This is a genomic window from Streptomyces sp. NPDC017890, from assembly GCF_044328675.1.
GTDB lineage: Bacteria > Actinomycetota > Actinomycetes > Streptomycetales > Streptomycetaceae > Streptomyces.
Map to the genome: position 1 here is coordinate 167391 of NZ_JBIRHU010000008.1, position 56703 is coordinate 224093.

The following is a 56703-nucleotide window of genomic DNA, read 5'->3' on the forward strand; positions in this document are numbered from 1 at the left end:
CGGTCCAGCCCGAGGCGGGTGAGACTGTCCTCCAGCGAGCGGCGCACACCGTCGGCGCTGAAGTCCCACTGCCGCCGGTGGGTGGCCGGTACGGCGAAGCCGTGGGCCAGGTCGTCACCGCCGCCGTCATGCCGGACGAGGATCCGCCCCACCTTGGTGGACAGGGTGAATTCGTCCCGGGGTTTGTCCCCGAGGGCCTCGCCCAGTCTGTGTTCCGACAGGCCGAGGCCGTAGTGCGGGGCGGTGTCGAAGTAGCGGACGCCCGCCTCCCAGGCGGCCTCCACGGCGGCCGCCGCCTCCTCCTCGCCCACGGCCTCGTAGAGACCGGAGACGGCCGCGGCGCCGAAGCCCAGGGCGGTGACGGGGACACCGCTGCGGCCGAGGGTACGGCTCGGCAGGGGTGGGAGGGCACCGTTTCCGTCCGGCCGTGTCACCGCTCCTCCGGGCGCAGCCGCAGGCCCTGCATCCCGCCGTCCACCGCGAGCGCGGTGCCCGTGACCGAGGCGGCGGCCGGGCTCGCCAGGTACACGATGGCCGCGGCGACCTCCTCGGCGGTGACCAGCCGGCCCATGGGCTGCCGGGCGTTGAGCGCGGCCCGCTCGGCGACCGGGTCCGCCGCCCGGTCGAGGAGGCGGCCGACCCAGGGGGTGTCCGCCGTACCGGGATTGACACAGTTGACGCGGATGCCCTCCCGGACGTGGTCCGCCGCCATGGCCAGGGTCAGGGACAGGACCGCGCCCTTGCTGGTGCTGTACAGGGCGCGCTGGGGGAGTCCGGCGGTGGCCGCGATCGAGCAGGTGTTGACGACGGCGGCGTGCGAGGACGCCCGCAGGTGCGGGAGGGCCGCGCGCGTGGTGCGGACCATACCGAGGACGTTGACGTCGAGGACCCGGTGCCACTCGGCGTCGTCGTTGTCCTCGACCGTTCCCGCCGCACCTGTTCCGGCGTTGTTGACCAGGATGTCGATGCCCCCGAGATCCTCGGCGGCGGCGGCGACGGCGGACCGTACGGAGGCGTCGTCGGACACGTCCGCGAGGTACCCGCGCAGCGGCTTGCCGACGGTCGACGGGTCGAGGTCCAGTACGGCGACGCCGGCTCCGCGGGCGGCCAGCAGACCGGCGGTGGCCCTGCCGATCCCGGACGCGCCGCCGGTCACCAGGGCTTTGAGCCCGGACAGTTCGCTCATCGGTTCGTCCTCTCCTGCCGTTCGGCGAGGTCGGTGGCGTCGGTGACCCAGAAGGCGCCGTGCGGGTAGCGGTAGGCGGCGATCGACGCGGCGTGCATCTCCGAGGAGAAGCCGGGGGCGGTGGGAGCCGTGTAGTGCCCGTTCGCGACGGTCACGGGGTCCTTGAAATGCTGGTGCAGATGGTCCACGTACTCGATCACGCGGTCCTCGGTCGTACCGGTCAGCGCCACGAAGTCGAACATCGACAGATGACGCACCAGCTCGCACAGGCCGACGCCGCCGGCGTGCGGGCAGACCGGGACGCCGTACTTGGCGGCGAGCAGCAGGATCGCCAGGTTCTCGTTGACTCCGCCCACCCGTGCCGCGTCGATCTGCAGCACGTCGATCGCCTCCGCCTGCAGCAGCTGTTTGAAGACGACGCGGTTGTGGACGTGCTCACCGGTGGCGACCTTGATGGGGGCGACCGCCTTGCGCACGGTCGCGTGGCCGAGGATGTCGTCGGGGCTGGTGGGCTCCTCGATCCAGTACGGGGCGTACTCGGCCAGTGCGTTGGTCCACTCCACGGCCTCGGCGACGTTCCAGCGCTGATTGGCGTCGACGGCGATCCGGACATCGGGGCCGACGGCCGCGCGCGCCGCGCGCATCCTGCGGACGTCGTCGGCGAGATCGGCCCCGACCTTCAGCTTGATCTGGGTGAAGCCGTCCGCGACCGCCTGTTCGGCGAGGCGGACCAGCTTCTCGTCGGAGTAGCCGAGCCAGCCGGGAGAGGTGGTGTACGCCGGGTAGCCGGCCGCCAGGAGCCGGGCCTCGCGCCCGGTGGCGCCGTCCTTGCCTTTTCGGAGCAGGGCCACGGCCTCCTCGCGGGTGAGGGCGTCCTCGATGTAGCGGAAGTCCACCTGATCCGCGAGCCATTCCGGCTCGGCGTCACAGAGGAGCTTCCACACCGGTTTGCCCGCGCGTTTGGCCGCCAGGTCCCACACCGCGTTGACGACGGCGCCGATCGCCATGTGCATCACGCCCTTCTCCGGGCCGAGCCAGCGCAGCTGGCTGTCGCCGACCAGGGCCCGGCTGACCGACCCCGGATCGGCGCACACGGCGTCGGCGGACAGACCCACGACGTGATCGCGCAGCACGGCGATCGCCGCGGCCTGCACGTCGTTGCCGCGCCCGATGGTGAAGGCGAACGCGTGACCCTCCAGCCCGTCGCCTGCGTCGGTCCGCAGGATCACGTACGCGGCCGAGTAGTCGGGGTCGGGGTTCATCGCGTCGGAGCCGTCGAGCTCGCGCGAGGTGGGGAAACGGATGTCGATCACGTCGACTTCGGTGATGCGCGCCGCGGCCATGGTCGCTTCCCCACTGGAATCAAATAGGATCTTGTCGCCTTGATGGTGTGGCAGAGGGGATCACCCCGTCAAGAGGGCGAGGGATCCCATAGGATTCTTCGGGCGTCGGAGGCCTTCGTCCGCGCTCGGCTCAGTCGAGGAGCCCGGCGACCAGTGCGGCGAACTCGTCCGGGGTGGCGAGGCGGATGCCGAGTTGTTCGGCCTTGGCCTGCTTGGAACCGGCTCCCTCGCCCGCGACGACGAGCGTCGTCCTCTTCGAGACGCTGGAGGAGGAGCGCCCGCCGGCCCGCTCGATGAGCTCGTTCATCTCGTTGCGGGAGAGCTTCTCCAGACTTCCGGTCATCGCGCCGGTGACCACCACCCTCATTCCCGCCAGCGGACCGCCCTGCGCCGACGCCACCGCCGTGGCTTCGCCTTCGCCGACGGCACCGGCGGCAGGGGGCGCAGTGGCACCGGGCTCGGTCATGTTGACGCCGGCGGCGGCGAGCTTGTCGATGAGCGGGGCGAGTTCGGCGATCTCCGCGACGATGGAGGGGGCCTTCTCCGACCCGATGCCCTCGACTTGCTGCATCGCGTCGGCATCGGCCGCGCGGATGTGGTCCATGGTGGCGAAGTACCGGGCGATGCGCCGGGACATGGACCGGCCGGTGCCCCGGACGCCGAGCGAGCACAGCACCCGGGAAAGCGGCTGCTCCTTGGCCTTGGCGATCGCGGCGAGCAGGTTGTCGGTGCTGGTCTCACCCATCCGCTCGAGGCCGAGCAACTCCTCGCGCCGAAGGGCGAACAGGTCGGCGAGGTCGGCCGTGAGCCCGGCCTCGACGAGCTGGACGACACGGGTGGTGCCCAGGCCCTCGATGTCCAGCTGGTCGCGGCCCGCGGCGTAGGCGAGAGAGGCCACCAGGTGGCAGTTGCGGCCCTGTGCGCAGCGCCAGCGTTCCTCACTCGTGTCGATGTCCGACCCGCAGCGGGGACACAGTCCGGGGAACGCGATCGGCTGCTCCTGCCCGGTGCGCAGGTGGGCGACCGGGGCCTCTATGCGGGGGATGACGTCGCCCGCGCGGTGGACCATGACGTGGTCACCCAGGCGCAGACCTCGACGGGTGATGTCGGCCGGATTGTGCAGGGTGGCGTAGGTGATCGTGGAGCCGTCGATGACCACCGGTTCCAGGACGCCGCGGGGGGCGATGATGCCGGTGCGGCCGACGTTCCACTCCACCTCCAGCAGCCGGGTGATCTTCTCCACGGCCGGCAGTTTGTAGGCGATCGCCCACCGGGGCGCCCGGGATCCCGATCCGGCGGCCCGCCGGTCGGCGGCGAGGTCGGCCTTCACGACGATCCCGTCGATGCCGAAGGGCAGTTCGGCGCGGAGTGCGGCGATCTCCTGAACCCTGGCGACGACCTGGTCCGGCGTCTCCACGACGACGTCCGGGACCGCCGTCCCGGCGCTGGTGTGCACGCCGAGCCCGGCCGCCGTCGACATCAGCTCGCTGTGGGTCAGCTCGTCCAGCCGTCCGGCGAGTGCGGCATCGGTCTCGGGCAGGGGCAGCATGCCGTACCCGAAGAACGTCATCGGGACCGTGTAGGCGCGCTCCTTCGCCCGCAGTGTGCCCGCGGCCGCGTTGCGCGGGTTGGCGAACGGCTGCCCGCCGTGACCCATGCGTACCTCGTTGGCGTGCTCGAACTGGGCCGTCGTCATGAGGATCTCGCCGCGCACCTCCACGGTGACCGGCTCGGCCAGCGTCTCGGGCAGCCCCTCGACGGTCCCGATGGCATGCGACACGTCCTCCCCGGCCGTGCCGTCCCCGCGCGTGATCAACCGGGTGAGGCGGCCGTCGCTGTAGCGGGCGGCGACCGCGAGCCCGTCCAGCTTGGGTCCCACACAGAACCGGGTGACCTCACGGCCGATGCGACGGGCCAGGGACGCCGTCCAGGCGGTGAACTCCTCCGGCGAGAACACGTTGTCGAGGCTGAGCATCGGCACCGTATGCGGAACGTCGCCCTCGGCCGCACCGCCGGCGACCTTGCCGGTGGGGGAGCCGGTCAGCACCTCGTCGGGGTGCCCGGCCTCCCACGCCTCGATCCCTCTCGCCAGTCGGTCGTAGGCGTCGTCGTCCAGAGGCGAGGAGCCGCCCGCGTAATAGGCGGCCGCCGCACGCGTGGCGTCCTCGACCGCCTGTGCGTAGGCGGCGGCGTCCACGATCACTGCTGCAGAAGTCGTCATGAGTGCATCTTGCCGCCCACCACTGACAATCGGCCCGGCCACCGGCCTGCCGCATCGTGAGACGGCCCGCCGTGGGGGAATGGCGGGAAGCAGCACTCCGTTGACACCTGTCATGCCCGCATCTTCCGCACGGCCCGCAGCGTCCCGCATGCCGCTCGCCGTCTACATCCTCGGCCTCTCCGTCTTCGCGCTCGGCACGAGCGAGTTCATGCTCTCCGGACTGCTGCCGCCCATCGCCGACGACATGGACGTGTCGATCCCGCAAGCCGGGTTGCTGATATCCGCGTTCGCGATCGGCATGGTGGTCGGCGCGCCCCTGCTCGCGGTCGCGACCCTGCGGCTGCCGCGGAAGATCACGCTGGTCGCGCTGATCTCGGTGTTCGGCCTCGGCCAGATCGCGGGGGCGCTGGCGACGACGTACGAGATCCTGTTCGTCTCGCGGGTCGTGAGCGCCCTGGCGTGTGCCGGCTTCTGGGCGGTGGGCGCCGCCGTCGCCATCGCCATGGTGCCGAAGACCTCACGCGCCCGCGCGATGGCCGTGATGATCGGCGGTCTGTCGATCGCCAACGTCCTCGGCGTTCCGGTGGGCGCGTTCCTCGGCGAGCACCTCGGATGGCGGTCCGCGTTCTGGGCGGTCGGCGCGGCGTCCGCCGTCGCGCTCGTGGGAGTCGTGACCCTGATCCCGCGTATCCCGCTGCCCGAGCGGCGGCCCAGGCTGAGGGGTGAGCTGGCGATCTACCGTGACCGTCAGGTGTGGCTGTCCATCGTGGTGACCGCGCTCGCGGCCGGCGGCGTGTTCTGCGCCTTCTCCTACCTCGCGCCACTGCTCACCGATGTGGCCGGGCTGGCGGACGGCTGGGTGCCGACCGTCCTGGCGCTCTTCGGCATCGGTGCGCTGATCGGCACGACGATCGGCGGCCGGGTCGCCGACGCGCACCTGTTCGGCGTACTGCTCTCCGGCATCACCGCCTCGACCGTGCTGCTGGCCGCGCTGGCGCTGTTCGCGTCGAGCCCCGCCGCCGTGATCGCCCTTTCGCTGCTGCTCGGCGTCTCCGCCTTCTACACCGCGCCGGCGCTCAACGCGCGCATGTTCAACGTGGCCGGAGCCGCGCCCACCCTCGCGGGCGCGACGACGACCGCCGCGTTCAACCTGGGCAACACCGGCGGCCCCTGGCTCGGCGGCACGGTGATCGACGCGGGCTTCGGCTACGCCGCCACCGCCTGGGCGGGCGGAGCGATGACCCTGGTCGCGATCGCGTTCGTCGCCGCCTCGCTGCGACTGCACAGCCGGTCGCGCATCGTGATGGGCGGCATGGCCGCCGAGCCGGCGGGCGCGGAGAGCCAGCGGGTGTGACACCTGCCGGAGCGGGGCAGCGTCACATATGATCATCTTCAAGGCGGGGTCGTAGCACAGAGGTAGTGCGCCGCGACAGCATCTCGGAGGACGCCGGTTCGAATCCGGCCGCCCCGCCCCTTCTCGACCGCACGGTCACTCGGCCGCACGCGCTCGGCCGCCGCACAGAGCGGACCACCGCTCGCCGCGCGACGCCCGGATCGCCACCCGCGCCGGCTGCGACTGGGCACCGGGTGAACTCCGAGTGACGTCAGTGGCGGGCGCTGCGGGCTCCGTGCAGGATGCGCAGGAGCCCGATCTCCGCGACGTTCTTGGTCAGTTCGACGTTGACCCAGCCCGCCACGTCCGCCAGGGACATGCCCGCGCCCCAGGGCAGGGTGGCGGTCCTCCCGGTGGAGTCGAGGTCGGCGTCGGTGAGGCCGGCCAGTCGCGCCCGCCACTGCTGGTGCAGTCCGCGCAGCCACTCCACCGCGCCTTCGGCGGTGCCGGGCCAGAAGACCTCCTCCTGCTCCGACGGCGCCCCCTCCTGGGAGCAGTGACGGAGTGTGGCGGTCCACCAGTAGCCGATGTGCCAGGTGACCCATCCGATGGTGAGCGCCGGCACCGGGTCGGGCTCCGGCACCTGCAGGTCGGCGACCCACCGCCCCTGCTCGTCCGGCCGGACCGTCCAGTGGTACGGGTCGGGCGCCCACAGGCACAGGGCGTCGTCCAGACCGTCGGCGTGGTGCTCGAACAGCGCCCAGGCGATGTCCAGCTGACGGAGCAACAGGTCGGTCCGGGGCGTACTCATCCTCGGTGTGCCCTTCCTCTCCCCGCGGCTCCGGGGCACGGAGCACGCGTTGCGCACCCGGATCATCGTACCGATCGGTCGTCACCCGTCCGTCATGCGCCGAAGAGCACACAGCTGACGTCGCCGGCACCCGCCCCGTCGGCTGCCCGCGGCAACGAAATGCGGCGTACATCCATCTCCGCCCTCTACACCCGGGGGACAGGAGGACGGCGGCGCGCTACACCCAATGCAGTACGCCAGTCCAGACCCAGGGTCGGATCAAATGCCCCTGCCCCCGGGCGAGCATGGAAAAGTACCCCGGTCAGCGCCTCAGCCTTCCCCCCATGTGCCGGGTCTTCATCCTGCCCGTAATCCGAAGGATTGGTCCCAGGTGGCTACGTTCCTCTACCGACTCGGCCGACGCGCGTTCCGGCGCCGCGGCCTCGTCGCCCTGCTCTGGGTGGCCATACTCGTGGGCGCCGGCGTCGCCGCGTCCACGGCGCCCGCCCCGCCCGAAGACTCCTTCTCCATGCCCGGCACCGAGTCCCAGAAGGCATTCGACCTCCTCGACGAGCGCTTCCCGGCCGCCAGTGCCGAGGGCGCCACCGCGCGCGTCGTGATCCGCGCCCCCGACGGAGGGAAGATCTCCGACCCGGCCGGCAAGGCCACGGTCGAGGAGCTGGTGACGGCTCTCGGTGACGGCCCGCAGGTCGCCTCGGTGGCCGACCCGTTCAAGGCGGACGCCGTCAGCGACGACGGCACGACCGCGTACGCCTCCGTGACGTACAAGGTCAACGCCATGGAGCTGACCGACCAGGCCCGTGACTCGCTCACCGCGGCGACCGACGACGCCCGGAGCGACGGCTTCACCGTCGAGACCGGTGGCGACGCGGTCATGGCCGAGCAGGAGTTGGGCGGCACCGCCGAGCTGATCGGCATGGGCGTCGCCGCGATCGTGCTCCTGCTGACCTTCGGCTCACTCGTCGCGGCCGGCATGCCCCTGCTCTCGGCGATCATCGGTGTCGGCATCGGCATCTCCGCCATCGGGGCGCTCGGCAGCACGCTCGAACTCTCCGCCACGACCTCCACCCTCGCCATGATGATCGGCCTCGCGGTCGCCATCGACTACGCCTTGTTCATCGTCTCCCGTTACCGCGCGGAGATCGCCGAGGGCCGCACCCCCGACGACGCCGCGGGACGCGCGGTCGGCACCGCCGGCTCCGCGGTCGTCTTCGCGGGACTCACCGTCATCGTGGCCCTGGCGGGCCTCGCGGTGGTCAACATCCCGATTCTCACCAAGATGGGCCTGGCCGCCGCGGCCACGGTCGGCATCGCCGTACTGATCGCGCTCACCCTCACCCCGGCACTGCTCGGTTTCGCCGGCAAGAAGGCCCTCAGCCGCAAGGACCGCAAGGCGGCCGCCGGACAGCGGGCCGTGTCCGGCCAGCCGAAGCTCGGCACCCGCTGGGCCCGTTTCGTGCTGCGGCGCCCGGTGACCGTACTGCTCACCGCGGTGCTCGGCCTCGGTGCCGTCGCCGTGCCGGCCGCGAGCATGGAGCTGGGCCTGCCCGACGAGGGCAGCTCCGCACCCGACACCACGCAGCGCAAGGCCTACGACATGCTGTCGGAGTCCTTCGGCGCCGGGTTCAACGGCCCGTTGATGGTCACCATCGACACCCGGGGCGCGGCCGACGCCAAGGCCGCCGCCGACACCGTCGGCAAGGAGATCACCGGCCTGGGCGAAGCCGCGGCCGTCACCCCGGCGAACTTCAACGAGGCGGGCGACACCGCCCTCCTCACGGTCGTGCCCAAGACCGGGCCGAGCGAGGCGGCCACCGAGTCGCTGGTGAAGAACATCCGCTCCCTGTCCGGCGACATCGAGGCCGAGACCGGCGCGACCATGCTGGTCACCGGCGCGACCGCGATGACCATCGACTTCTCGCAGACCCTGGACGACGCGCTCATCCCGTACCTGGCCCTGGTGGTCGGCCTCGCCTTCCTGCTCCTGATGCTGGTCTTCCGCTCGATCCTGGTCCCGCTGAAGGCGGCCCTGGGCTTCCTGCTCTCGGTGGCCGCGGCGCTCGGCGCGGTGGTCGCGGTCTTCCAGTGGGGCTGGCTCGCCGACCTCTTCGGTGTGGCCCAGCCGGGCCCGATCATGTCGATGATGCCCATCTTCATGATCGGCGTGGTCTTCGGCCTGGCCATGGACTACGAGGTCTTCCTCGTGACGCGGATGCGTGAGGCGTACGTCCACGGATCGTCCGCCGCCGACTCCGTCACCACGGGCTTCACCCACGGCGGCAGGGTCGTCGCCGCGGCCGCGATCATCATGATCAGCGTCTTCTCCGGCTTCATCATGGAGAACGACGACATGATCAAGATGATGGGCTTCGGCCTCGCGATCGCGGTCCTCTTCGACGCCTTCGTGGTCCGCATGGCGATTGTGCCCGCCGTGCTCGCCCTGCTCGGCACCAAGGCGTGGTGGCTGCCCAAGTGGCTGGACCGCCTGCTGCCGAACGTGGACGTCGAGGGCGAGAAGCTCCACAAGCAGCTCGGCGACACCGCGCCCGCGGAACCCACCCGCGAGCCGGAGACGGCCGGAGTCTGACACCCACGTGCAACACGCGCGTGTACGGCCCCGGTGACCCGGACCTCCAGGTCACCGGGGCCTACGCGTGTCAAGGTGTACGGCGGCAGGTACGACGGCCGGGACTCGCGGACAGAACATGACCGCGATGCCTCCTACGGTCGTTCCATGACTCAGACGCAGAAGATCCTTGTCACCGGCGCCACCGGAACCGTCGGCCGCCAGGTCGTCGCCGAGCTGCTCGCCCGCGGCCACGCGGTCCGCGCCCTCACCCGGGACGCGGGACGCGCCGCCCTGCCGGACGGCGTCGAGGTCGTCCAGGGGGATCTGACCGAGCCCGACACCCTCGCTCCGGCCCTGGAGGGCGTCACCGGCCTCCACCTCATCACCTTCGACGGACCCTCCTTCGCTCCGCTGGAGACCGGCCCGAGGATCCTGGAGCCGGCCCGCGCGGCCGGCGTACGCCGGATCACCGTCCTGCACGGCGGGGGGCCGTCACCGCTGGAGGACGCCGTACGTACCGACCACGGGGTGGACTGGACCGTTCTCATGCCGGTCGAGTTCATGGGCAACGCCCTGGAGTGGGCGGACCGGATCGCGGCCTCGGGCGAAGTCCGCGAGCCGTTCGTCTCCCGGCTGAGCGCCATGGTCCACGAGGGAGACATCGGCGCGGTCGCGGCGGTCGCGCTCACCGAGGAGGGCCACGGGGGCCAGGAGTACGTGATCACCGGCCCGGAACTGCTGACCGTCGGCGACAAGGTGGCGGCGATCGCTGCCGCCCGAGGTGAGGAGATCGCCCTGGTCGAGCTCACCGAGGAGCAGGCCGTCGCGCAGTGGAGGGCGGCGGGACACCCGCAGGACGTCATCGGCTTCCTGCTCGAGGCGTACGGGAACACCCCGGAGGTGGGCCGCACGGTCGTCGACACCGTCGAGAAGGTCACCGGCCGCCCGGCCCGCACCTTCGCCCAGTGGGCCGCGGACCACGCGGACGCGTTCAGGGCGCCAGCTCCGGCGGCGGCGCCGTAGGGCGTCCGCCGGGGAGCCGGGCACCTCGGTCCGGGGACGGAACCGCCGCGACCTCCCGGCCGGATTCTGTTCGGCCCGGTCGCCGCAGGCCGCCCCGGCGGCCTGTTCTCCGCGACGTCCCGGTCCCGTGCGCCCAGCCGCGGTACGACGGCACGGCAGCCGCCTCCTCTTCGTCAACAGAGACCGGGACCCGGCCGTCGCCAAGCACTTCCGCCCCGGATCCGGCACCCGCGACTCCCGGGTCCACCGGGCGCCCGGCGCCGACCACCACGTCGGCATCGCGGATCTCTGCCCACCGCCCGTGCCGAAGCCATGGCCACTCTCCGCCGGTGGGCGGAGACGACCCGGTCCACGGGGCGGACCGACAGGGGACCGAAGCCCTGGAGGTCCCGGGCGGCGTCGGTCAGCGCCTCGTCGAGGATGGCGGCGTCACGGGCGGTCTCGTCGTCGCTCGCGGTCAGCGGGGGCGTGATAGGGAAGATGCCCCCCATTCCGGGTAACTGGACGATGTTCATGTGCAACCCGAGTTCGTAGCGGCGCCGGGTGACGCCCGCGCCGCGGGGAAGGCAGGGCACCGGGCGTGCCCATCGCCCGTCGGCCAGCAGGCGCGTGCGCCCGCTCACGGTCACCGACGCCGGTAGGCGGTGGCCAGCAGGGAGACAGTGACCTGATCGGGCAGGACGCCGCCGTCGTTGAGGTCCGCACGACTCACGTGGCGTGCACTCGGCGTCATCGCCACCAGGTCCAGCGCATCAAGCCCGGACAGGGTCGCGGAGTACTCCAGCTGCTCGGTGACGACGGCCTCGAAGTGGGGGTTGAGCGCTCGGTGCAGGCGCTGTTCCTTGGCCGGGTCGATCGTGACCATCGCAGGCACCTGGCCACGCAGCTCGGCCAGGTGCCGCCCGGTGGGTCGGACCACGATCAGCCGGCCGGCCGGGCGCAGAACGCGGTGGAACTCGGCCGGGTTGCGTGGGGCGAACACGTTCAGCACGACATCGGCCGTCCCGTCGGCCAGTGGGAAGGGACGGAAAACGTCCCAGGCCACCGCGGCAGCCCGGTCGTGGACACGGGCTGCCGAGCGCAGTGCGCGCACCGATGTGTCCAGCCCCAGACCACGGGCGCCAGGCAACTGGTCGAGTACGCCGGCCAGGTAGTAGCCCGTGCCGCACCCCACATCCACCACCGTGCCCTGTCCAGACACGGCGTCGACCGACAGGCGGGCCCCGACTTCGCGGACGGGCGCGTAAGCGCCGGTGGACAGGAATCGGTCCCGGGCCTGGACCATGGCCGCGTCGTCGCCGCTGGTGGCGCGGGTGCCCGTCAGCAAGCCGGCATAGCCGTGACGGGCGATGTCGAAGTTATGACCCATTGGGCAACGCAGTGCACCGTCGTCGGGGTGCAGGCGGCACGTACGGCACGTCGGGCAACGCAGCACGTCGAGGCACCGATCGAGGGCAGGGGGAAGCGACACGGGCACGAGGCACTCCTGGCAAAGGGTGAAGGGAAGGGACCGTGCCTACGCGCTCGGAGCGTCACTGCCTCGGTAAGGAACGGGCAGTATCGGGACGTGGTTCGCGCAGCAGGCACACCAAGGAGGGCGACGCCGTCCGGCATCGCCCTCAGCGCCTTCCCATCACAGGAAGCAGCAGTGCGGGGTGCTCATGAATGCCACGTCATAAGTCTACGAGCACGGCGGAGACCTTCATGCCCGCGTGCCCAGGAAGAGTGGGGAGACACGGCCCAGCGGGTCCTACCCGAACGCCTCCTTCCTGATGACGTCGAGGAAGCCGGGAACGCCGTCCGTGGTGCGCACGTCGACGAACGTGCGCAGGTGACGGTCGGACAGATCACCCACCGCATGGCGCAGCAGCGCGTTCGCGAGATCGGCGCGCGCCGTGTACCGGCCGGGCAGGCGAGCCTCGGCCACCCGGTAGTCGCTCATGGCCGAGGCGTCGAAGAGTCCGGCGGGGCGGATCACGGTCCAGTCGCGGTCGGTGCCGGCGAGCAGTGCCTCCATGCGCCGCATGTCGTCGTAGACCGTGCGGCCCAGGAAGCGGGTGATGAAGGGTTCCAGCACGGTACGGAAGAGCAGTGTCTCGCCCGGGGCGGGCACGCCGAAGAGCACGGTGGACGTCACACAGACCAGGCGCCGGACTCCGTGTCGCGTCATGGCCTTCACGATGTGGGCGGCGCCGTCCGAATACACCGTCACGGGCGCGCGGCCGTAGGGCACCCCGAGCGTGGAGATCACCGCCTCCTGCCCCGCTACGGCGTGTTCGACCGCTTCCGGGTCGCGTACGTCCGCGCGCACCAGGTACAGCAGTGGACCGCTCAGCGGGAACGCGTCGGGCCGGCGCGTCACGACGGTGACGCTGTGGCCCTCCGCGAGGGCCTGCTCGGTGGCCAGTCGTCCCGTGGGTCCGTTCGCCCCGAAGATCACGAGTTTCATGCGGCTCTCCGTCCGGATCGGTGATCGGTTGGGCCGGCGTTCCGGCTCCACCGTTCGTTCGCCGTTCAAGAGGCCGTGGGGAGGCCGCATGTGACACCGGCGGTCCGGGGAGGGACAGGGAACTGTTCCCGGCCGGATGTCACATTCTTCGAGGCGTTCGCATCCAAGGGAGGGAGTGTCCGAACCAGGAGGAGGTGCCATGCGGGAGGAGCCCGAGGACTCGGTGGCGGACGGCACGGCGGACGCGGCGACACAGGACTTCGTCGACCATCGCGAGCTGCTGTTCTCCGTCGTCTACAACATGCTCGGGAGTGTCGCGGACACCGAGGACGTACTCCAGGAGTCCTGGCTGTCGTGGGCGGCCAGGACGCGCCGCTCCCCGCGGGCGGACATCGGCAATCCGCGGGCGTACCTCGTGCGCGTGGCGGTCAACCACGCGCTGGCCCGGCGGGCCGGCATCCGGCGGCGCCGCGAGACCTACGTGGGGCCGTGGCTGCCCGAACCGCTCGTCACCGAGGAGAGCGCCGACGCGGCCGATCAGGCGCTGTGCACCGAATCGGTGTCGATGGCGCTCCTGGTGGTGCTGGAAACCCTCAGTCCCCTGGAGCGGGCGGTGTTCGTCCTCCACGAGGTGTTCGGATACGCCCACACGGAGATCGCCGACATCCTCGACCGCACCCCGGCCGCCGTGCGCCAGCTCTCCCACCGGGCACGCGCGCACGTCCGCGCCCGACGCCCCCGCTTCCGTACCCGCCCGCGCCTCCAACAGGAGGTGACCGAGCGTTTCGTGGCGGCGGCACTCGGGGGTGACGTGGCCGCGCTCATGGAGATCCTGGCCCCCGACGTGACGCTGTGGACGGACGGCGGTGGCAAGGCGCGTGCGGCCCTGCGGCCCGTTCACGGACGCGACAAGGTGGCACGTACGCTGACCGGTTTCGCCTCCCGGCCGCCGGAAGGCCTCGACGTGCGGTTCCGCAGCGTGAACGGGGATCCCGCCGCGGTGGTCTTCACCGGCGACTCCCCCTACGCCGTCATGGTCGTGGATCTGGATCCGGCGGGCGGCCAGGTCTGCGACGTCTACCTCGTCACCAATCCGGACAAGCTCTCGGGGCTGCGCGGCGAAGTCAGGGAGTGACGGAGGCCGAGCTCTCGGCGCCGGTTTCTCCCGCCGGTCTGAACTCCACGGCGACGACGCCGTCGACGCGTCGGCAGTGTTCCTCCAGCGCGGGGACGGACACGTGGCCGGGGAGCCGGCCGCTGAGGACGACATGTCCGTGTGTCACATCCACCTGCACCGACGAGGGAGCCAGACCAAGGGCCTTCACCAGGGCCTCTTCGATGATCTCGGTCCGGATCGCCCGGTCCGTGCGCAGGAAGACCCGCAGCAGGTCGCTCCTGCTGACGACCCCGATCAACCGCCCTGCCTCGTCGACGACCAGGAGCCGCTTGATGCCGTGCCGGGCCATCACACGGGCGGCGTCGACGACGCTCCAGCTCTCGCGGGCGCAGACCGCGGGTGACGTCATGAGCCCCGCCGCGTCGGTGGCGGAAGCCTTGCCGCCGTCCGGCCGGGAACGCTCCTCGTACGCGGGGGAACGGTCGGGGTCCGTGCCCCACATCTTCTGCAGGAGGTCCGCCTCGGACACCACCCCCACGGGGCGGTTCTCCTCGTCCACGACGGGCACCGCCGTGATGTCGTACTCCTGCAGCAGGTGTGCGATCTCCTTGAACGGTGTGCCGCGCTGGACGCGGACCACGGCGTCGCTCATCAGATCGCACACCTTCTGGTGCTTCATTAAGGGTCTTCTCCTCCGCTGCCGGCCTGCGTCGACCGGCGTCCGTCCTTCTTGTCCGTGAAACGATCCACCGGGCGTGGGAGTGCCCCTGGCGTCACCCACGTGGGCTGATGAGCAGCAGGGCGATGTCGTCGCCGGGGGCGGGCGCGTGCCGTATGAGGGTGTCGGCCATGGCGTCGAGGTCGGTGGAATCGGCGTGTTCGAGGAGCCCCGCGAGGGCCGCGATCGCGTCGTCGAGGTCGACTCCGGGCGCTTCGACGAGTCCGTCGGTGTAGAGGGCGAGCACGCTGCCGGGCGGCAGGCTGAACTCCAGCGCCGAGTAGAGGGTGTCGGGCTCGATACCGAGCAGGAGTCCGGGTGCTACTCGGAGGAGTTCGACGCGTCCGTCGGCATGACGCACGAGAGGGGGCGGGTGGCCGGCGGTGGCCAGGCAGGCGCGGTGCGTGGCGAGGTCGAGATGGACGTAGACGCAGCTGGTGAACAGGCCGGGGTCCAGGTCGGTGAGCAGGCGGTTGGTGCGGGCCAGCACGTCGTCGGGGGTCGCCCCCACGGTCGCGTGGGCGTGGACGGCGGTGCGCACCTGCCCCATGAGCGCCGCGGCGTCCACGTTGTGGCCCTGCACGTCGCCGATGGTGGCGCTGGCCGTGTGCTCGTCGAGGCGGATCAGGTCGTAGAAGTCGCCGCCGATGCCCAGGCCCCGGGCAGCGGGCAGGTAGCGGGCGGCGACCTCGAGGCCGGGCACGTGGGGGAGGGTGTGCGGCAGCAGGGCGGACTGCAGGCGGTGGGCTAGGTGGTGCTTGGCGTCGTAGAGACGGGCGCGGTCCAGTGCCTGCCCGACCAGTCCGGCCAGTGAGGTGAGAGCGGCTCGGTCGCCGGGCGGGAAGGAGTGGGGCCGCTCATAGGCGAGGAGGAGGGAGCCGATGGGGCGGCCCGACGCGATCAACGGCAGAACGGCCCATGCGGCCATCCCGTCCTCGTGCACGGTGGCCGGATAGGCGCGCTGCAGTTCGGCGAAGGACGCGAAGAAGCCCGGGACACCGGTGGCGAGAACGTCGGCGCCGGGGATGTCCGAGCTCAGGGGGACGGCGTCGAACTTGTCCATGATCTCGGTGCGGTAGCCGCGGTGGCCGAGGATCTTCAGGCGGCCGTCCTGCGCGGTCATCAGGACCATGGCCTGCGCCCCCAGCGCGGGCAGCAACTGGTCGGCGGTCTGCTCGACCACGTCCTGGACACCGACGGCCTCGGTGAGGGTGGAGGCCAGATGCATCAGGTGGTACAGAACGGCCGCGCGGCTGGGGCCGGCGGTCGGTACGGAACCCGCCGGGGGAGCTTCCTCGGCCGGGCCGCCGAGAGCGATGCGGACGCTGAGGCCGGTGGCGTCCGGGTACAGCTCGAAGGCCAGCCATGTCTCCGGTGGGCGTAGGACGGTGAAGGCCTGGGGCCGGCGGCTGACCAGCGCGGCCCGGTAGCGGTCCTCGACGTGGGGGACGTCCATCCACGGCAGCGCCTCCCACGGCAGGGCGCCCACCAGGTCGTCCCGGCCGGCACCGAGCAGGTCGGCCGCGGCCGAGGTGAGGAAGGTGATGCGTCCGTCGATGTCCAGCGAGCAGTACCCGCCCGGCAGGCGGTCGACGAAGGCCGACAGCGTGGTCGCCTCGCTGGGGGAGGGAGTGTGCCGGGCCGGCGGCGGCAGGGTCCGGGGCCGGTCCGTCGGCAGCAGCGGATCACCGCTCTGCGCCGCCTGCTGCAGGAGTCCGCCCAGGCGGCGGCAGCCCCTCTGGACGACATCGCGTTCCTCGGGGCTCAGCTGCGCCGAATGGGTTCCGGGCCACAGCAGCACCAGCCCGCCCCGGAGGGCGCCACCCGAGACGAGCGGAGTGGCCGCCAGCGCGAAGTCGTACGGCAGTACCAGCGCCGGCCGCGGATACCGGCGCGCCATCTCCTCCCGGCCACCGACCCACACCAGGCGCCGTTCGCGGACGGCGTCCGCCACCGGCATCGGATCGGTCAGCGCGACGCGCATCCACGGAGTGGCGAACTCCTGGGGGACCCCCGCCACCAGGACCTGCCACAGGGCGTCGTCGCCCGGCGGCAGCACGTACAACAGCCCTCCGAACGCCCCGCTCTCCCGCACCACGGCAGCCATTGCGGCGTCCATCAGATGTCCGTCCGAATCCGCGCCGGCTCCGGCAGGGCTGCTCGACGCCAGCCACACCGAACATCACGCATATGAGGACACTACGCCCGTCTCGTCGCGATGGCATGCGGGGTGCGCCGACGTGCGGTCGGCGCCGGTGGCGCGCGTGCGGGGCCGCCGCGGCGCTCATAGTCTGGTGGTGCTCGGGGCCGCCTGTGGAAAGGTCTGTCCATGCCCCGGTCGATCTGGAGCGGTGCCATCTCGTTCGGTCTGGTCACGGTGCCGATCCATGTGGTCGGCGCGACCGAGGACCACAGCATCCGGTTCCACCGGTACCACCTGGCGGACCAGGGAAGGATCCGCACCCGTAAGGTCTGTGAGCTGGAGGGCCGGGAGGTCGGTTCCGAGGAGATCGGCAGGGGCTACGAGCTGACCAGTACGCAGATCGTCGCGGTCACCGACGAGGACCTGCGCGAACTGCCGCTGCCGGCCGCGAAGGCCATCGAGATCGTGGCGTTCGTTCCGCTGGCGTCCGTGGACCCGATCCGGATCGGCGACGGCTACTACCTGCAGCCGGACGGCCAGGTGGCCGCGAAGCCCTACAAGCTGCTGCGGCAGGCGCTGGCGCGGTCGTCGAAGGTGGCGGTGGCGAGGTACGCCTGGTCGGGCAGGGAACGGCTGGGCCTGCTGCGGGTACGGGACGAGGCGATCGTGCTGCACGCGATGCGCTGGCCCGACGAGGTCCGCGACCCCTCCTCCCTCACACCGCCCCCGGTCGAGGTGTCCGAGGAGGAGATCGAAGGCGCGCTCGCGCTGATGGACACGATGACCCGCGACGACCTGGAGGGCGACGAGTTCCAGGACACCTACACGGACGCGGTCGCGGGGCTGATCGAGGCGAAGCGTGAGCACAAGGCACCACCGGCGGCGCCGGAGCGGGAGGAGCAGCCGGGGCAGGTGCTGGATCTGATGGCCGCCCTGCAGGAGTCCGTCTCCAAGGCGAAGGAGTCCCGGGGCGAGGACGGACACGCCGAGGTGCACGAGCTGCCCGGGCCGAAGAAGAAGGTCGCGGCCGGGAAGAAGCCGGTCAGGAAGACGCCCGGCAGGGACGCGCCCGACGAGAAGACGGCGGCGAGGGGGCCGGCCGCGAAGCAGACGGCCGCGGAGAAGGCCCCCGCCCGCAAACGCCCGGCCCGCAGGCCGAGAAGCGCCTAGGCGTATTGATCACGCGCGTGTCCCGGGAGGGAGGCCTGCAAAGCCCCGACCAGGACCGGTCGTCCCGGGATCCGGCGGATCGTGTGACGGCCGACGGGAGTACTGGCCGATACGGGGTGCGGATCCGGGACCGACCGGCGCGGGAGGGGACCGAGAGGCGGCCGGTCACCGGGCGGTGGCCGGCCCGGGACGACGGGCGGACATGGCCCCGGCCCCGTCGGCGCTCCGGGCTCGGCCGGGGAGGCTCACAGGCCACGGGTGAATGTCACATGCGTGACTCCGCCGGGGGAGGAGGTGGCCTCGATCTCGTAGTCCTTCTCGAGGTTCTCGAGTCCGTCCCAGAGGCGGACGCCTCGGCCGAGCAGGACCGGGACCACCACGATGTGCATGTGGTCGATGAGCCCGGCGGTGAGGAAGTCGCGGACCATGGTGGGGCCCCCGCCGACGCGGACGTCCTGCCCGCCCGCTGCGTCGCGAGCCGCTTCGAGGGCCTTGTCGGGCGGGGTGTCGAGGAAGTGGAACGTCGTGCCGCCCTCCATCCCGATCGCGGGGCGCGGATGATGGGTGAGGACGAAGACCGGTGTGTGGAACGGCGGGTTGGGCCCCCACCATCCCTTCCACTCCGGGTCCTCGTGCCATCCTGGAGGGCCGAATTTCCCGGCTCCCATGATCTCGGCGCCGATACCGGGTGCGAACTGCCGTGCGAAGGCGTCGTCGATGCCGCCCCTCCCGCCGGGCCGGCCCGTCATCTCGTGCCACCACCGCGTGGCGAACATCCACTCGTGCAGCCTTTCGCCCGCGTGGCCGAACGGCGCGTCGTGACTCAGACCCTCACCGGTGCCGAAGCCGTCGAGGGAGACGGAGAAGTTGTGGACGCGGCAGAGTGACATGACTGGCGACTCCTTCCTTCCGCCGGCCGGGCTTCATCGGCTCGGCGCGGCCGGCGGTTCGTCCGACCGGGCGACCGGGGCGCGGTGTCGCGCCCCTTGCGGAGGGGCCGCTACACGCGCAGCAGCCGCTGCGTGACCTCCCGGTACTGCCGCAACGCGAGCCGGAGTTCTTCGGCCTCCGTCGTGGCGTCCCGGTCCTGCCAGTGGTCATGCATGGCACGGCGTCGTTCCGCGAGGGCGTTCGCGAGCTGGGCGGCGGCGTCGTCGAAGGCGCCCTCCGCCTCTTCCAGCGCTTGACGCGGATTCTCGGCGAAGGCGTTGATGGCATGGCGCAGGCGTTGCAGGACCGCGTCCCGCTCGTCCGGCGACAGGAGCGGGTCCGGTGCCGCGACGTGGTGCTCGGGGCGGTGCGTGGGCTGGTCCGACGGCTGCTGTGCGCGTGCCTGGTCGTACATCATCGTAAGCCGCTTTCCTGGGTTGCTTGGGATCACCGGGTTCCCCGGGGCGGCATGGCTCTGCGCCGTAGTCGTAGTCAACGCCCGATGGCGATGTGTGTCAACGCGGTGACTCCTGGTGGCCCCGGTCAGCGCCGGCTGAGGGACTGGGGATAGTCGGTGATGATGCCGTCGACGCCGAGGGCGGACATCTTGCGCATGGCGCCGGGTTCGTCGACGGTCCAGACATTGATGTCCATGCCGAGTTCGTGGACGCGGTCGACGAGGTTCTGGTCGGTGACCGTGTGCTGGGGGTTGACCTGGTCGGCCCAGTGGCTGAGCTCGACGAGTTCGCTGTCGGTGGGGCGTTCGGCGTCCAGGAGGCCGATGGGGACCTCGGGCATCAGGGTGTGGAATTCCTGGGCGTCGTCGGTCTGGAAGGACTGGACGGCGAGCTGTTCACGCGCGAGGGCGCGGCGGACGTAGCGGGGCTTGTCCCGCAGGTTCTCGGCGAAGTCGGTGGCGATGCCCGTGTAGTGGCCGCAGGGGCTGATCTCGGCCAGCAGTCCGGTGCCGGTGTTCCTGATGCGCGAGATGACGTCGTCCACGGTGATCAGCCGCTCACCGGAGAAGTCGTCGTGGAACCAGGAACCGGCGTCCAGTCCGCGCAGTTCGGCCCAGGTGAAATCGGAGACGCGGTAACGGGGACGATCGGGATAGACGTCCTCGATGTCGGTGGTGCGTTCCATGGTGCAGTCGTGGAAGTTGACCAGTTTGCCGTCCTTCGTGCGCTGGACGTCGATTTCCACGAAGTCGGCGCGCTGGTCGACGGCGAGGTCGACGGCGGCCGCGGTGTTCTCCGGTGCCATGCCCGACGATCCGCGGTGCGCGATGACGTCCGGCCCCGTGTCGGCGTGCGCGGTTGTCGAGGTCATCGCCAGAGCCAGACCGCTCAGCACGGCCACGACGACACCGGCGTGTCTCTTGCTCACATGCTTCACTACAGCCTCCCGCGTTCGAATGACTCCCTGGAGGCTGCCGGACGGTGGTTACGGGAAACCTGCCGCGGCCCGACGCCGCCGGGGACAGCCGGTGGAGCGCGACGGCGAACCGGTCATCCGAGACGGAGGGGACGAGCACGGAGCGGTGGACATCCCGTACGCCGACCACCACGTGCCGCACGCATCGCCGGGGACACCGGGCGGCCGGCCGCGCCCTGAGGCTTAGCGGCGTGTGTACCTGGAAACGACTACTCCCGAACGGTCGTCGCAACGACGGTCGGCCGACACGGGGAGGGGTCTTTCGTGGATGTGCCCTTATACCTGAGGCCGCGGGTGGACCAACCGCTCGCCTCACTGCTGGGGGCAGAACCGTTCCTGCACTCGCTCGTGGACGCGCTCGGGTCTCCGCTCAACGTGCTGCTCCCCGAGGCAGTCGCCGCGAACGCCGGACGCTTCCGGGCGGTCTACCGCCGCCACCGTCTCGCCGGGCGGGTGTACTTCGCGCACAAGGCGAACCGCTCCAGCGCCCTGGTACGGAGACTGGCGGCCGAGGAACCGGCCGCCGTCGGTGTCGACGTCGCCTCCCTGGAGGAACTGCGGCACGCCCTGAGCTGCGGTTTCACCGGCGACCGCGTCATGGCCACCGGCCCGAAGGATGCGGAGTTCCTGTGGCTGGCCGCCCGCGTGGGAGCGACGGTGAACCTGGACTCGCCCCGCGAACTGGAACAACTCGCCGGCCTGGTACGCGCGTACGGCCTCGGCCGGGTGGCCGTCCTGGTGCGCCTGTCCGGCTTCGAGTCCGCCGCCGGCCACGGGGGCACGGGCACCCGGATGCTGTCGCGCCGCAGCCGCTTCGGCACCCCGGTGCGGGACGTGGAGGCGCTCCTGTCGGCCGTGGAGCGGCACGCGGACGCCGTCGAACTGACGGGCCTCGCCTACCACCTGGACACCACCGGGCTGGAAGAGAAGGGCCGGGCCCTGGAACAGTGCGTACTGCTCATGGACGCATGCCGGGAACGGGGACTGGCACCGCGTGCCATCGACATCGGCGGCGGATTCGGCGTCGGCTACGTCGCCTACGCCGAGGAGTGGGAACGCTGGACGACCGCGCTCAGCGAGGCGGTCCTCGGCGGCCGCCCGCCCCTGACCTGGCGCGGTCACGGCTACGGGCTGCGCAACGAGGGCGGCACGGTGCGCGGGTCCGTGGCGCTGTACCCCGGTCACCGCCCCAACGCCGGCCCCGGCTACCTCGACGAGCTCCTCTCGCTCCCCGCGCCGGTGCTGGGCCGGGCGCCGGGCACCCTTCTCCTGGAGCACCTCCACGACCTCCACATCGAACCCGGCCGTTCCCTGGTCGACCAGTGCGGGCTGTCGCTCGCCCGGGTGCTGGACGTGCGGCGCACGGGCGAGGACTCCGCCCCGTACCTGGTGCGCCTCGGAATGAACGCGGGGGACGTGAGCCTGGAGGAGCACGGGGTCCTCGTGGACCCCGTACTGCTGCCGCGCGGTGAACCGGAGGAGGGCGACGAGCAGCCGGTCGGCGTCCACCTCGTCGGCAATCTCTGCCTGGAGGCCGATCTGATCACCCGCCGCCTGGTCTTCCTCCCCAGGCTGCCGCGCGCCGGTGACCTGCTGGCCTTCGCCAACACCGCCGGGTATGCGATGGACTTCCACGCCCACCACGCGCAACGGCAGCCCCTCGCACGGACGGTGGCGGTGGAACAGGAAGGCCACTCCTGGCGCTGGTGCCTGGACGAGGACTACTGGCCGATCACACACTCGGGGGGAACGCCCGCATGAGGTACGACAGCATCACGGAGGCCATCGGCAACACACCGCTGGTGCGCATCGACCCCGCCGTGCACGGGCTGCGCAACATCGATCTCTACGCGAAGCTGGAGATGCTCAACCCGTTCGGCTCCGTCAAGGACCGGCCCGCCTGGCACATGGCCCGCCCCCACCTGGAGAGCGCCACAGAGGGGGAGGGGACGGTCGTGGAACTCTCCAGCGGCAACACCGCCAAGGCCCTCGCCCTGCTCGCCGGCATGCACGGACTGAGGTTCAAGAGCGTCACCAACCGGATGCGCGTACCGGAGATCAAGGAGCTGCTCCTGCTCCTCGGCGCCGAGATCGAGGAGCTGCCGGGCCGCAGCGAGTGCCTCGACCCGACCGACACGGACGATCCGCTGACCCACTTCCACCAGGCGCTCACGGAGCCGGGCAGCACTTACCTGCACACCGACCAGTACTTCAACCCGCGCAACGTCGAGGCGCACGCGGAGGGTACCGGGCCCGAGATAGTCAAGGACCTGGACGGGCGGGCACCGGACTGGTTCGTCGCCTGCGTGGGCACGGCCGGTTCGTCGACCGGCGTGGCCAGGGTGCTGCGCGAGCACGACCCGGACGTGCGGGTGCTCGGCCTCGTCGCCCACAAGTCGGACTTCATCCCCGGCATCCGCACCATCGACGAGGTCCACCAGGTCGGCCTGTTCGATCCGGCGACGTACGACACCATCGAGTCCGTCACCTCGGACGAGGCCATCGACGGCATGCTCACCCTCATCCGCCGCTGCGGACTGCTGACGGGACCGACCGGAGGCGCCGCCTACCAGGGCGCGGTACGGCATCTGCGGGACGCAGACACGGCCCTGGAGGGCTCGGGGCGTCGCGAGAGCGCGGTGTTCATCGTGTGCGACCGGGCGGAGAGCTACCTGAGTTACGTGCGCGCACGCCGCCCCGGGCTGCTGGGCAGGGCGAACCGCGGGCCCACCCTCTCGGCGCTGACCGAAGACGAGGTGCGGGCGGGCGCCCGGTCCGCGGTCGTGGACGAGGCCCGCCGCTGGATCACGGAGGGTGACCCGCGACCGCTCGTCGTCGATCTGCGCAGCCCGCACGCCTACGCGGCCCTGCACATCGAGGGCTCGGTCAACATCGTCGACGAGATGTTCGAGGAACTCGTCCGCGGCGGGCTTCCCTTCAGCAAGCGGACACCGGTGCTGCTGGCCTGTCCCGTCGGCGAGAGGTCACTTCGCTACGCCGCCCTGCTGACGCGCATGGGACACCCCGACGTGCGCAGCCTGGCCGGTGGGATCGTCGCCTGGCGGGACGCGGGCGCACCGCTGGTGCGCGAATGAGCGCCGCCCACCCGCACCCCGGGGCGGGACACGACGAGGAGGGCCAGGACGCCGTCTGGCAACGGGAACTGAGGGAACAGTTCCCCATCGTCACCGCGCATCCGGAGTCGGCCTACCTCGACAGCGCGGCGACGTCCCAGAAGCCGCGAGCCGTACTGGACGCCGTCCAGGCCTACCTCACGACGTCGAACGCCAACGCGGGCCGCGGCGCCTACCCCTGGGCCAACCGGACGACGGAGCTGGTGGAAGGGACCCGGGAGCGGGTCAAGGAGTTTCTCCGCGATCCGGAACCGGACCACTCCGCCGTCCACTTCACCAGCGGCACCACCGAGGGCCTGCGCACCGTGGCCCGGGACTGGCTGGTGCCGTACCTCAATGACGGCGACGAGATCCTCGTGCCGTTCGCCGACCACCGGGCCAACCTCGACCCCTGGCTCGAAACGCGGCGGCTGCTCGCCGCCCGCGGCGTCGACGTACACGTACGGGCCCTGCCGTACCAGGCGGTCTCGGGCGACTACGACCACCGTGCCCTTGCCGGCCTCGTCGGCCCACGGACCCGTTTCGTGGCCGCCACGCACGTCCACCACGTCTACGGCGGCGACATGAACGTGCACCGCATCCGCGCGGCGGTCGGCCCGGACGTGCCGATCTGCCTGGACGCGGCCCAGAGCATCGGCCATGTCCCCGTCGACCTGGCCGATCCCGCCCTAGACGTCGACTTCGTGGTCTTCTCGGGGCACAAGGCGATGGCCCTGCCGGGTACGGGAGCGGTCTGGGCGCGCAACGCACGGGGGCCTGCGTTCCGGCCCGCCGGCTGGCAGGGCACACCCAACACGGTGGGCATCGTGTCGCTGCGGGCCGCGCTCGACTGGCTCGACGCGGCCGGTCCCGACCGGATCGCCCGCTGGACGGCCCGGCTCACGACCCGGCTGACCGACCGGCTGAGGCACCTCCACCCGTACGAGATCCTCGGCTGTCCCACCAGTCTGGCCGCCGACTCCGCACTACCCGCGGCGCAGCGCCGGCACGGCATCGTCACCTTCCGGCACCACGACATCCCGTCCGACGACCTCGGGTTCATCCTCTACAGCCACGGCTTCATGGTGCGGGCCGACAGTCTCTGCCAGGCCGGCGCGGCCGAGAAGGACGGGTCGGTGCGCGTGAGCCTGCACGTCCACAACACGGTGGAGGAAATCGACCGCCTGCTCACCGTACTGGCCTCAATGGCGTGAAGCGCCAGCCATATGGCAAGTGATAACCGTTTCCACCTGTAGATTCGGTCGCGTCCACGACGGATGAGACGGAAGAGGTGGCGCGACCAGATGGGCATCAGCATGGCGGGGGCCAGGACGTGGGTGGAGCGCTGGGAACGACAGCAGCAGCGCTACGCCGTGGACCGCGAGGAGCGGTTCACGGTGATCACGGATGTCGTCGAGTACGTCACGGCCGGCCGCCCCCGGCCGCTCCTGCTCGACCTCGGCTGCGGACCCGGCTCCCTGGCCGCGAGACTCGTCGACCGCCTGCCGGACGCGGAGATCGTCGCCGCCGACATGGATCCGCTGCTGCTGGAACTGGGACGGACCCACCACGCGAACGCCGCCCGCTACGTCGACACCGTGATCGGCGCCCATGGTTGGACCGACGACCTCGGGCTCGAACGCCCCCTGGACGCCGCCGTCTCGACGACCGCTCTGCACTATCTCCCCGAGCCGGTACTGCTGGACACGTACCGGCGTCTCGCCATGCTGCTGCGCCCCGGCGGTGTACTCGTCAACGGCGATCACTTCCCGCCCGACGAGACACCGTGCTCGGACATCACCGCGTACGTGGGCCGCCGCCGCGCCGAGCGGACGGGCGGCCACGCCCACGAGGACTGGCAGGAGTGGTGGACCGCGGCTGCCCGGGATCCGGAACTGGCCGACCTGTTCGCCGAGCGTGCCCAGCGCCGTGCTGCCCAGGAACGGAGCGGGGCCGACGAGGATCTCGCGGTGGACCGCCACGCGGAGTTGCTGCGCAGGGCCGGCTTCCGGCATGTCACGCCGGTCTGGCAGTTCGGCGACAGCGCCGTGCTGGTGGCGGTCAAGGGCGGCTGATCCCCGGCCGGTTCACAGGATGAGACTCATCAGGATCTCGTCACGGTCGTCGCCGGGCGCCACGCGCAGCGCGCCCGGCCACCGGCCGACCTCGCTCCAGCCGACTTTTCGGTAGAAGTCCTCGAGACCCAGACCGCCCCGCGCGGTGAGCCGCAGTCGCTCCACGCCCATCTCGTCCCGGGCGATCTCCGGAAGACGGCGCATCAGCGCGGCGCCGACGCCCGTGCCGCGGAACCTCACGTGCGTCTGAAGGTGGTTCACCGTCGCGCAGTGGGCCACGAGCGGATGCGTCTCACGGCGCAGGAGTACCCAGCCCGCCAGCGCGCCGTCGACGGTGGCCAGGAGGATCCGGCTGCGTTGCGGGGCGAGCCCTCGCACGATCGCGTCGAGCGCCGGTTCGACCTCCGGTGAGGAGACCGGAGGCAGTGGGCAGCCCATGGGGATGACCGCGCCTCCGGCATTGACGACCGCCGTCCAGCAGTCGCGGAGATCCCGCCGTACGGCCGGGGTGGCGTCCTGAGCCCGGAGGATCTGCGTGAACGCGAGTGCGGGCACTGACTGGTGAGCTGTCACGTCGGTCAGTGTGCCAGGACCCGTCCGCCGTCGAAGATCATCCGGCGTGCAGAATGATCAGTATGCCGATAACGAGCACCCCGACGACGGCGACGATCGATGACGCGGCACTGGTCGGCCCCATCCTGGCCCGCGCCTTCGACGACGACCCGATGATGCGCTGGTTCTTTCCCGACGACTCCTCGCGCGAGACGGCGCTGGGCCGTTACTTCGCCACTGTCTTCACCCGGCAGTACGCCCGCCACGGCGTGTGCGAGCGCACCGACGCGGCGGCTGCCTTCTGGGTGCCGCCGCTGGGACAGGCGCAGGCGGTTCCCGACGCGGAGACCGTCCAGGAACTCCAGGTCATCCTCGGCGACCGGGCCGCGCTGTTCCGCGATGCGGTCGAGGCAGCGGCCGGCCACACACCCCGGGAACCCCACTGGTACCTGGCGGTGATCGGCGCCGACCCCGCGGCGCGGGGCGGGGGACACGGAGCCGCCCTGCTGCGCTCGGGGCTGGCCCGGGCCGACGCGGCGGGCCTGCCGGTATGTCTGGAGTCCTCCAAATCGTCCAACCTCCCCTTCTACGAGCACTTCGGCTTCACCGTGCGCGAGGAGTTCCGACTGCCGGGAGGCGGGCCGGTGTTGTGGGCCATGCGACGCGAGCCCCGCATCCCGGCCGGCGCCTGAGGACCGCGGCGCGCCGCCGTCAGCGAGGTGCTCACCCGGTGGTGACGCGCCGTACCGGACGGAGGTCTCGCTGCCCGGCTGACGTATGCACGTGGCCGGGATACAGGCCCTTCAGGTGGCCTACTGTGACCTGGTGGCGACTCAGATGATCATACTCAACGGTGGCTCCAGTGCGGGCAAGTCCGGGATCGTCCGGTGTCTGCAGGCCGTACTGCCTGAACCGTGGCTGGCGTTCGGATGCGACTCGTTCGTCGACGCCTTGCCCGCGAGGATGCAGGCGGCGGAGGGGGGCATCGTCTTCGCGGCGGACGGAGAGGTGAGCGTGGGGGCGGACTTCCGGGCGCTGGAGGAGGTCTGGACGGAAGGCATCGTGACGATGGCCCGTGCGGGTGCCAGGGTCATCGTCGATGACGTCTTTCTCGGCGGACCGGCCTCCCAGCAGCGGTGGCGGAAGTCGCTGGGCCGACTGCCCGTCCTGTGGGTCGGTGTCAGGTGTGACCGCGTGGTCGCGGCGGGCCGTGAGGTCGCGCGAGGGGACCGCGTCCAGGGGATGGCCGCGGCGCAGGCCGACGTGGTTCACCAGGGGGTGCTCTATGACCTGGAGGTGGACACGACGCACACCGAGTCGATGGTCTGTGCCCGGACCATCGCCGCCCACGTCAGCTGATCGCCTCACTGGGCCCGACCGATGTCCTCCTGAAGGGTGAGGTGCCGGCGGGCACGGCTCATCCGAATTGCCCGGCGTCTTTTGCTCCTCTTCGGTGACGTATTGGCCGGTTTCACGTGAAACGCTGAATGTATCCGCAGGTCGGAGACGTTCGAGAGCTGGTCCGCTCACTGGAACAGGGCAAGGAGTCACACGATCATGACCACATTCCAACCGTTCCACCGCATCAACGTCACCCATGAATGGGGAGTCCTGAAGGAGGCGGTGGTGGGCCGGGTCATCGACTTCCGTGTCCCGGAAGGAATCGGCGCGGGTCTGCCGGACTCCCTGCGTTTCCTTCCCGGCCCGACCCGGCGAGACCTGCCGCGCTGGGCGGGAAGGCTCTGGTCCGAAGCGGACCCGGAGGGATATGCGAGAAGCGTCGAGCAGATCGACGCACTGGACCGCTTCCTGACCAGCCGCGGGGTCGTCGTGCACCGTCCGCGGGAGCTTACCGAGCCCGAACTGGGCCTGTACGGGGGCGACGGAGACCGGTTCAGCATGCAGACGTTCGTCCGCGATCCGATGATCGTCGTCGGCGACCACGTCATCGAGGCGGCCCTGCGGCTGCCGGCCCGTTTCAAGGAGCGCTTCGGGCTGCGTCCCGTCTTCGCGCAGGCCGTGTCCCGGGGTGCCCGCTACTCGGTGATGCCGCCGCCGTCGCCCGTAGCGGTGCCCGAGATCGCATCGGCGACAGGGCCCTTCCTCGAGGGCGGCGACGTCCTGGTCCTCGGCCGGGACATTCTCGTCGGCCTCGGCCGGGGCGGAACGGCGTCCGACGCGGAGGGCGCGCGGTGGCTGGCGCGTCTGCTCGGGGACGGCTACCGCGTTCAGGAGGTGCCGATCAGCGACCGGGTGATCCATCTGGACGACGGCCTCACCGCCGTCCGTGAGGGTCTGGCGGTCGTCTGCCGTGAGCAGTTCGTCGACGGCGTACCGGCGCCGGTCGCCGACTGGGACCTGATCGACGTCACCCTGCGGGCCGCCGTGGACCTCCTCGCGGGGAACAGCCTCGTCATGCGTCCCGGCGAGGTACTCGTCGACGAACGTCTGACCGGGCTCGCCGAAGCCCTGACCGCGCGGGACGTCACCGTTCACACCCTTCCCTTCGACGCGGTGACCGCGTTCGCCGGCGGCTTCCGCTGCGCGCATCATCCACTGGTCCGCGAACTGGACGACTGACCGGCCGGCCGTGCCGGGCCGGCCCGGGACCGGACGACCCGCCCGCATGCTGCCGCCGTGCGCGTCCGAACAGCCGGCCCGGCCGGTCGGTCCGAACCGCGGCCCTTCCCCCTCACCTCGTCGCCGCCCCCGGCAGCACGGCCTCCGGTGCCCGGGCCGACCCGTCGGCACCGGCACGCAGCCGGCCGCGCTGCCGGCCCTGCCGGACGCGGGGCCCGGGCGGACCGCGGCGACCCAGCTAGCCCAACCAGGTCACATCCCCGCCCAACCCTCCCTCGGCCGGTGCGTCCGCATGACCGGCGCGGGGTCCTCGGACGATGTTGGTGCCAGGTGTGCCGTGCCGGTGGGCTGGGTCGGCACCGGACAGGTACGAGCGAGGGAGCCTGCGGATGCCGGAACTGTTCATCGACGGCGAGTGGACGGGCGCCGTGGGCGGCGCGCGGCGGGACGTGGTCAACCCCTTCGACGCTTCCGTCGTCCAACAGGTGGACGACGCCGACGAGGCCGACGTCGATCGGGCCGTACGAGCCGCCAGGCAGGCCTTCGACCGGGGTGACTGGCCGTCGGCGCCCACCCGGGAGCGGGCCGACGTGCTGCTCAGGGTCTCGCGGTTTCTCCTGCGCGACCAGGAGGAGATCGCCCGTGTCGAAACCCTCGACACCGGCAAGACGCTCGCCGAGGCACGCATCGACATCGAGGACGTCTCGAACGCGTTCCGCTACTTCGCCGAGATCGCCGACAAGGACGGCGGCCGGGTCGTGGACGTCGGCCCCGACGTACTCAGCAGGGTCACCTATCACCCCATCGGTGTCTGCGCCCTGATCGCGCCCTGGAACTACCCGCTGCTGCAGGCCTCCTGGAAAGTCGCCCCGGCCCTCGCGGCGGGCAACACCTTCGTCCTCAAGCCCAGCGAGACGACACCGCTGTCCACGATCCACATGATCCGGCTGATCGAGGAAGCGGGAGCACCGCCCGGAGTCGCGAACCTGGTACTGGGCCCCGGCGCCACCGTGGGCGCTGCGATGTCCGCCCACCCCGATGTGGACCTGGTCTCCTTCACCGGCGGTCTGGCCACCGGGCGCCGGATCATGGAGGCGTGCGCGCCGGGCGTGAAGAACATCGCCCTGGAACTCGGCGGCAAGAACCCCAACGTGGTCTTCGCCGACTGCGACTTCGACGCCGCCGTCGACCACGCCCTGGAAGCCTCGTTCCTGCACTCGGGTCAGGTCTGCTCGGCCGGCTCGCGGCTGCTCGTGGAGGACAGCCTGCACGACCGCTTCGTGGAACGGCTGGCCACCCGCGCGCAGGCCATCCGGCTCGGCAGCGGCCTCGAACCGACGACCGAGAGCGGGCCGCTCAGCTCGGCGCAGCACCGGGAGAAGGTCGAAGCCTATCTGGAGGTCGCCCGCGAGGAGGGCGCCCGGCTCGTCTGCGGCGGCGGCCGCCCGGACGACCCCGAGCTGTCCCGCGGCTTCTTCCTGCTGCCCACCGTCTACGCCGACTGCGACCGCTCCATGCGCATCGTGCAGGAGGAGGTCTTCGGCCCGGTCGTCACGGTGGAACGCTTCCGTACCGAGGACGAGGCCGTGGAACTGGCCAACGACACCCGGTACGGCCTGGCCGGCGGCGTCTGGACGAACGACGCGAGCCGCGCACAGCGGGTCGCCGGCCGACTGCGGCACGGCACGGTCTGGATCAACGACTTCCACCCCTACGTGCCGCAGGCCGAGTGGGGTGGCTTCGGCCGTTCCGGCTTCGGCCGGGAACTCGGGCCCACCGGTCTGCGCGAATACCAGGAGGCCAAGCACATCTACCAGAACCTGCGGCCGGCTCCCTCCGGCTGGTTCAAGGGCTGAGCGGGCAGGGCGAGAGAGAGGGCGACGCCATGGACGACGAGACGACGACCTACGACTACCTGATCATCGGAGGCGGCACGGCCGGCTGTGTGCTGGCCGCACGGCTGAGCGAGGACCCGGCCTGCCGTGTCTGCGTGGTGGAGGGCGGACCCAGCGATGTCGGCGACGAACGCATCCTGCGGCTCCGCAACTGGATCAACCTGCTCGGCTCCGAGTTCGACTACGGCTACACCACGGAGGAACAGCCGCGCGGCAACTCGCACATCCTGCACTCCCGCGCCCGCGTGCTCGGCGGCTGCTCCTCGCACAACACGCTGATCAGCTTCCTGCCGTTCCCGCAGGACCTCGACGAGTGGGTGGAGCGCGGCTGCACCGGCTGGGGACCGGAGACGATCCTGCCGTACCGGACACGGCTGCAGAACTCGATCGTGCCCGTCGGCGTGGCCGACCGCAACGCGATCGCCGAGGACTTCGTCACGGCTGCCACCACCCGGCTCGGCGTACCGGCCGTCGACGACTTCAACGCCCGCCCCTTCACCGACGGCGCCGGCTTCTTCTCCCTCGCCTACGACCCGGAGACCAACACCCGCTCCTCCGCCTCGGTCGCCTACCTGCACCCCGTACTGAACCGACCGAACCTGACGCTGCGCCTGGAGACCTGGGCGTACCGGCTGATGCCCGACAGCGAGGGCCGGTTCACCCGCGTACAGGTGCGCAACCCCGACGGCTCCCTGTCGACGCTGGAGGCGGACGCCGAGGTGCTGCTGTGTGCCGGCGCGATCGACACGCCCCGGCTGCTCATGCTCTCCGGCATCGGCCCGGCCGGCCAACTGCGCGACCTGGGCATCGAGGTCCGCGCGGACCTGCCCGGGGTGGGGGAGAACCTGCTGGACCACCCCGAGTCGGTGATGGTGTGGGAGACCCGTGAACCGCTGCCGCCCAACTCGGCCATGGACTCCGACGCAGGCCTCTTCGTGCGCCGCGACCCTTCGGGCGGTCCGCGCCCGGACCTGATGTTCCACTTCTACCAGGTGCCGTTCACCACCAACACCGAACGGCTGGGCTACCCCGTTCCCCAGCACGGAGTCTGCATGACGCCGAACGTGCCGCGCGCCCGTTCCGTCGGCCGGTTGTGGCTGCGCAGCGCGGACCCGGACGTCAAACCCGCCCTCGACTTCCGCTACTTCACCGACCCGGACGGGTACGACGAGCGCACGATCGTCGACGGCCTGCGGATCGCCCGCGAGGTGGCGTCCGCCGCCCCGCTCGACGAATGGCTGCTGCGCGAGGTGGCGCCGGGCCCGGACGTACGCTCGGACGCCGACCTCTCCGAGTACGGCCGCCGCGCCGCACACACCGTCTACCACCCGGCCGGAACCTGCCGGATGGGGGCCGAGGACGACCCCATGGCGGTGCTCGATCCGCAGCTGCGGCTGCGTGGACACGACGGGCTGCGGATCGTGGACGCGTCCGTGTTCCCCACCATGCCGACCGTCAACCCGATGGTCACCGTGCTGCTCGCCGCCGAACGCGCCGCCGACCTCATCACCGCCCGGCCGGCCCCGAGGCCACCGGCGATGGAAGGGTAGGCCCGATGACCGTCCCCGCAACGCCGGGCGGCGCCGAAGAGGCCGGCCGCGGGCAGCAGGACTCGGAGTTCCGCAAGGAGATGGGCCCGTGGGCGAACTTCGCCCTCGGCTTCACCTACCTCTCCCCGGTGGTGAGCACCTACACCCTCTTCGGCACGGCACTCGCCGACGGCGGGCCTCCGATGATCTGGGCGTTCGTCATGGCGGGGTGCGGCCAGTTCCTCGTCGCACTGGTCTTCGGCGAGGTCGTCGCGCAGTATCCGATCGCCGGCGGGGTCTACCCGTGGGCACGGCGGCTGTGGGGCAGGCGCTGGGCCTGGATGACCGGATGGGTCTACATGTGGGCGCTGCTCGTCACGATCACCAGCGTCGCCTACGGGGCCGGCCCCTACATCGCCATCCTGCTCGGTTTCCGCGTCACCGTGCACACCACCGTGCTGTGCACGATCGCGCTGATCGCCGTCGCCGTGGCCATCAACTACGCCGGGACGAAAGCCCTGTCCTGGGCGGCGCTGATCGGCTTCAGCGCGGAACTGATCGGCGCCCTCGTCGTCGGAGTCATCCTGCTGACCACGCACCGTTTCCACGGCCTGGGCGTCCTCTTCGACGACTTCGGTGCCGCCGGCGGCGGTTCCTACCTGCCCGTCTTCCTCGGAGCGGCGATCATCGGCTTCTACCAGTACTACGGTTTCGAGGCCTGCGGGGACGTCGCCGAGGAGGTGCCTCACCCCGGCAGGGTGATCCCCAAGGCGATGCGCCGCACGATCTACGTCGGTGGCGCGGCGGCGACCTTCACCTGCCTCACGCTGCTCCTGGCCGTCGTCGACTACCGCGCGGTGATCTCCGGCGAGGACGCCGACCCGGTCGTCCGGGTCCTCTTCGACGCGCTGGGCGAGGCCGGCGCACGTGTGGTGATGGCCGTCGTCCTGATCTCCTTCCTCTCCTGCACGATCAGTCTGCAGGCCGCGGCCGGCCGGCTGATCTACTCCTACGCCCGCGACGAGATGATCATCGGCCACCGGCTGCTGCGGAAGTTCTCACCGACTCGCGCGGTGCCCGAGTACGCGCTGCTGGTCGCCGCGGTCGTCCCGGCGCTGATCGCCTTCGGCTCGCTGATCTCGACGGACGCCCTCACCAAGATCGTGTCCTTCGCGATCCTGGGCATCTACGCCGCGTTCCAGATGGTCGTCCTGGCCGCTCTCCGAGCCCGCCTCAAGGGGTGGAAGCCGAGCGGCGAAAACCGGCTGGGCCGGTGGGGACTGCTGGTGAACGCCGGAGCGCTCGCCTACGGCATCTTCGCCATCGTCAACATCTCCTGGCCCCGGACCCCCGACGTCCCCTGGTACGACAACTGGATCGTGCTGCTCAGCGGGGGAGTCGTGGTGGCCGTGGGTCTGCTGTACATGTTCACCACGCACCACTACGGACGCAGCGACGCCCCCTCGGGCAGCGCGGTTCCCGACTAGGCCTGGCTTCACGTTCCCGGCTGCCTCACCGTGCGGCCCACGGTCCGCTCCCGGCGGCCCGGCCGGCGGGGCGAGGGCCTCAAAAGTCTTCGCACCCGGCCGCCTTGGCCGGTACGGTCTCGAGCGTGATCCCACGGCGGGGAGCCCGGATGCTCCTCGCGGCCGCCCTGGCAGTTCCCACGCTGAGAGCAGGTTTCGTTCCATGGCATGTCGTATCAGTGAGCTCGTGCTCGGTTGCCGAGACCCCGAGGTACTGGCACGGTTCTGGTGTGAGGTCCTGGACTTCGTGGTGCTCGATCGTGAAGAGGACGGCACCCTCGAGATCGGCCCGCGCGAAGGGTTCGGCGGCCCGCAGCCCACGATCATCCTCAGCCGCAGGGACGAGCCGGAGCAGGGGAAGCCCCGGCTGCACATCGACGTCAACGCCACCGACCGCGACCAGGACGCCGAGCTCGAACGCCTCCTGAAGCTCGGGGCGCGCCCGGCCGACATCGGCCAGACCGGCGAGGAGCAGTGGCACGTTCTCGCCGACCCCGAGGGCAACGAGTTCTGCCTGCTCAGGGCCCGCCTCAACCCGCTCTGACGGCTCTGCGGCCCAGGTACGGCACCTCTCAGCCCTGGTGTCTCGGCTCGCCGGGCGATACACGTCGCAGGTGCGGGACGGCCACCCGAGCCCGTGCCCGGGCCTTCGGCGAAGCGGGTCACCGTGCGCTTCGACGCTCCCCTCCGCCGACAGGGTCTCCGAGGCCGGTGCCGCAGCAGCGCTCTCCGACGGCCCGTCAAACCCCGCGGTGATCGTACGTCAGGACGACTCGCGCACCACCAGCTCCGTCGGCAGCGTCATCTGCTGCCGGGGCGCGCCGTGCTGCGTGATATCGGTGAGGATGCGGGCCATGGTCCGGCCCAGTTCCTCCACCGGCTGACGCACCGTCGTCAGGGGCGGGGCGGTGTGTCGGGCGAGGACGGAATCCTCGAACCCGACGACGGCGACGTCAGTGGGCACCCGCCGCTTCCGCCGGCGGAGTTCGGCGAGCGCGCCCACCGCCATGAGGTCGGAGGCGGCGAAGACGGCATCCAGGTCCGGGGCTCGTTCAAGAAGCAAACGCATGGCGTGACGGCCGCCCTCCTCGGTGAAGTCACCCGCCTCGACCAGGAGTTCCCTCGCGGTCGTGCCTGCCTCCTCGTGCGCCGCGCGCCAGCCGGCGAGCCGGCTGCGGCCCACGTCCATGTCCAGTGGGCCGGTGATCGTGGCGATCCTCCTCCTGCCGCTGTCCAGCAGGTGCCGTACCGCCGCGGCCGCCCCGCCCGCGTTGTCGGAGTTGACGTAGCTCAGTCGCTCGCCCGCGTCGCGACGGCCGGCGAGCACGGTGGGCAGACCCATCTCCTCCAGCATTCCCGGCAGTCGGTCCTCGGAGTGCACGGAGACCAGCAGGACGCCGTCCACCCGGCGGGTCGCCACCGACTCGGTCAGCTGGTCCCGCTCGGCCTGGTCGCGGACGAGCATCAGCTGCAACTGGGTCCGGCTTTCGGCGAGGGCGCCGCTGACGCCGCGGATCAGGGCGGCGAAGAACGGTTCCGAACCGAGCCGGCTCTCCGATTCCGGGATCACCAATGCCACCGCGTTGGTGCGGTTGGTCACCAGGCCGCGGGCGACAGAGTTGGGAACGTAGTTGAGTTCCTTGATCGCCGCAAGGACCCGGGCGCGTGCGTCGGCGCTGACCAACTCCGAGCCGTTGACGACGCGGGAGACCGTGGTGCGGCCCACGCCGGCGCGGGCGGCGACCGTTTTGATCGTGGGACGGCGATTGCCGGTCATGCACTCCCCCCTCGGCGGCCGCGGCGGGGGTGCCGACCGCGGAGGTGACCTGCGGCAATTCTTGCAGACACCGCCGCCGGCGGAGCAACCCCCGGTTTCCGGGAAGCGAACGCCGGGCCCGGGGCGCGGTGACAAGTTGCGTTCAAGTTATTGACAGATGGGCCCGCTCCCAGGAGTCTTCGATGCGCCGGTGGGAACGTGCCCACCAAATTGGGCACGTTCCCATCCCGTTTCAGAGCCGCTGTAGTCATCGCTGTGGTCATCGCAGAACTCGTCGCTCCGATGTGTCAGCGCCGTCGCTAGGAGGAGATCCATGGGCACTCTCGGTTCGTTGCGCAGGAAGGCGGTGGCGACAGCCGCGGCCGCCGGCGCGCTGGCACTCGTCGTCGGCTGCAGCAGCGACGACGACTCGGTCACCGGCGGTGGCAAGGAGGACGGCAAGACCACCATCACCATGGGCCTGTACGGCGTGATGGGCATCAAGGAGACGGGCCTTCTCGAGCAGTACGAGAAGGAGAACCCCGATGTCGACATCAAGGCCGAGATCGCCGGTGACGAGCAGACGTACTACACCGCGCTGCAGACCAGGCTCGCCGGGGGCAAGGGCCTGAAGGACATCCAGGGCATCGAGATCGGCCGGGCCAAGGAGATCACCGAGACCCAGGCGGACAAGTTCGCCGACTTCTCCAAGGTTTCGGGCACCGACCACTTCCTGCCGTGGAAGGAGTCCCAGATCAGCACCGCGGACGGCAAGGTGCTGGGTCTGGGCACCGACATCGGCCCGATGGCCGTCTGTTACCGCAGGGACTACTTCGAGAAGGCCGGCCTGCCCACCGACCGCGAGGAGGTCGCCAAGCTCTGGGCGGGTGGCTGGAAGCAGTACGTCGAGGTGGGCCGCACCTTCAAGAAGGGCTTCAAGGGCGACGACGTCGCCTACATGGACGCGGCCAGCGGTCTGTTCAACGCCATGGTCTACGGCTACCCCGAGCAGTACTACAACGACAAGGGCGAGCTGATCCACGACAAGAACCCGGCCGTCAAGGAGGCGTGGAACCTCGCCGCCGACGCCGCGGAGGACGAGTTGACGGCCGAGCTCCGCCAGTTCCAGCCGGGCTGGGACCCGGGCCTGGCCAACGGCACGTTCGCCACCGCCGTGTGCCCGGCGTGGATGCTCAGCCACATCAGCGAGAAGGCCGGCGAGGCGAACAAGGGCAAGTGGGACGTCGCCAAGGCCCCCAAGGGCGCCAACTGGGGCGGCTCCTTCCTCGGCGTGATCGAGCAGAGCCCGGTGAAGGAGGAGGCCCAAAAGCTCGTGGCCTGGCTGACCGCGCCGGAGCAGCAGGCCCACATCTTCAAGGAGATCGGCAACATCCCGTCCTCGCTCCAGGCGCTGGACAACCCCGACGTGAAGAACGCCAAGTCGGAGTACTTCAGCGACGCGCCGATCGGCCAGATCTTCGGTGCCGCCGCGCAGGAGATCCCGGACAAGCAGATCCTCGGCCGCAAGGACGGTGCGATCAAGGACCTCTTCTCCCAGGGCCTGAGCCTGATCGAGCAGCAGGAAACCGCGCGTGACGAGGCGTGGAAGACCACGACGGGGCGCGTCGAGAAGGCGGTCGGCTGACCCACCGACCCTGCGGCCGACGGGCCCGCCGGCGTGCTGTCGGCGGGCCCGGGGCCCGGCTCACACATCCGCTTTCAGGAAGGAAGTCCGGTGGCCACCTCCACCACCAAGGCCCTGGCCGGGGACGAGCCTCCCGGCCCGTCCCCGAGGACGGGCGGCGAGGGCACCGCCCGGCGGCGCGGCGCACTGCTGCACCGGCTGGACATCAAGGGCGCCCCGTACGCGTTCGTCGCGCCGTTCTTCGTCGTCTTCGCCGCGTTCAGTTTCTACCCCCTCGTCTACACCTCGTGGATCTCCCTGCACGACGTGGAACTGGCCACCCTCGACGTCATGGAATGGGTGGCGTTCGACAACTACGTCGAACTCTGGGGAGACTCCCGCTTCTGGAACGCCCTGCAGAACACGATCACCATCGGCGTCATCTCCACGGTGCCGCAGCTGATGATGGCGCTCGGCATGGCGCACCTGCTCAACTACCGGATGCGCGCCTCGCTGTTCTTCCGCGTCGCCTCGCTGGTCCCCTATGCCACCTCGGTCGCCGCCGCCGCGCTCGTGTTCACCATGATCTTCGAACGCGACTTCGGCATGATCAACTGGGCGCTCGGCTCGGTCGGCATAGACCCGGTGGACTGGGAGGCCGACAAGTGGCCCGCCCAGATCGCCATCTCCACCATCGTCATCTGGCGCTGGACCGGCTACAACGCCCTGCTCTACCTGGCCGCGATGCAGGCCATCCCAGCCGACCGGTACGAGGCCGCCTCCCTCGACGGCGCCTCCCGGTGGAAGCAGTTCATCCACGTCACCATCCCCGGCATCCGCTCCACCATCGTCTTCACCATCGTGCTCTCCACGATCGGCGCCACCCAGCTGTTCGGCGAGCCGCTGATCTTCGGCCAGGGACCCAACGGCATCACGGGCGGCGCGGACAACCAGTACCAGACGCTGGGGCTCCTGCTCTACGAGGAGGGCTGGAAGAACTACCAGATGGGTCGCTCGGCGACCGTGGCCTGGGTGATGTTCATGGTCCTCATCCTCGCCTTCGCCGCGCAGCGGCTGATCAAGCGCCTGCGTTCCCGTTCGTCCTGACCTGGAGTCGCCATGACCACTCAAAGCCTCCCGGCCCGGACGGACGCTCCGGCCCGGACCTCCGCCGAGAAGCCGGCCGGCCGCGGCGGTCGCCGGCTGCTGCGCCAGCGCGCCGGCCGCCAGCACCACGCGGGCCCGCTCGCCTACGTCCTGCTCGCCATCATGGCGTTGCTGTCGATCTTCCCGTTGTACTGGACGATGGTGGCGGCCTCCACCGACAACACCCGGGTCAGCCAGACGCCCCCGCCGTTCCTGCCCGGCCCGAACCTGTTCAGCAACCTCGCCCGGGCCTGGGACGAGGCGGCGATGGGCAAGGCCATGATGAACAGCCTCATCGTGGCCGGGGTGATCGCCCTGTCCACCGTGATGTTCGCGACCCTGGCCGGGTTCGCCTTCGCCAAGCTGCGGTTCAAGGGGCGCAACGTTCTGCTCATGCTGGTGATCGGCACCATGATGGTGCCGCCGCAGCTCGCCGTCGTACCGCTGTTCATGATGATGTCCGAGCTGGGCTGGTCGCAGCAGCTGCCCGCCGTCATCTTCCCCACGCTGGTGAGCGCGGTGGGCGTCTTCTTCATGCGGCAGTACCTGACGGAGGCACTGCCGGACGAGCTCGTCGAGGCGGGCCGCGTGGACGGGGCGCACTCGCTGCGCATCTTCTGGAGCATCGTGCTGCCTGTCGCACGGCCCGCGATGGCGGTGCTGTTCATGATCACCTTCGTGCACGCGTGGAACGACTTCTTCTGGCCCTTCGTGGTGCTCGACATGACCAACCCGACGGTCCCCGTCGCGCTCACCCAGCTCAGCGCGGGCTATGTCCGCGACCAGTCGCTGATCATGGCGGGCGCGCTGCTCGGCACGCTGCCGCTGCTGGCGATGTTCATCATCTTCGGCCGCCAGATCGTCAGCGGCATCATGGCGGGCGCCGTCAAGGGCTGACCCGCCACCGCGCCGGCCCGGCCCCCGGCCGCCGGGCCGCACTCCATCCCCGCCCCACAGGCCTTCGCGCGCTCGCGAACACTCCTACCGTGAAAGGACTTACGTGGTCACCGCAGCACAGCAGACCGCGTCCGCCCCGGACGCCGCCCGTACCTTCCCCAAGGGCTTCCTCTGGGGCTCCGCGACCGCCTCGTACCAGATCGAGGGAGCCGCTGCCGAGGACGGCCGCACGCCGTCCATCTGGGACACCTACGCCCGCACTCCCGGCCGGGTCCGCAACGGCGACACCGGTGACATCGCCACCGACCACTACCACCGTTGGCGCGAGGACGTCGCACTCATGGCCGAACTCGGCCTGGGTGCCTACCGTTTCTCCCTCGCCTGGACCCGCATCCAGCCCACCGGCCGCGGCCCCGCCGTGCAGAAGGGCCTGGACTTCTACCGGCGCCTCGTCGACGACCTGCTGGACAAGGGCATCCAGCCCGTCGCCACCCTCTACCACTGGGACCTGCCGCAGGAGCTGGAGGACGCGGGGGGCTGGCCCGAGCGTGCCACGGCGGAGCGGTTCGCCGAGTACGCCGCCCTCGCCGCGGACGCCCTCGGTGACCGGGTGAAGACCTGGACCACCCTCAACGAGCCCTGGTGCAGCGCCTTTCTCGGCTACGGCTCCGGCGTGCATGCCCCCGGCCGCACCGACCCGGTCGCCGCCCTGCGCGCCGCCCACCACCTCAACCTGGCGCACGGCCTGGCCGTCCAGGCGCTGCGCGACCGGGTCCGCGCCGACGCCCAGTGCTCGGTCACCCTCAACGTCCACCATGTCCGTCCGCTCACCGACAGCGACGCCGACGCCGACGCGGTGCGCCGGATCGACGCGCTCGCCAACCGGGTCTTCACCGGCCCGATGCTGCAGGGCGCCTATCCGGAGGACCTGCTCAAGGACACCGCGGCGCTGACCGACTGGTCCTTCGTGCAGGACGGCGACCTGCGGCAGATCCACCAGCCGCTGGACTTCCTCGGCGTCAACTACTACACACCCACCGTCGTCTCCGAGGCCGACGGCAGCGGCACCCACACCTCCGACGGGCACGGCAGGAGTGCCCACAGCCCGTGGCCGGGGGCCGACCGGGTCGCCTTCCACCAGCCGCCCGGTGACACCACCGCCATGGGCTGGGCCGTCGACCCCACCGGCCTGTACGACCTGCTGCGCAGGCTGGCGTCCGACTTCCCGAGGCTGCCGCTGGTCATCACCGAGAACGGCGCGGCCTTCGACGACTACGCCGATCCGGCCGGCCAGGTCAACGACCCCGCGCGCATCGCCTACGTGCGCGGCCACCTGGCCGCCGTCCACCGGGCCATCGTGGACGGCGCGGACGTGCGCGGCTACTTCCTGTGGTCGCTGCTGGACAATTTCGAGTGGGCGCACGGCTACGGGAAGCGCTTCGGCACCGTCTACGTGGACTACCCGACCGGCACGCGTATCCCCAAGGCCAGCGCCCGCTGGTACTCCGAGGTCGCCCGCACCGGAGTCCTGCCCGGCGCCTGACCCGGCCGACGCGGCACGGCTCAGCCGTCCCGTGTGGTGCCGTACGGGATCCGCCCCCTGCCTGCCGCGTCAGCGGAGGCCGGGGGCGGTCGCCGCACCCGGTACCGGGTCAGTCGAGCGGGTCGAGCGTCAACTGCGCCTGGACCGGGTTGCCTTCGTGCACCAGCGACTCGTGGTGGCCGACGTCGTCGAAGGCGAAGGCGTACGCCTTGCCGTCGGCCATCCGGTCGTGGATGATCCGGGCGTAGTGGTTGGTCACGGCCTCCTTGTAGAAGTCCGCCGCCGAGGTGTCGGGCTGGTTGGGGTTGCTCAGCAGCGTCGAGCGGTTGAAGCCGGCGCACAGCGTGCGCGAGATCGGGCCGCGAACCTGGTCGTTGGGGGCGTCCAGGAGCCGGTGGCAACCGAAGACGCTGGAGGCGTCGGGCTTCTGGAAGCTCGTGACGACCGTTCCCGCGCTGTCGGTGAAGTTCATGACGCCGCCCGAGACACGCCCGGAGTACGTGGTGCCCGGCTGGTCAGCGAACGGGGTGACGGTGAGCGTGGACGTCGTGTACTTCTGCCAGACGCGGTTGATGTAGTCGTCCATGACCGACGCGGGCAGCGCGCCGGTCTCCAGCCCGTACAGCGGCGACAGCGCCCGCAGGACGGTGCCGTCGGACCGGGTCTGGATCAGCCCGCCCCAGCCGGGCCGCGCCCGCAGTGCGCTGAACACCGCGTCGTAGCCGCCCGCCTTGAGCCGCCCGGCGCTTCTCACGCTGCCGTCGGGCCCCTGCACACCGACCGTGTAGGGCGCGGAGAACATGTCGACCTGTGTGCTGTTCAGCCACAGTCCGGAGTCGTTGAGCGTGTACTCGGACCAGTTGAACAGGGTGTTGCGGTTGGGGTCGCTCGGATTCTGCACGGCCGGCTGCACCAGGCCGCCCGTGGCCAGCCGGAAGTCGAGCTTCTGGCCGTACGAGAAGTAGATGCGTCCCGACAGTTTGGGGATCCGGATCGTCTTGGTCTTGCCGGCGGCCGGTCCGGGGATGGACGCGTCCGGTGCGGGGGTGGGGGGATTGCCGCCGGCGGGCCAGGCATGGAAGGTGCCGTTGGCGTCGGCCCAGCCCTGCTGACCTGTCGTCAGTGAGGTGCCCAGGGTGTAGATGTGCACCGGCTCGCCGCGGCTGGAGTTGTTGGTGATCTTCAGGGGGATGGTGACGGGTACCGCGGCGTCCGCGGGTGGTGAGCCACCGAACGTGAGCAGCGTGCCTGCCAGGCCTGCGGCCGTGGCCACGGCGAGCAGACGGCGTTTGAGGCTTGAGAGCACTCTCCACCTCCGTGCGGGTGTGGGGGGAATTGGTCCGTACCGACCTGAGAGCGCTCTCAGCGTCGCGCTGGGACGCGTTCATGTCAATGTGTGCGGTGGAGGAGATCGAGGTTGGGGGGCCGGGCGGCCTGCCCGCGCCAGGCGGTCGCGCTCGGCGAGGTTCGTGCGCGACCGGCCGTCCTGTGCGGCATCCCCGTCCGCCGCGAAACCGGCTCAGCGGCGGAGGGGGATGCCGAGCACGCTCGGCGTGAGGCCCGGTAACAGGGTCGCTTCTTCTGCTCGCTTCAGACTGCCCCCACCGCTCCGGCGCGGGCCGTCGGGCGCCGTGTCCGGCCGGCGCGGGAGTGACGCCGCGGGCGGCGAAGGCCCGGCGGCCGCCCCCGCCGGGGGGCGGGCGCCGGGTCCGGTCACGCCCGGAGGACGAGGTTCGGTCCCGCCGGCGAGGGCCGCGGCATGAGCGGTGTGGCCTGACGAACGGCTCTTGGCCAGTGCCCGGTTCAGGTGCCTCTTGGCGGGCGTCCCGGTCGCCGCGGAGCCGTGCGGCGTGCCCGAGGCCGACCCACCCGCCGAGGGCGAGGTGCGGATCACGACGATGTCCGCCCGGCGGACACCGTAGGGGGCCATGGGTGAGGCGGGGTGCTTCCCTGAGACGGCGAAGGTGCGGAGGGTATGTGACCGTCTGAGGGAAGTACTCGGTCGAATCCCCGAGCTCCCCGATTCAGCGGGGCCGGGCGGGCGCATCGTCGAGCACTCCGTAGTGACGTACCTCGGCGGCTCCTCGTGGTACCGCCTCGGGCCACAGGCAGTCCAGGACCGAGGCGGACGGCGGGAAGAGTGCGGACGGCACCTCCTGGCGGCCGAACCACTCCCAGCGCACGATCTTGTCCGGCTCGGTGACCCGGGCCGTACCCGTCGCCCGCCGGGTGACCGCCGCGGCCGTCACACGGGTCAGCCCGTTGAGGCCGTCGACGAGAACCGTCAGTACCCGTACGTCCGACGCGGACACCGTGAGCCCGGTCTCCTCCGCCAGTTCGCGTGCGGCGGCCGTCTCGAAGTCCTCTCCGGCGTCGACCTTGCCACCCGGGAGTTCCCATCGGCCGTCATGGCCGAGGCCGAGCAGGACCCGCCCGGCGGGATCGAGGACGGCGAGGCCGACACCGGTGAGGCTGTGGGAGGCGGGGCGGGCGCGTTCGGGACGCTCGGCGCCCGGGGTACGAGAGTTCACCCGCCCATCCCACCCCGCCGAGGCCGCCGGACGCCACACCCGCTAGAGCAGATCGCGGGGCACCGACTCGTTCCAGGTGCGGGAGAACACCCGGCGGCCGCCTTCGTAGCCGTCCAGTGTGGCGTCGACGGAGAAGCTGCTCTCGTCACAGGAAAGACGCGTGTGAGTGACGACGCGTACGTCCCACTCCCCGCGCCGGAAGTCCATGGTCCAGGTGGACTCGCCGCTGACGGACGTGAAGTCGTCGGCGACGGACGCGTAGCGTTCGTGGGCGCGGCGGCCGACGTCCAGGCCGATCTCCTCGAAGCGGACCGTGCCCCGGTCCTTCACGGTCTCCAGCTCGGCGTGGTAGCCGACCAGGTCGCGTTTCACGTCCCAGCGTTCCTCCGGAGGAGTCAGCGTGGTGGTGACGATGGGCGCGGTGCCCTCCGGCTCGCCGAACGGCATGGCCTGGGTGTCATCGGCACGCTCCGGGGGACGGACCGGCAGGGTGAGCGTGCTGGAGCCGTCGTGGACACTGAGCGTGGCCGGCTCGGGCGGTGGCCAGGCGAGCGGCCAGTAGGACGTGGACAGGGAGAGACGGATGCGGTGTCCGGGCGGAAAGCTCTGCGCCACTCCGTTGAGGTGGACGGTGGCGCGGTAGCGACGGCCGGGCTCCAACGGTTCGGGCCGCTCCGCACTGTTCAGCCGGGTGAGGTTCAGCAGGCCGTAGGTGACCCGGGTGGCGGCCCCGTCCGGATGGACGTCCGACAGGCGCGCGGCCACCATGGCGACCGGTTGGTCGACGGACAGATCGAGGTCCACGGCCGGCGACCCGAGGATCTCCAGCCGCTCGGTGAGCGGTTCGGTCTCGAAGACGAGTGAGCCGCCGTCCTCCTCGCGCTGGTCGTAGGGCAGGTCGGGTGGCGCGTTGTAGGAGGCCCACTTGCCCGCGAACTGACCGACGGACAACGGCGACCGCACGGTCAGCGCGTCGCCGTCCTCACCCCCTGCCACCTCCCCTCGCGGCTCGCCGGGAGGAGCGATCCGGTGCCGGGTGAGCGCATGCGTGGCCGGATGGATGTGCGGGGAGGGCCAGCACGGTTCCGCCACCCAGCGTCCCGGCCGCTCCTCGTACGACGTGGACGGCGGGACACTGTCCTGCATCCACGTCCGCAGCATCGGGCCGTCCATGACGCCGTTGTCGATGCCCTTGAGCCAGTGGTCCCACCAGCGCACCACTTCCTGGAGGTAGCCGATGGCGGGGCCGGGTTCGCCGAGGTGGGGGAACTTGTGCGACCAGGGCCCGATGAGCCCCTTGCGGGGCACGTCCAGGTGGGCCAGCAGCCGTGTGACGGCATTGGAGTAGCCGTCCGCCCAGCCGCTGGACGCCAGCACCGGGCACCGTACGTCCTGGTAGTTCTCGGCGACCGAGGCGTGCCGCCAGTAGTCGTCCAGGCGCTGGTGGCGCAGCCACTGAAGAACCCAGGGCCGGGAGTGTTCCAGGCGTTCGTGCCACATGTCGCGCCAGCTGTCGCCGACCACGGCCGGATCCGGCGGGCAGGTGGCGTAGGCGAACATGGTGCCCGCCTCGGCCAGGTTGTCCGACAGCATGGCTCCGCCCATGTAGTGCATGTCGTCGGCGTGCCGGTCGTCGGTGAAGGACGCGATGACGACGGCCTTCAGGCTCGGCGGCCGCCTGGCCGCCACCTGGAGGGCCGCGAAGGCCCCCCAGGACAGGCCCATCATCCCCGTGCTGCCGTCGCACCAGGGCTGCTCGGTCAGCCAGGCCAGTACCTCCTCGGCATCGCTCTGTTCCACCTCCAGGTACTCGTCCCGCAACACCCCCTCCGACTCGCCGGTGCCGCGCAGGTCGACACGGACACAGGCGTAGCCGTGCCCGGCGATGTAGGGGTGGTGGATGGAATCTCGTACGGCGGTGAGGTCCCGTTTGCGGTACGGGATGTACTCCAGCACCGCGGGCACGGGCTCGTGGTCCGACGAGGTGGGGCGCCAGATGCGTGCCGAGAGGCGGACGCCGTCCGACATGGGGATGACGACGTGCTCCTCTTCCTTCGTCGTGCAGGGCAGGTGGGTCACGTGACGCATGGCGGGCGCTCCTTATCCTCGCTCTTCTTCCGGGGGCCCGTCGAAGGTGAGGCCCAGGGCGGCGACGCACTGGTCGTACTTCGCGCGCATGTCCTCTTCGTCGTCGCCGCCGGTGAAGATGTGCGCGAGCTCGTAGCTGTAGCTGTCCTGCTGGGACAGGTCGGACAGCCGCTGCCCCCGTTCGGGCAGGACCTCGATCCGTACGCCCGGAATCTCCCGCTCGATACGGGCGATGTCGTCGGCGGAGGGGACATGGCGCACGACGCCGTCCGTGAACCACCGGTGGTACCACTTCGCCGCCATCGCGTACGGGCCCTGCCGGTAGGGCATGCGCGGGTCCTCACCGAGGGCGAGGGCCAGCATGCAGTGGTGGTTGGGCACACCGTCCACGTACTCGAACAGCTCGGCGTGCGACTGCGAGTGGCGCGGATTGATCTCCAGCAGGCTGATGTCCTGGCTTTTCGGATCGTAGAAGTACTCGACACTGAACGTCGCGGAGTCGAAGCCGATCCGGCGCATCACCCGCTCGGTGACGTCGTGCAGCCGGTCGATGACCTGCGGGGGCAGCATCGAGGGGTACTGGTGGCGCAGGAAGCACGGCGTATCGGGGTAGTCGATGGAGTCCAGCGTGCCGTAGACGGTCACTTCGCCCTGGTGGACGTATCCCTCGACGGCGACCTGGACACCCGACAGCGCCTCCTCGGCGAGACACACCCGGCCGCCGACGCCGTCCATCTCCGGTGGCAGGTCGACCTGGTCGAGAATGTGCTCGAACGGGCGGCCGATGCGGGAGATGCCCTTGCGTATCTCGGCGACGGCGGCGCCGAACTCCTCCTCGTCATCGACGCCGAAGGCGAGTTCGCTGGAGTAGGACAACGCCGGTTTGAGCCACATCGGGAACCGCACGCCGTCCGGGGGGCGCGGTGGATCGGCCGCCAGGTCGACGCGGGCGAAGCGCGGATGCCGGTCCGTCACCTCCTGTTGCTCGAGCCTGCTCCAGTACTTGTGCTCGCACTTGACCACCGACTCCAGGCTCGTGGTGCGCGTGCCGTAGCGCGCTCCGAGGATCGGGACCAGGGTGCTGACCGGGAAGTCCCAGTAGCCGACGATCGCGTCGATGCTTCCGTCGAAGGCGTCCAGCACCTTCTGCGCCTTCTCGGTCACCGCCGGCAGCGACACCTCCCCGCCCTGGAGCTCCTCTACCGTCAGAAGGCCGTGGAAACGCAGCGAGTCGGCACCCGGTACGGCTTCGAGCGTCGGAAGATTGGTCTCGTCGAGACCGACCACGAAGACGTTCTTGACATTGTCGTCAGACACGACTCTCCTTTCTCCTCCAAGATCGACGGAGTACCCGAGCACGGCCCGGCCAACCACCGGCGTAGTGGAGCGGTGCCGCAGTCAGTGGTGATGTCGCTCGGCCCGTTCCGTCGACAACCGTGCTGATACGGGGAGTTGCGACACGATGCCGAGTGCTCCCGGCCCGGCAGGCGCCCCCTCGTCAGATCACGCGGAACAGGTCGGCGGCGCAGTGGACGTCGGTGAGGTCCTCTACGGAGCGCAGGTTGTCGCACAGGGCCGCCAGGACGGAGCCCTCCTCGGCGATGCGCGGGGTTCCGATGGCGACGCCGAAGACCCGGAACCCCAAGCGGCGCTTGGCCTCGTTCCAGCCGAGCATCCACTCCTCGGTGACACCGCAGTCGTCATCGGTGAGCATCACGATGTCCCCGCGCGAACGGGCGGCGTCGTTGAACTCCTCCTCCAGTACCTCGCTCGCCGCGGTCAGCGGCCTCTGGTAGCTGGTGCCGCCGCCCAGGAAGGTCTCCGCGAAGTCGAGGGTCCGCGCGAGGCCGGCCGGCCGGTCGGCCGGGAAGCGGAAGACCTGGAGCTTGTCTGCGGCGGAGAACAGGATGCCGACGAAGTCACGCCCCGCGTGGCGGGCCTGATCCAGCAGTGCCAGGGCGCACGCCTTGGCCCACGCCTCCCGGGTGATTCCGCCGGGCCCCGCCTCGTACATGGAGTGCGAGGTGTCCACGCAGGCGATGATGGCGCCCAGGCCGGTGGCCTGCTCCCCCTGGCTGTCGTAGAGCATCAGCTCCCCGGCGGCGTAACGCGCGGCGAACACCGCGCGCAGTCCGGGCAGGCCGAGGTTGGCCAGCTCGGAGGGGATGACGCGGGAGAGGTCGTCACCGAGTGTGACGCCGACCAGCTCCCCGGTGGCGTTCTCCACCTTCCGGGCGCGCTCACCGTCGGCCATCTGCCGGAAGCGACCGATCAGTTCGGCCCACTGGGCGAGACGGCTGGTGCGCAGCCGCTCGGCGAGCCGGGCCCGCTGATCGAACGGCATGCGCTCCAGTTCGCCGGGGCCGACGCCCCATGTCCGCATCAGGGCGGCCTCCTCCCGGGCTGCCGCGGCGGCCTTGGCCACCGCGTTCCGTGCGGTGGCGCGGACACCGGGGACCGCCACCGCGAGGGCCCGCGTGGCGTCCTGGGCCGCCTGCTGAGCGGCGGCCTCCGCGGTCCTGATCGCCTGTTGTACGGTGTCGGCCGCCGGAGCCGGCACCGTCCCGTCCTCAGCGGCCTCGTCGGCGGCCCGCTGGTGCTCTTCGGACACGGCGGTGGCCGCGCCCTCGGCCTCCCGCTGGGCCTTCTCCGCCCGCCCGGCCTGTTCCCGGGCGGCCAGGGAGCCGTCCAGTATCCGGCGCAGCTCGCCGGCCTGGGCCAGGACGGCCATGGCGGCCGCGTACGGGTCGCCGACCGTCTCACGGTGCAGGTCGGCGAAGTCCGAAGACTCCAGCAGTGCGGCGATGACCTGGTGGTTGACCAGCCGGGAGGGGGCCATCTCCGCAGGCTCGCGCAACCGCGGGCCCGCCTTGTAGGCGGTCAGGAACGCGTCGGTCAGGAGGTCGGTCGCGTAGGGGTGGCGCTCGTTCAGCTCTTCGGCCAGATCCTGGAGCGCGGCCGCCTGGTCGTAGGTGTCGCGCCACGCCATCCGGTCGAACCGGTCCGCGACCACGGCCGCGGTGTGCCGTCGGGGAGTGGCGGTCGCGGCCAGCCACTCACCGGCCCGGCTCGCCAGCTCATCGAGCTTGCCCGGTGTCGCCTCGTCCATCGCCCTGATCGCCCCGCTGTTCAGAGCTGGGCCTGCACCATGCTCGCGTCCACGCCGAGGGCCTCGGTGAGGACGCGGGCGCGCACGGCGCGCTGACGGCCGGTGACCCGGTCGATGGCGGCGGTGGAGCGACCGGCGCTCGCCGCCTCCTCGTGCAGCTTCGCCAGCCGCCGGCCCGCCGTCGCGAGCTGGTTGTGGGCCTTCTTGATGACCCACTCGCTCAGCGCCTCGCGGGACTGCCCGGCCATCGCGTCGAGCTGGGCCTCCAGCTCTTCGACGGTGTCGGCGAGGTCGAGCGCCTCCCTGGCGTCCGGGTTGACCAGCTGCAGCACCTCGCGTTCGACGGTCGGACGTTCGGCGGGGGAGTCCCACAGCACGTGGGTCAGCACCGACAGGTCGGCCTCGGTGACCGCCGGGCGGCTGTCGAGGTAAGCGGACGCCTGGAGCAGGCCCACCGCCTGCCGCCAGCGACGGTCGGAGGCGACGAGTTCCTTACGGCGCAGCGCGGCCCGCAGAGTACAGACCGCGTCCACGATCGCGTCGGGGACGTCCACGGCCGGGACGGCCTCGGTCACCGCGTGCCGCAGCGCGGCCAGCTCGACCGTGGTCCGGGCCGGCGCCGCCGGGCGGCTGACGGCGGAGCGGACCAGCGCGGCGAAGTTCGAGGGGTCCTCCAGGTACTTGACCTCGATCCGCACGAGCAGTCGGTCGTAGATCGCGGCGGAATCCTCTCCGCTCGGCAGTTCGTTGCTCGCCGTGATGGCGCCGATCAGCGGGCAGCGGATCGGTTCGCCACCGCTCTCCGGGTGGTAGATCCGTTCGTTGAGGTAGCCCAACGTCTCGTTCAGCGCCGCCGTCGAGCACTTGAAGATCTCGTCGATGAACGCGACGTGTGCGGTCGTGGCACGGCCGTCATAGACCTGCCGGTACTCACCCCGGGCCAGCGCCGCCACGTCGATGGGACCGAACATTTTCGTCGGAGCGGTGAACTTCGACAGGAGGATCTCCCAGTAGGACGCTCCCACGATCCTTCCCGTGAGTTCCCGGGCCATCTCGGACTTCGCCGTACCGGGCGGGCCGAGTACCAACGAATGCTGCCCGGCCAGCAACGCCACCATCAGCGTCCGCACCACGTCGGCCCGCTCGTGGAAGCGATCCGACAGCTCGTCGCTGATCGTTCGCAGCCGCTCAGCCGTGTCCTGCGAGACCCGTGCCCCCTGTGCGTCCTGCGGCTCCATGGCCAACTCCCTCCCTCTGGCGTCCGGCTGGGCTGGTGAGCCGCAGCCTATCTCGCGACGTTGTGCGTTTCGGGAGTCGATCCGCATCGTGCGGGAGCCCGTCGGACGGGTCGTCGTGCGAGGGCACGCCCACCTCCGGCGGAGGTCCCGTCACTCCGCAGCTCTCGGCAGACGGGCCCCGGCTGAGCCCGGTACATCCGGTACCGGATCTCAGCGCCGCGCCAGCGCCAGCACACTCAGTCCGAACATCAGGACGCCCAGGGGGAGATGGACCGACGGTACGTGGGCGATACCGAGCACGACCTGCACCGAGGCGAGGACGAGGAAGCCGGACGCCTCCCACACGGGTCGGGGTGAGCCGCCGCCCGGCTTCCACCCCAGCACCGCCGCGAGCACGTACAGCATCGACGCCCCGTACATCACACGGGCTCCGACGCTGTGCAGCGTCTCCCCGTAGGACGAGGTCATCAGCAGTCCGGCGGAGACCGCTTGAAGGAATACGGTCAGTGTCTGCAGGGCGATCGCGGCCTGCAGAAACGAGAAGCGGTGTCGTGCCGTTGTCCCGGTCGCCATCCCACGGTCCCCTTTTCCGCCCGAGGGCAGTAGATCGATAAGGTCTCACCAGCCCGACGACGCGGGTCCGCGAAAGGTAAGGCGAGGAGGCGGTCGGGGGTATGGGGACGGCTGGGACGAGCGCTGTCGAGATAGCCGGTGAGCGGCGCCAACTGATCAACGTCGCCTATCGGTTGCTCGGTTCGCTGGCCGAGTCCGAGGACGCCGTGCAGGAGGCCTACGCGCGCTGGTACGCACTGCCACGAAGCCGGCAGGACGAGATCGTGTCTCCCGGCGCCTGGCTGACGACGGTGACCGGCCGCATCTGCCTGGACGTACTCGGCTCGGCGCGGGCCCGGCGTGAACGCTATGTCGGCGCGTGGCTGCCCGACCCGCTGCCCGACCACGCCGAGTGGGAACACGCAGACGGCACCGACCTCGCCGACCAGATGATCCTGGACGAATCGGTGACCATGGCCTTCCTCGTCGTCCTGGAGTCGATGACCCCCGCCGAGCGGGTGGCGTTCGTCCTGCACGACGTCTTCCGGTACCCCTTCGCCGAGATCGCCGGCATCCTCGGCCGGACTCCTGCGGCCTGCAAACAGCTGGCGGCCTCCGCCCGGCGGCGGGTGCGCGACGCGGGAGCCCCGGTGACCGCGACCGGGCAGGCCGACGCGGTGCGGCGTGTCAAAGAAGCATGGGAGTCCAAGGACATCGCGGCCCTCGTCGACCTCCTCGACCCGGCCGCCGTGATGACCGCCGACGGCGGCGGCATGGTCGGTACCGCCCTGCGCCCGATCGAAGGCGGTGCGCGCATCGCCCAGTACATGGTCGCCATCGCCGACAAGGCTCCGGGGCTCGAACTCCTGGAGCGGTCGGTCAACGGTGTGCCGGGCCTGGTGGCCCAGCGCACCGGCGCCGTCATGACCGTGGCCTCGTTCGAGGTCGCCGACGGCCGTGTCACCCGGATCTGGGCGGTCCGTAATCCGGAGAAGCTGCGGCCGTGGGTGCGGGACGGTTAGTACGGCGCCGGTGCTTGCTGTGCCAGCCGGTCGGTTCGGTCGATGTCGTGGCGTCGTCCCACGCAGGCGGAACCTGCCGCGCGCGGCCACCCCCCCCGTACTGCGGTTCGCCACGAGAGGGCGCGTCACCCGCCCCGGTCCACCGGCGGTGTGCGGCTGCTGTTCGCCGACACGTACCCCGATCTGCGATGGCGGGACGGAGTGCTGGAGATGCGCGCGATGATCGGCGGCGGCTTCCGCACCCGAGGCGCGGGGCGGGGGCTGCTGCCGGTGCCCTCGGCGTTCGTGCACAGGCCGGCGCCGCCGGTCACGGAGGAGGTCGCGCCCGTGCCGGCGTTTCCCGGCCGGGGGTGGCGCCGTTGTGGGCGGCCGGCACCCCGCCGGCCGCACCGCCGGGGGCACTCGCGGAGCTGGTCGGGGCGGCGCGGGCGCGGCTCCTCGTGCAGGTCGAGGAACCGGTGGCCACCGTGAGGACCGCGCGCCGGTTCGGGGCCACGCCCAGCACGGAGCGCTTCGGCCTCGTCGCCCGGGCCTCAGCCGAGCGTGAAGCGCACCGGTGTCCCGACCGAGGCCTGGGCCGCCGCCGCGAGGGCGGGTTCCGCGACGACCGCGATGACCGGGTATCCCCCTGTCGTCGGGTGGTCGTGCAGGAAGATCACAGGACGTCCGTCCGGCGGAACCTGCACGGCGCCCAACACCATGCCCTCACTGGGCAGTTCACCCGTCAGCGCCCGCTCCAGCGGCGGCCCCTCGGTGCGCAGCCCGATGCGGTTGCTGTGCGGGGAGACGTGGTAGGCGGCCGAGGTGAGGGTGCGCAGGGCGGCCGGGGTGAACCAGTCGACGCGGGGGCCCAGGCGTACCGGCAGGACCAGTTCGGCGGGCGGACCTGGCCACGGGGCGGCGACGGGGGGTGGCACCGGCCGTGCGGGAGTGCCCACCGGCACGACGTCCCCGTCCCGCAGGGGCTGCGGGCCCAGCCCCGAGAGCAGGTCCGTCGAGCGGCTGCCCAGGACGGGGTCGGCTGCGATGCCCCCTCTCACCGCCACGTACGAACGCACGCCCGCGGTCGCCGTCCCCACGTTCAGGACCGCGCCCGCCGGCACCCGCACCGGAGCCCCCCAGGCAGCCGGCCGCCCGTCCACGGTGACCGGGCAGTGTGCACCGCCGACCACGACGGTGAGGGCGCGGTCGGGCTGGAGGGTGCATCCGGTCAGGGTGGTTTCCAGTACGGCGGCGTCCGGGTCGTTGCCGAGCAGCCGGTTGGCGAGCCGCATCGCGGGGGCGTCCAGCGCGCCGGAGCGGGGCACTCCCAGGTGGGCGTGGCCGCGCCGGCCCGAGTCCTGCACCGTGGTGAGCGCGCCGGAGCGCACCGTTGTGAGCTTGGCCGTCATCCCGTGGCCTCCGGGTCGGCGCTCGCTGTGGTGAATCGCACACGGGTCCCCGGGGCGAGGAGCGCCGCCCGCTCTCTGGCGGGGTCCCACAGCGGTCCCGGGTCCGGCATGGTGCCGATCAACTGCCAGCCTCCCGGTGTGGCACGGGGGTAGACAGCGCTGTAGGGGCCGGCGAGTGCGACCGCACCGGCCGGAACGCGGGTCCTGGGGGTGGCCCTGCGGGGCACGTGCAGCTCTGCGGGAAGCCCGGTGAGGTAGGCGAAGCCGGGTGCGAAACCGCAGAAGGCGACACGGTAGGTGCGGGACGTGTGGCGTACGGCGACCTCCTCGGGGGGCACCCCCCACAGCGCTGCGACGTCGGCCAGGTCCGGCCCGTCGTAGCGCACGGGGATCTCCACGACATCCCCGGCGTCGTCGGTGCCGGGCGGCACCTCCCATTCGGTGAGTCCGCGGGCCAGGGTCTGCGGGTCCCGCACCCCGTCCAGCAGGACGGTCCGCGCACCGGGCACGATCTCTTCCACGGGCGGCAGGGTCCCGGCGGCGCGCCGGCGCAGCACTTCGGCGTGGAAGGCGGCGGTGCGCTCGGCGTCGGGCAGTTCGACGAGCAGCGCGTGGCGGCCGGCGGGACGCGCCGTCAGGGAGAGGCTCTCCGTCATGCGAACGCCCCGATCCCGACCCCCGACGTCTCCAGCGCCTCGCGTACCCGCGCCGCGATCCTGGCCGCGTTCGGGGTGTCGCCGTGCACGCACAGGGACCGGGCGGCGACCGCGACGGTCGTCCCGTCCGCGGCCTCCACGGCCCCCTGCACAGCGAACCCCAGCGCGCGCCGTACCACCGCGTCCTCGTCCGTGACCACGGAGTTCGCCTCGCGGCGGGGGACGAGTGTGCCCCGCGCGGTGTAGGCGCGGTCCGCGAAGGCCTCGGGCACGCCGGCGAGCCCGGCCTCCCCGGCGGCGGTGAGCAGTCGCGATCCGGGGAGGCCGAGCACGGGGAGCGCACCGCCCGCGAGCCGTACCCCGGCCACGACGGCACGGGCCTGCTCGGCGTCGTGGACGGTGCGGTTGTAGAGCGCGCCGTGCGGCTTCACATAGGCCACGTCGGCCCCGGCGGCCTGGGCGAACACCCTGAGCGCGCCGATCTGGTACGCCACCTCGGCCGCCAGTTCGTCGGCGGGCACGTCCATGGCACGCCGCCCGAACCCGGCCAGGTCGCGGTAGGACACCTGGGCCCCGATACGCACCCCGCGCTCGACGGCGAGGTCGCAGACGCGGCGCATCACCGAGGGGTCGCCCGCGTGGAATCCGCAGGCGACGTTGGCGCTGGTGACGACGGAGAGCAGGGCGTCGTCGTCGGTGAGGGCCCAGCGGCCGAAGCCTTCACCGAGGTCTGCGTTGAGGTCGATCACGCTCTGAACGTAAACGATTGTTGAACGATCCGACAAGGGGTCGATGGCAAGGGAGCAATGGGCGGGCGTGGCGGTGGGCGTGACGGGGGCGGGCGTGACGGGTGGGTGTGGTGGTGGGGGGGCGTGACGGGTGGGTGTGACTGGCGGGTGTGGTGGGTGGGTGCGACGGGCGGATGTGGCGGGCGGGTGTGGCGGGCGGTGCGAGATTCACCTCTTGTTAGATCGTTCAACGATCGCTAGGGTCCGTGCATCTGCCACGTATCTGGAGCTATGGTCCGAGGACCGATGAAGCCACGGCTCCGAAGCTCCCGGATCCGTGCCCTGCCCCCTCATGCCTGAAGAAGGCCACCGAATGATCGTTCTCCTCGGTGTGGTCGTGGTGATCCTCGGATTCGTCACGCGCCGCAACCCCGTCCTCGTGGTGGGCGTCGCCGGTATCGTCACCGGACTGCTCGGCAAGATGAACCCGCTGGAGGTCCTCGCGGCCTTCGGCCGGTCCTTCGCCGACAGCCGCTCGGTCACCGTCTATGCCATCGTGCTCCCCGTGATCGGGCTGCTCGAGCGCTACGGCCTGCGCGAACAGGCCCGCAACCTCATCGGCCGCCTGGGCAGACTCAGTGCCGGCCGCTTCCTCACCGTCTACCTGCTGGTCCGCCAGGTCACCGCGGCCTTCGGCCTGAACAGCATCGGCGGCCCGGCGCAGACCGTGCGGCCCCTGGTGGCGCCCATGGCCGAGGCCGCCGCCGAACGCTCCACGGGGGCCAAGCTGCCCGACCGCCTGCGTGAGAAGGTGCGCTCCTACTCGGCGTCGGCCGACACCGTGGGCGTCTTCTTCGGCGAGGACTGCTTCATCGCCATCGGCTCCATCCTGCTGATCACCGGCTTCGTGAACTCCACGTACCACCAGGAGATCGAACCGACCCAGCTGGCCCTGTGGGCGATCCCGCTCGCGGTCTGCGCCTTCGTCATCCACGGCGCCCGGCTGCTGCTCATGGACAAGCAACTGGAGCGCGAGATGGCGCTCGCCGCCGCCGAGCACGACCTGCCGCTTCCCGAGGGGGCCGACAAGTGATCAAGGTCGAATGGCTCTACTGGCTGATAGGCCTCGTCTTCATCGTCATGGCCGTGCAGATGGCCGCCGACCGCAGCAACCACAAGCGGTGGACGTCCGCCGCGTTCTGGGGCCTGCTCGGGCTCACCTTCCCCTACGGCACCGGTGTCGCCAACGCCACGGCCGGCAACGGCGGCTGGACCCTGCCCGCGGAACCGCTCGGCGTCGCCGTCCTGACCCTGATCGTGCTCGCGGGATTCAACTTTCTCGGCAAGGGCGTCCCGGTCACCACCACCGCAGGTCAGCGCGAGGCCTCCGCCGCCCGGCTCGGCAGCAGGATCTTCATCCCCGCCCTCACCATCCCGCTCGTCGCCATCGTCTGCGCCTCCGTGCTGGACGAGTCCGGCCTGTTCGAGACGGGCAAGGCCACGCTCCTCGGACTCGGTCTCGGATGCGTCGCCGCGCTCGTCGTCGGCATGCTGATCACCGGCGAGAAGAAGGTCTCCGTCCCGCTCCACTCCGGCCGCTCCATGCTGGAGGCGATGGGCTCCGCCCTGCTGCTGCCCCAGCTCCTGGCCGTGCTCGGTTCGATCTTCGCCGCCGCGGGAGTGGGCGACCAGGTCGGCAGGATCGTGAACGACGTCCTGCCGGACGACTCCAAGTACCTCGCGGTGATCGCGTACTGCGTCGGCATGTTCCTGTTCACCGTCATCATGGGCAACGCCTTCGCCGCGTTCCCCGTGATGACCGCCGCGATCGGCTGGCCCGTGCTCATCCAGCAGATGCACGGCAACGAGCCCGCAGTCCTCGCGATCGGCATGCTCGCCGGTTTCGCCGGCACGCTCTGCACGCCGATGGCCGCCAACTTCAACATCGTCCCGGCCACGCTGCTCGAACTCAAGGACCAGTACGGGCCGATCAAGGCACAGCTGCCGACGGGCGTCGCGCTCCTCGTCTGCTGCACCGTCATCATGTCGCTCTTCGCCTTCTGAGCCGCCCGCCTCGGCCCCTCCCTCCGAACCGGCGCCCGTCCGACCCGCAAGGAATGTCCATGACCCGTGTCCTCATCACCGGCTTCGCGCCCTTCGGCGGCGAGAGCGTCAACCCGTCCTGGCAGGCGGCGTCCCTGGTGGCCGCCGAACCGCCCGCCGGGCTCACGGTCGCCGCGGCGGAACTGCCCTGCGTCTTCGGCGCGTCCCTCGACATCCTGCGCGACGCCGTCCGCTCACACGCCCCCGACCTGGTGCTCTGCCTGGGACAGGCGGGTGGACGCCCCGGAGTCACCGTCGAGCGCGTCGGCCTCAACGTCGACGACGCACGCATCCCGGACAACGCCGGACAGCAGCCCATCGACGAACCCGTGGTCCCGGACGGTCCCGCCGCCTACTTCTCCACCCTCCCCGTCAAGGCCTGTGTCGCCGCGATGCGCGAGGCGGGCGTCCCGGCCGCCGTCTCCAACACGGCGGGCACGTTCGTCTGCAACCACGTCGCCTACGGCCTCGGCCACCTCATCGCCACCGAGTTCCCGCACATACGCGGCGGTTTCGCGCACGTGCCCTGGGCGCCGGAACAGGTCACCGACGGCACCGCGCCGTCCCTGCCACCCGCCACCGTCGCCCACGGCCTGCGCGCC

General features: G+C 71.1%; 48 protein-coding genes, 1 tRNA gene and 1 pseudogene (2 of these 50 running past the window's edge). 25 read left to right on the forward strand and 25 right to left on the reverse strand.

Translation table 11 applies throughout. From position 1 onward, the window contains the following. The 4 genes from ACH4F2_RS12915 to ligA form a co-directional block, all read right to left on the reverse strand. Positions 1 to 398, reverse strand: the 5' end (the start) of a protein-coding gene (locus ACH4F2_RS12915) for an aldo/keto reductase (protein WP_398132861.1). Its footprint begins 595 nt before the window's first position; only the first 398 of its 993 coding nucleotides appear in the window; its start codon is at positions 396 to 398; its stop codon lies off the left edge, out of view. Between the two features lie 32 nt (positions 399 to 430). Next, positions 431 to 1186: an SDR family NAD(P)-dependent oxidoreductase gene (locus ACH4F2_RS12920; RefSeq protein WP_398132755.1), complete on the reverse strand. Its 756-nt coding sequence runs from the start codon at positions 1184 to 1186 to the stop codon at positions 431 to 433. After that, positions 1183 to 2529 (reverse strand): enolase C-terminal domain-like protein, encoded by a 1347-nt coding sequence (locus ACH4F2_RS12925; RefSeq protein WP_398132756.1) that lies wholly within the window; start codon positions 2527 to 2529, stop codon positions 1183 to 1185. Before ACH4F2_RS12925 ends, ACH4F2_RS12920 begins: the two co-directional genes overlap by 4 nt. Before the next feature lie 130 nt (positions 2530 to 2659). Continuing rightward, positions 2660 to 4750 (reverse strand): NAD-dependent DNA ligase LigA, encoded by a 2091-nt coding sequence (gene ligA / locus ACH4F2_RS12930; RefSeq protein ID WP_398132757.1) that lies wholly within the window; start codon positions 4748 to 4750, stop codon positions 2660 to 2662. Positions 4751 to 4898: 148 nt separating this feature from the next. Between ligA and ACH4F2_RS12935 the strand changes: the two genes are divergently transcribed. Together ACH4F2_RS12935 and ACH4F2_RS12940 are read left to right on the forward strand one after the other, a co-directional pair. Next, positions 4899 to 6104 carry a Cmx/CmrA family chloramphenicol efflux MFS transporter gene (locus tag ACH4F2_RS12935; RefSeq protein ID WP_398132862.1) on the forward strand — a complete coding sequence of 402 codons (1206 nt, stop codon included), beginning with the start codon at positions 4899 to 4901 and terminating at the stop codon, positions 6102 to 6104. A 43-nt stretch (positions 6105 to 6147) separates the two neighbouring features. Continuing rightward, positions 6148 to 6222: transfer RNA gene (locus tag ACH4F2_RS12940), tRNA-Leu, on the forward strand. A gap of 132 nt (positions 6223 to 6354) precedes the next feature. Here ACH4F2_RS12940 and ACH4F2_RS12945 read toward each other — a convergent pair. Beyond that, positions 6355 to 6894 (reverse strand): DinB family protein, encoded by a 540-nt coding sequence (locus tag ACH4F2_RS12945; RefSeq protein WP_398132758.1) that lies wholly within the window; start codon positions 6892 to 6894, stop codon positions 6355 to 6357. Between the two features lie 370 nt (positions 6895 to 7264). Between ACH4F2_RS12945 and ACH4F2_RS12950 the strand changes: the two genes are divergently transcribed. Further along, the gene (locus ACH4F2_RS12950; protein ID WP_398132759.1) at positions 7265 to 9481 is read left to right on the forward strand and encodes an MMPL family transporter; all 2217 of its coding nucleotides are present in this window, start codon (positions 7265 to 7267) and stop codon (positions 9479 to 9481) included. A 147-nt stretch (positions 9482 to 9628) separates the two neighbouring features. Next, complete coding sequence (locus ACH4F2_RS12955; RefSeq protein WP_398132760.1) at positions 9629 to 10486, forward strand: SDR family oxidoreductase; 858 nt, start codon at positions 9629 to 9631, stop codon at positions 10484 to 10486. Between the two features lie 383 nt (positions 10487 to 10869). On the opposite strand, the pseudogene ACH4F2_RS12960 reads toward ACH4F2_RS12955, so the two are convergent. From ACH4F2_RS12960 to ACH4F2_RS12970, 3 genes and pseudogenes are all read right to left on the reverse strand, one after another. Beyond that, a pseudogene (locus ACH4F2_RS12960) lies at positions 10870 to 11043 on the reverse strand (aspartate aminotransferase family protein); the annotation flags it as partial. A 68-nt stretch (positions 11044 to 11111) separates the two neighbouring features. Then, positions 11112 to 11963 (reverse strand): methyltransferase domain-containing protein, encoded by an 852-nt coding sequence (locus ACH4F2_RS12965; protein ID WP_398132761.1) that lies wholly within the window; start codon positions 11961 to 11963, stop codon positions 11112 to 11114. A gap of 273 nt (positions 11964 to 12236) precedes the next feature. Next, positions 12237 to 12935 carry an NAD(P)-dependent oxidoreductase gene (locus ACH4F2_RS12970; protein WP_398132762.1) on the reverse strand — a complete coding sequence of 233 codons (699 nt, stop codon included), beginning with the start codon at positions 12933 to 12935 and terminating at the stop codon, positions 12237 to 12239. Between the two features lie 199 nt (positions 12936 to 13134). On the opposite strand from ACH4F2_RS12970, the gene ACH4F2_RS12975 reads away from it, so the two are divergent. Next, positions 13135 to 14070, forward strand: coding sequence for an RNA polymerase sigma-70 factor (locus tag ACH4F2_RS12975; protein WP_398132763.1), 936 nt, complete (start codon positions 13135 to 13137; stop codon positions 14068 to 14070). Here ACH4F2_RS12975 and ACH4F2_RS12980 read toward each other — a convergent pair. After that, complete coding sequence (locus ACH4F2_RS12980) at positions 14060 to 14731, reverse strand: CBS domain-containing protein (RefSeq protein ID WP_398132764.1); 672 nt, start codon at positions 14729 to 14731, stop codon at positions 14060 to 14062. The genes ACH4F2_RS12975 and ACH4F2_RS12980 overlap by 11 nt on opposite strands. A gap of 94 nt (positions 14732 to 14825) precedes the next feature. Further along, complete coding sequence (locus ACH4F2_RS12985) at positions 14826 to 16889, reverse strand: SpoIIE family protein phosphatase (RefSeq protein WP_398132765.1); 2064 nt, start codon at positions 16887 to 16889, stop codon at positions 14826 to 14828. Positions 16890 to 17099: 210 nt separating this feature from the next. On the opposite strand from ACH4F2_RS12985, the gene ACH4F2_RS12990 reads away from it, so the two are divergent. Then, positions 17100 to 18083: a Ku protein gene (locus ACH4F2_RS12990; RefSeq protein WP_398132766.1), complete on the forward strand. Its 984-nt coding sequence runs from the start codon at positions 17100 to 17102 to the stop codon at positions 18081 to 18083. A 245-nt stretch (positions 18084 to 18328) separates the two neighbouring features. On the opposite strand, the gene ACH4F2_RS12995 is transcribed toward ACH4F2_RS12990, so the two are convergent. The 3 genes from ACH4F2_RS12995 to ACH4F2_RS13005 all read right to left on the reverse strand — a co-directional run bounded on the left by ACH4F2_RS12995 (position 18329) and on the right by ACH4F2_RS13005 (position 20399). Continuing rightward, entirely contained in the window at positions 18329 to 18973 is a 645-nt protein-coding gene (locus tag ACH4F2_RS12995) for a dihydrofolate reductase family protein (protein WP_398132767.1), read from the reverse strand. Positions 18974 to 19083: 110 nt separating this feature from the next. After that, positions 19084 to 19428 carry a hypothetical protein gene (locus tag ACH4F2_RS13000; RefSeq protein WP_398132863.1) on the reverse strand — a complete coding sequence of 115 codons (345 nt, stop codon included), beginning with the start codon at positions 19426 to 19428 and terminating at the stop codon, positions 19084 to 19086. 128 nt (positions 19429 to 19556) lie between these two features. Continuing rightward, the gene (locus ACH4F2_RS13005; RefSeq protein ID WP_398132768.1) at positions 19557 to 20399 is read right to left on the reverse strand and encodes a glycerophosphodiester phosphodiesterase; all 843 of its coding nucleotides are present in this window, start codon (positions 20397 to 20399) and stop codon (positions 19557 to 19559) included. Positions 20400 to 20711: 312 nt separating this feature from the next. Here ACH4F2_RS13005 and ACH4F2_RS13010 point away from each other — a divergent pair, with 312 nt between their 5' ends. The 4 genes from ACH4F2_RS13010 to ACH4F2_RS13025 all read left to right on the forward strand — a co-directional run bounded on the left by ACH4F2_RS13010 (position 20712) and on the right by ACH4F2_RS13025 (position 25635). Continuing rightward, the gene (locus ACH4F2_RS13010) at positions 20712 to 22208 is read left to right on the forward strand and encodes a Y4yA family PLP-dependent enzyme (RefSeq protein WP_398132769.1); all 1497 of its coding nucleotides are present in this window, start codon (positions 20712 to 20714) and stop codon (positions 22206 to 22208) included. Further along, positions 22205 to 23542, forward strand: coding sequence for a pyridoxal-phosphate dependent enzyme (locus tag ACH4F2_RS13015; RefSeq protein WP_398132770.1), 1338 nt, complete (start codon positions 22205 to 22207; stop codon positions 23540 to 23542). The genes ACH4F2_RS13010 and ACH4F2_RS13015 overlap by 4 nt, the downstream gene beginning before the upstream one ends. Beyond that, on the forward strand, positions 23539 to 24774 hold the full coding sequence (locus ACH4F2_RS13020; protein WP_398132771.1) for an aminotransferase class V-fold PLP-dependent enzyme: 1236 nt from the start codon (positions 23539 to 23541) through the stop codon (positions 24772 to 24774). The genes ACH4F2_RS13015 and ACH4F2_RS13020 overlap by 4 nt, the downstream gene beginning before the upstream one ends. Before the next feature lie 90 nt (positions 24775 to 24864). Then, positions 24865 to 25635 (forward strand): class I SAM-dependent methyltransferase, encoded by a 771-nt coding sequence (locus ACH4F2_RS13025; RefSeq protein WP_398132772.1) that lies wholly within the window; start codon positions 24865 to 24867, stop codon positions 25633 to 25635. Between the two features lie 12 nt (positions 25636 to 25647). On the opposite strand, the gene ACH4F2_RS13030 is transcribed toward ACH4F2_RS13025, so the two are convergent. After that, positions 25648 to 26208: a GNAT family N-acetyltransferase gene (locus ACH4F2_RS13030; protein ID WP_398132773.1), complete on the reverse strand. Its 561-nt coding sequence runs from the start codon at positions 26206 to 26208 to the stop codon at positions 25648 to 25650. Between the two features lie 62 nt (positions 26209 to 26270). On the opposite strand from ACH4F2_RS13030, the gene ACH4F2_RS13035 reads away from it, so the two are divergent. From ACH4F2_RS13035 to ACH4F2_RS13065, 7 genes are all read left to right on the forward strand, one after another. Continuing rightward, on the forward strand, positions 26271 to 26879 hold the full coding sequence (locus ACH4F2_RS13035) for a GNAT family N-acetyltransferase (protein WP_398132774.1): 609 nt from the start codon (positions 26271 to 26273) through the stop codon (positions 26877 to 26879). A 145-nt stretch (positions 26880 to 27024) separates the two neighbouring features. After that, on the forward strand, positions 27025 to 27546 hold the full coding sequence (gene cpt / locus ACH4F2_RS13040) for a chloramphenicol phosphotransferase CPT (RefSeq protein ID WP_398132775.1): 522 nt from the start codon (positions 27025 to 27027) through the stop codon (positions 27544 to 27546). A 198-nt stretch (positions 27547 to 27744) separates the two neighbouring features. Continuing rightward, positions 27745 to 28767: an amidinotransferase gene (locus ACH4F2_RS13045; protein ID WP_398132776.1), complete on the forward strand. Its 1023-nt coding sequence runs from the start codon at positions 27745 to 27747 to the stop codon at positions 28765 to 28767. Between the two features lie 389 nt (positions 28768 to 29156). Next, the gene (locus ACH4F2_RS13050) at positions 29157 to 30623 is read left to right on the forward strand and encodes an aldehyde dehydrogenase family protein (RefSeq protein WP_398132777.1); all 1467 of its coding nucleotides are present in this window, start codon (positions 29157 to 29159) and stop codon (positions 30621 to 30623) included. Positions 30624 to 30652: 29 nt separating this feature from the next. After that, a complete protein-coding gene (locus ACH4F2_RS13055) occupies positions 30653 to 32212 on the forward strand; it encodes a GMC family oxidoreductase (protein WP_398132778.1) in 1560 nt (519 codons plus the stop codon). Positions 32213 to 32217: 5 nt separating this feature from the next. Next, on the forward strand, positions 32218 to 33678 hold the full coding sequence (locus ACH4F2_RS13060; protein ID WP_398132779.1) for an APC family permease: 1461 nt from the start codon (positions 32218 to 32220) through the stop codon (positions 33676 to 33678). 202 nt (positions 33679 to 33880) lie between these two features. Further along, positions 33881 to 34261, forward strand: coding sequence for a VOC family protein (locus ACH4F2_RS13065; RefSeq protein ID WP_398132780.1), 381 nt, complete (start codon positions 33881 to 33883; stop codon positions 34259 to 34261). Positions 34262 to 34480: 219 nt separating this feature from the next. Here ACH4F2_RS13065 and ACH4F2_RS13070 read toward each other — a convergent pair whose 3' ends face one another. Then, positions 34481 to 35494, reverse strand: coding sequence for a LacI family DNA-binding transcriptional regulator (locus ACH4F2_RS13070; RefSeq protein ID WP_398132781.1), 1014 nt, complete (start codon positions 35492 to 35494; stop codon positions 34481 to 34483). Between the two features lie 313 nt (positions 35495 to 35807). Here ACH4F2_RS13070 and ACH4F2_RS13075 point away from each other — a divergent pair, with 313 nt between their 5' ends. The 4 genes from ACH4F2_RS13075 (at position 35808) to ACH4F2_RS13090 (ending at position 40683) form a co-directional block, all read left to right on the forward strand. Continuing rightward, positions 35808 to 37118 (forward strand): ABC transporter substrate-binding protein, encoded by a 1311-nt coding sequence (locus ACH4F2_RS13075; protein ID WP_398132782.1) that lies wholly within the window; start codon positions 35808 to 35810, stop codon positions 37116 to 37118. 90 nt (positions 37119 to 37208) lie between these two features. Continuing rightward, positions 37209 to 38204: a carbohydrate ABC transporter permease gene (locus tag ACH4F2_RS13080; protein ID WP_398132783.1), complete on the forward strand. Its 996-nt coding sequence runs from the start codon at positions 37209 to 37211 to the stop codon at positions 38202 to 38204. 12 nt (positions 38205 to 38216) lie between these two features. Then, positions 38217 to 39140, forward strand: coding sequence for a carbohydrate ABC transporter permease (locus ACH4F2_RS13085; protein WP_398132784.1), 924 nt, complete (start codon positions 38217 to 38219; stop codon positions 39138 to 39140). Between the two features lie 103 nt (positions 39141 to 39243). Further along, positions 39244 to 40683 carry a GH1 family beta-glucosidase gene (locus tag ACH4F2_RS13090; RefSeq protein WP_398132785.1) on the forward strand — a complete coding sequence of 480 codons (1440 nt, stop codon included), beginning with the start codon at positions 39244 to 39246 and terminating at the stop codon, positions 40681 to 40683. A gap of 109 nt (positions 40684 to 40792) precedes the next feature. Here the strand turns inward: ACH4F2_RS13090 and ACH4F2_RS13095 are convergent, their stop codons facing one another. The 7 genes from ACH4F2_RS13095 to ACH4F2_RS13125 form a co-directional block, all read right to left on the reverse strand. Then, complete coding sequence (locus ACH4F2_RS13095; protein WP_398132786.1) at positions 40793 to 41989, reverse strand: glycoside hydrolase family 64 protein; 1197 nt, start codon at positions 41987 to 41989, stop codon at positions 40793 to 40795. Between the two features lie 718 nt (positions 41990 to 42707). Next, positions 42708 to 43214: an NUDIX hydrolase gene (locus tag ACH4F2_RS13100; protein WP_398132787.1), complete on the reverse strand. Its 507-nt coding sequence runs from the start codon at positions 43212 to 43214 to the stop codon at positions 42708 to 42710. Between the two features lie 42 nt (positions 43215 to 43256). After that, complete coding sequence (locus ACH4F2_RS13105) at positions 43257 to 45302, reverse strand: CocE/NonD family hydrolase (protein WP_398132788.1); 2046 nt, start codon at positions 45300 to 45302, stop codon at positions 43257 to 43259. Positions 45303 to 45314: 12 nt separating this feature from the next. Continuing rightward, on the reverse strand, positions 45315 to 46619 hold the full coding sequence (locus ACH4F2_RS13110; protein WP_398132789.1) for an acetyl-CoA carboxylase biotin carboxylase subunit family protein: 1305 nt from the start codon (positions 46617 to 46619) through the stop codon (positions 45315 to 45317). Between the two features lie 181 nt (positions 46620 to 46800). Further along, the gene (locus ACH4F2_RS13115) at positions 46801 to 48411 is read right to left on the reverse strand and encodes a VWA domain-containing protein (RefSeq protein ID WP_398132790.1); all 1611 of its coding nucleotides are present in this window, start codon (positions 48409 to 48411) and stop codon (positions 46801 to 46803) included. A 20-nt stretch (positions 48412 to 48431) separates the two neighbouring features. After that, positions 48432 to 49649, reverse strand: coding sequence for an AAA family ATPase (locus tag ACH4F2_RS13120; RefSeq protein ID WP_398132791.1), 1218 nt, complete (start codon positions 49647 to 49649; stop codon positions 48432 to 48434). Positions 49650 to 49859: 210 nt separating this feature from the next. Then, the gene (locus ACH4F2_RS13125; RefSeq protein ID WP_398132792.1) at positions 49860 to 50222 is read right to left on the reverse strand and encodes a hypothetical protein; all 363 of its coding nucleotides are present in this window, start codon (positions 50220 to 50222) and stop codon (positions 49860 to 49862) included. Positions 50223 to 50323: 101 nt separating this feature from the next. Here ACH4F2_RS13125 and sigJ point away from each other — a divergent pair, with 101 nt between their 5' ends. Then, on the forward strand, positions 50324 to 51223 hold the full coding sequence (gene sigJ, locus ACH4F2_RS13130) for an RNA polymerase sigma factor SigJ (RefSeq protein WP_398132793.1): 900 nt from the start codon (positions 50324 to 50326) through the stop codon (positions 51221 to 51223). 533 nt (positions 51224 to 51756) lie between these two features. Here the strand turns inward: sigJ and ACH4F2_RS13135 are convergent. The 3 genes from ACH4F2_RS13135 to ACH4F2_RS13145 are packed head-to-tail and all read right to left on the reverse strand — an operon-like array spanning position 51757 to position 54019. Next, on the reverse strand, positions 51757 to 52614 hold the full coding sequence (locus ACH4F2_RS13135; RefSeq protein WP_398132794.1) for a biotin-dependent carboxyltransferase family protein: 858 nt from the start codon (positions 52612 to 52614) through the stop codon (positions 51757 to 51759). Continuing rightward, on the reverse strand, positions 52611 to 53270 hold the full coding sequence (locus tag ACH4F2_RS13140; protein WP_398132795.1) for an allophanate hydrolase subunit 1: 660 nt from the start codon (positions 53268 to 53270) through the stop codon (positions 52611 to 52613). The genes ACH4F2_RS13135 and ACH4F2_RS13140 overlap by 4 nt, the downstream gene beginning before the upstream one ends. Further along, on the reverse strand, positions 53267 to 54019 hold the full coding sequence (locus ACH4F2_RS13145; protein ID WP_398132796.1) for a LamB/YcsF family protein: 753 nt from the start codon (positions 54017 to 54019) through the stop codon (positions 53267 to 53269). Before ACH4F2_RS13145 ends, ACH4F2_RS13140 begins: the two co-directional genes overlap by 4 nt. A 352-nt stretch (positions 54020 to 54371) precedes the next feature. On the opposite strand from ACH4F2_RS13145, the gene ACH4F2_RS13150 reads away from it, so the two are divergent. The 3 genes in view from ACH4F2_RS13150 to pcp are tightly spaced (at most 59 nt apart) and all read left to right on the forward strand, a layout consistent with a single transcriptional unit that may run on beyond the window. Then, positions 54372 to 55091, forward strand: a complete 720-nt coding sequence (locus tag ACH4F2_RS13150) for a DUF969 domain-containing protein (RefSeq protein WP_398132797.1) — start codon at positions 54372 to 54374, stop codon at positions 55089 to 55091. Next, on the forward strand, positions 55088 to 56062 hold the full coding sequence (locus ACH4F2_RS13155; RefSeq protein ID WP_398132798.1) for a DUF979 domain-containing protein: 975 nt from the start codon (positions 55088 to 55090) through the stop codon (positions 56060 to 56062). The genes ACH4F2_RS13150 and ACH4F2_RS13155 overlap by 4 nt, the downstream gene beginning before the upstream one ends. Positions 56063 to 56121: 59 nt before the next feature. Beyond that, positions 56122 to 56703: the 5' portion of a pyroglutamyl-peptidase I gene (gene pcp, locus ACH4F2_RS13160; RefSeq protein ID WP_398132799.1), read on the forward strand. 69 nt of this gene lie beyond the right edge of the window; only the first 582 of its 651 coding nucleotides appear in the window; the start codon lies at positions 56122 to 56124; its stop codon lies off the right edge, out of view.

What these genes read in the sequence shown, in the direction of transcription:
- ACH4F2_RS12920 (WP_398132755.1), bottom strand. Translation starts at nt 1,186, where the DNA reads ATGAGCGAACTGTCCGGGCTCAAAGCCCTGGTGACCGGCGGCGCGTCC.
- ACH4F2_RS12925 (WP_398132756.1), bottom strand. Translation starts at nt 2,529, where the DNA reads ATGGCCGCGGCGCGCATCACCGAAGTCGACGTGATCGACATCCGTTTC.
- ligA (WP_398132757.1), bottom strand. Translation starts at nt 4,750, where the DNA reads ATGACGACTTCTGCAGCAGTGATCGTGGACGCCGCCGCCTACGCACAG.
- ACH4F2_RS12935 (WP_398132862.1), top strand. Translation starts at nt 4,899, where the DNA reads ATGCCGCTCGCCGTCTACATCCTCGGCCTCTCCGTCTTCGCGCTCGGC.
- ACH4F2_RS12945 (WP_398132758.1), bottom strand. Translation starts at nt 6,894, where the DNA reads ATGAGTACGCCCCGGACCGACCTGTTGCTCCGTCAGCTGGACATCGCC.
- ACH4F2_RS12955 (WP_398132760.1), top strand. Translation starts at nt 9,629, where the DNA reads ATGACTCAGACGCAGAAGATCCTTGTCACCGGCGCCACCGGAACCGTC.
- ACH4F2_RS12970 (WP_398132762.1), bottom strand. Translation starts at nt 12,935, where the DNA reads ATGAAACTCGTGATCTTCGGGGCGAACGGACCCACGGGACGACTGGCC.
- ACH4F2_RS12975 (WP_398132763.1), top strand. Translation starts at nt 13,135, where the DNA reads ATGCGGGAGGAGCCCGAGGACTCGGTGGCGGACGGCACGGCGGACGCG.
- ACH4F2_RS12980 (WP_398132764.1), bottom strand. Translation starts at nt 14,731, where the DNA reads ATGAAGCACCAGAAGGTGTGCGATCTGATGAGCGACGCCGTGGTCCGC.
- ACH4F2_RS12985 (WP_398132765.1), bottom strand. Translation starts at nt 16,889, where the DNA reads ATGGACGCCGCAATGGCTGCCGTGGTGCGGGAGAGCGGGGCGTTCGGA.
- ACH4F2_RS12990 (WP_398132766.1), top strand. Translation starts at nt 17,100, where the DNA reads ATGCCCCGGTCGATCTGGAGCGGTGCCATCTCGTTCGGTCTGGTCACG.
- ACH4F2_RS12995 (WP_398132767.1), bottom strand. Translation starts at nt 18,973, where the DNA reads ATGTCACTCTGCCGCGTCCACAACTTCTCCGTCTCCCTCGACGGCTTC.
- ACH4F2_RS13000 (WP_398132863.1), bottom strand. Translation starts at nt 19,428, where the DNA reads ATGTACGACCAGGCACGCGCACAGCAGCCGTCGGACCAGCCCACGCAC.
- ACH4F2_RS13015 (WP_398132770.1), top strand. Translation starts at nt 22,205, where the DNA reads ATGAGGTACGACAGCATCACGGAGGCCATCGGCAACACACCGCTGGTG.
- ACH4F2_RS13020 (WP_398132771.1), top strand. Translation starts at nt 23,539, where the DNA reads ATGAGCGCCGCCCACCCGCACCCCGGGGCGGGACACGACGAGGAGGGC.
- ACH4F2_RS13025 (WP_398132772.1), top strand. Translation starts at nt 24,865, where the DNA reads ATGGGCATCAGCATGGCGGGGGCCAGGACGTGGGTGGAGCGCTGGGAA.
- ACH4F2_RS13035 (WP_398132774.1), top strand. Translation starts at nt 26,271, where the DNA reads ATGCCGATAACGAGCACCCCGACGACGGCGACGATCGATGACGCGGCA.
- cpt (WP_398132775.1), top strand. Translation starts at nt 27,025, where the DNA reads ATGATCATACTCAACGGTGGCTCCAGTGCGGGCAAGTCCGGGATCGTC.
- ACH4F2_RS13045 (WP_398132776.1), top strand. Translation starts at nt 27,745, where the DNA reads ATGACCACATTCCAACCGTTCCACCGCATCAACGTCACCCATGAATGG.
- ACH4F2_RS13050 (WP_398132777.1), top strand. Translation starts at nt 29,157, where the DNA reads ATGCCGGAACTGTTCATCGACGGCGAGTGGACGGGCGCCGTGGGCGGC.
- ACH4F2_RS13055 (WP_398132778.1), top strand. Translation starts at nt 30,653, where the DNA reads ATGGACGACGAGACGACGACCTACGACTACCTGATCATCGGAGGCGGC.
- ACH4F2_RS13060 (WP_398132779.1), top strand. Translation starts at nt 32,218, where the DNA reads ATGACCGTCCCCGCAACGCCGGGCGGCGCCGAAGAGGCCGGCCGCGGG.
- ACH4F2_RS13065 (WP_398132780.1), top strand. Translation starts at nt 33,881, where the DNA reads ATGGCATGTCGTATCAGTGAGCTCGTGCTCGGTTGCCGAGACCCCGAG.
- ACH4F2_RS13070 (WP_398132781.1), bottom strand. Translation starts at nt 35,494, where the DNA reads ATGACCGGCAATCGCCGTCCCACGATCAAAACGGTCGCCGCCCGCGCC.
- ACH4F2_RS13075 (WP_398132782.1), top strand. Translation starts at nt 35,808, where the DNA reads ATGGGCACTCTCGGTTCGTTGCGCAGGAAGGCGGTGGCGACAGCCGCG.
- ACH4F2_RS13085 (WP_398132784.1), top strand. Translation starts at nt 38,217, where the DNA reads ATGACCACTCAAAGCCTCCCGGCCCGGACGGACGCTCCGGCCCGGACC.
- ACH4F2_RS13105 (WP_398132788.1), bottom strand. Translation starts at nt 45,302, where the DNA reads ATGCGTCACGTGACCCACCTGCCCTGCACGACGAAGGAAGAGGAGCAC.
- ACH4F2_RS13115 (WP_398132790.1), bottom strand. Translation starts at nt 48,411, where the DNA reads ATGGACGAGGCGACACCGGGCAAGCTCGATGAGCTGGCGAGCCGGGCC.
- ACH4F2_RS13120 (WP_398132791.1), bottom strand. Translation starts at nt 49,649, where the DNA reads ATGGAGCCGCAGGACGCACAGGGGGCACGGGTCTCGCAGGACACGGCT.
- ACH4F2_RS13125 (WP_398132792.1), bottom strand. Translation starts at nt 50,222, where the DNA reads ATGGCGACCGGGACAACGGCACGACACCGCTTCTCGTTTCTGCAGGCC.
- sigJ (WP_398132793.1), top strand. Translation starts at nt 50,324, where the DNA reads ATGGGGACGGCTGGGACGAGCGCTGTCGAGATAGCCGGTGAGCGGCGC.
- ACH4F2_RS13135 (WP_398132794.1), bottom strand. Translation starts at nt 52,614, where the DNA reads ATGACGGCCAAGCTCACAACGGTGCGCTCCGGCGCGCTCACCACGGTG.
- ACH4F2_RS13140 (WP_398132795.1), bottom strand. Translation starts at nt 53,270, where the DNA reads ATGACGGAGAGCCTCTCCCTGACGGCGCGTCCCGCCGGCCGCCACGCG.
- ACH4F2_RS13150 (WP_398132797.1), top strand. Translation starts at nt 54,372, where the DNA reads ATGATCGTTCTCCTCGGTGTGGTCGTGGTGATCCTCGGATTCGTCACG.